This window comes from Streptomyces sp. NPDC002057, assembly GCF_040296665.1.
GTDB lineage: Bacteria > Actinomycetota > Actinomycetes > Streptomycetales > Streptomycetaceae > Streptomyces.
The window spans coordinates 1-57,036 of record NZ_JBEOXR010000001.1 but is presented as its reverse complement, the minus strand read 5'-3'; the positions used below and the strand labels follow the sequence as shown (position 1 = coordinate 57,036).

50 protein-coding genes and 1 tRNA gene (1 of these 51 only partly in view) are annotated in these 57,036 nt (G+C 72.6%); 25 read left to right on the top strand and 26 right to left on the bottom strand.

Annotation, left to right across the window (positions count from 1 at the left end; genetic code table 11):
* Together cydD and ABT129_RS00250 are read left to right on the top strand one after the other, a co-directional pair.
* Positions 1 to 3,616, top strand: partial view of a thiol reductant ABC exporter subunit CydD gene (cydD, locus tag ABT129_RS00255; RefSeq protein ID WP_351894650.1) — the 3' portion only. The gene continues 83 nt to the left of window position 1, outside the view; only the last 3,616 of its 3,699 coding nucleotides appear in the window; its start codon lies beyond the left edge, outside the window; it ends in the stop codon at positions 3,614 to 3,616.
* Positions 3,617 to 3,636: 20 nt separating this feature from the next.
* Entirely contained in the window at positions 3,637 to 5,349 is a 1,713-nt protein-coding gene (locus tag ABT129_RS00250) for a GAF domain-containing sensor histidine kinase (protein WP_351894647.1), read from the top strand.
* Between the two features lie 130 nt (positions 5,350 to 5,479).
* Here the strand turns inward: ABT129_RS00250 and ABT129_RS00245 are convergent, their stop codons facing one another.
* On the bottom strand, positions 5,480 to 6,346 hold the full coding sequence (locus ABT129_RS00245) for a Cof-type HAD-IIB family hydrolase (RefSeq protein WP_351894645.1): 867 nt from the start codon (positions 6,344 to 6,346) through the stop codon (positions 5,480 to 5,482).
* A 184-nt stretch (positions 6,347 to 6,530) separates the two neighbouring features.
* On the opposite strand from ABT129_RS00245, the gene ABT129_RS00240 reads away from it, so the two are divergent.
* Positions 6,531 to 7,214: a DUF6083 domain-containing protein gene (locus ABT129_RS00240; RefSeq protein WP_351894642.1), complete on the top strand. Its 684-nt coding sequence runs from the start codon at positions 6,531 to 6,533 to the stop codon at positions 7,212 to 7,214.
* A 42-nt stretch (positions 7,215 to 7,256) separates the two neighbouring features.
* Here the strand turns inward: ABT129_RS00240 and ABT129_RS00235 are convergent, their stop codons facing one another.
* The 6 genes from ABT129_RS00235 to ABT129_RS00210 form a co-directional block, all read right to left on the bottom strand.
* On the bottom strand, positions 7,257 to 8,150 hold the full coding sequence (locus ABT129_RS00235) for an LLM class flavin-dependent oxidoreductase (RefSeq protein WP_351894641.1): 894 nt from the start codon (positions 8,148 to 8,150) through the stop codon (positions 7,257 to 7,259).
* Between the two features lie 110 nt (positions 8,151 to 8,260).
* Entirely contained in the window at positions 8,261 to 8,713 is a 453-nt protein-coding gene (locus ABT129_RS00230; RefSeq protein WP_351894638.1) for a hypothetical protein, read from the bottom strand.
* A gap of 15 nt (positions 8,714 to 8,728) precedes the next feature.
* The gene (locus ABT129_RS00225; protein WP_351894636.1) at positions 8,729 to 9,289 is read right to left on the bottom strand and encodes an RNA 2'-phosphotransferase; all 561 of its coding nucleotides are present in this window, start codon (positions 9,287 to 9,289) and stop codon (positions 8,729 to 8,731) included.
* A gap of 161 nt (positions 9,290 to 9,450) precedes the next feature.
* The gene (locus ABT129_RS00220) at positions 9,451 to 10,380 is read right to left on the bottom strand and encodes a MerR family transcriptional regulator (RefSeq protein WP_351894633.1); all 930 of its coding nucleotides are present in this window, start codon (positions 10,378 to 10,380) and stop codon (positions 9,451 to 9,453) included.
* Positions 10,381 to 10,603: 223 nt separating this feature from the next.
* Positions 10,604 to 12,406: an SDR family oxidoreductase gene (locus ABT129_RS00215; protein ID WP_351894631.1), complete on the bottom strand. Its 1,803-nt coding sequence runs from the start codon at positions 12,404 to 12,406 to the stop codon at positions 10,604 to 10,606.
* On the bottom strand, positions 12,406 to 13,251 hold the full coding sequence (locus tag ABT129_RS00210) for a M24 family metallopeptidase (protein WP_351894629.1): 846 nt from the start codon (positions 13,249 to 13,251) through the stop codon (positions 12,406 to 12,408). Before ABT129_RS00210 ends, ABT129_RS00215 begins: the two co-directional genes overlap by 1 nt.
* 263 nt (positions 13,252 to 13,514) lie before the next feature.
* On the opposite strand from ABT129_RS00210, the gene ABT129_RS00205 reads away from it, so the two are divergent.
* From ABT129_RS00205 to ABT129_RS00190, 4 genes are read left to right on the top strand one after another with little or no spacing between them, the layout of a single operon-like run.
* Positions 13,515 to 14,477: an ABC transporter ATP-binding protein gene (locus ABT129_RS00205; protein ID WP_351895261.1), complete on the top strand. Its 963-nt coding sequence runs from the start codon at positions 13,515 to 13,517 to the stop codon at positions 14,475 to 14,477.
* A complete protein-coding gene (locus ABT129_RS00200; RefSeq protein ID WP_351894626.1) occupies positions 14,474 to 15,385 on the top strand; it encodes an ABC transporter permease in 912 nt (303 codons plus the stop codon). The genes ABT129_RS00205 and ABT129_RS00200 overlap by 4 nt, the downstream gene beginning before the upstream one ends.
* Before the next feature lie 49 nt (positions 15,386 to 15,434).
* A complete protein-coding gene (locus tag ABT129_RS00195) occupies positions 15,435 to 16,346 on the top strand; it encodes an ABC transporter ATP-binding protein (RefSeq protein WP_351894624.1) in 912 nt (303 codons plus the stop codon).
* A gap of 14 nt (positions 16,347 to 16,360) precedes the next feature.
* Positions 16,361 to 17,080, top strand: coding sequence for an ABC transporter permease (locus tag ABT129_RS00190; protein ID WP_351894621.1), 720 nt, complete (start codon positions 16,361 to 16,363; stop codon positions 17,078 to 17,080).
* Positions 17,081 to 17,165: 85 nt separating this feature from the next.
* Here the strand turns inward: ABT129_RS00190 and ABT129_RS00185 are convergent, their stop codons facing one another.
* Both ABT129_RS00185 and ABT129_RS00180 read right to left on the bottom strand, forming a co-directional pair.
* Positions 17,166 to 18,476: a CynX/NimT family MFS transporter gene (locus tag ABT129_RS00185; RefSeq protein WP_351894619.1), complete on the bottom strand. Its 1,311-nt coding sequence runs from the start codon at positions 18,474 to 18,476 to the stop codon at positions 17,166 to 17,168.
* Positions 18,476 to 19,261 (bottom strand): FadR/GntR family transcriptional regulator, encoded by a 786-nt coding sequence (locus ABT129_RS00180; protein ID WP_351894617.1) that lies wholly within the window; start codon positions 19,259 to 19,261, stop codon positions 18,476 to 18,478. Before ABT129_RS00180 ends, ABT129_RS00185 begins: the two co-directional genes overlap by 1 nt.
* A 123-nt stretch (positions 19,262 to 19,384) precedes the next feature.
* Between ABT129_RS00180 and lpdA the strand changes: the two genes are divergently transcribed.
* Positions 19,385 to 20,788, top strand: a complete 1,404-nt coding sequence (gene lpdA / locus ABT129_RS00175) for a dihydrolipoyl dehydrogenase (protein ID WP_351894614.1) — start codon at positions 19,385 to 19,387, stop codon at positions 20,786 to 20,788.
* 35 nt (positions 20,789 to 20,823) lie between these two features.
* The gene (locus ABT129_RS00170; protein WP_502981592.1) at positions 20,824 to 21,510 is read left to right on the top strand and encodes a rhomboid-like protein; all 687 of its coding nucleotides are present in this window, start codon (positions 20,824 to 20,826) and stop codon (positions 21,508 to 21,510) included.
* A gap of 92 nt (positions 21,511 to 21,602) precedes the next feature.
* Here ABT129_RS00170 and ABT129_RS00165 read toward each other — a convergent pair whose 3' ends face one another.
* The 9 genes from ABT129_RS00165 to ABT129_RS00125 all read right to left on the bottom strand — a co-directional run bounded on the left by ABT129_RS00165 (position 21,603) and on the right by ABT129_RS00125 (position 31,406).
* Complete coding sequence (locus tag ABT129_RS00165) at positions 21,603 to 22,409, bottom strand: HAD family hydrolase (RefSeq protein WP_351894612.1); 807 nt, start codon at positions 22,407 to 22,409, stop codon at positions 21,603 to 21,605.
* Positions 22,406 to 23,695 (bottom strand): serine--tRNA ligase, encoded by a 1,290-nt coding sequence (serS, locus tag ABT129_RS00160; RefSeq protein ID WP_351894609.1) that lies wholly within the window; start codon positions 23,693 to 23,695, stop codon positions 22,406 to 22,408. Before serS ends, ABT129_RS00165 begins: the two co-directional genes overlap by 4 nt.
* A 496-nt stretch (positions 23,696 to 24,191) precedes the next feature.
* Positions 24,192 to 25,127 carry a prephenate dehydratase gene (gene pheA, locus ABT129_RS00155; RefSeq protein WP_351894608.1) on the bottom strand — a complete coding sequence of 312 codons (936 nt, stop codon included), beginning with the start codon at positions 25,125 to 25,127 and terminating at the stop codon, positions 24,192 to 24,194.
* Between the two features lie 60 nt (positions 25,128 to 25,187).
* Positions 25,188 to 26,453: an iron uptake transporter deferrochelatase/peroxidase subunit gene (gene efeB, locus ABT129_RS00150; protein WP_351894606.1), complete on the bottom strand. Its 1,266-nt coding sequence runs from the start codon at positions 26,451 to 26,453 to the stop codon at positions 25,188 to 25,190.
* Between the two features lie 3 nt (positions 26,454 to 26,456).
* Positions 26,457 to 28,436 (bottom strand): copper resistance CopC/CopD family protein, encoded by a 1,980-nt coding sequence (locus tag ABT129_RS00145; RefSeq protein WP_351894603.1) that lies wholly within the window; start codon positions 28,434 to 28,436, stop codon positions 26,457 to 26,459.
* Positions 28,437 to 28,481: 45 nt separating this feature from the next.
* Complete coding sequence (locus ABT129_RS00140) at positions 28,482 to 28,958, bottom strand: copper chaperone PCu(A)C (protein ID WP_351894601.1); 477 nt, start codon at positions 28,956 to 28,958, stop codon at positions 28,482 to 28,484.
* Positions 28,955 to 29,677: an SCO family protein gene (locus ABT129_RS00135; RefSeq protein ID WP_351894599.1), complete on the bottom strand. Its 723-nt coding sequence runs from the start codon at positions 29,675 to 29,677 to the stop codon at positions 28,955 to 28,957. The genes ABT129_RS00140 and ABT129_RS00135 overlap by 4 nt, the downstream gene beginning before the upstream one ends.
* Positions 29,678 to 29,725: 48 nt before the next feature.
* Positions 29,726 to 30,496 carry a YcnI family copper-binding membrane protein gene (locus ABT129_RS00130; protein WP_351894597.1) on the bottom strand — a complete coding sequence of 257 codons (771 nt, stop codon included), beginning with the start codon at positions 30,494 to 30,496 and terminating at the stop codon, positions 29,726 to 29,728.
* Between the two features lie 127 nt (positions 30,497 to 30,623).
* The gene (locus ABT129_RS00125) at positions 30,624 to 31,406 is read right to left on the bottom strand and encodes a hypothetical protein (protein ID WP_351894595.1); all 783 of its coding nucleotides are present in this window, start codon (positions 31,404 to 31,406) and stop codon (positions 30,624 to 30,626) included.
* A gap of 204 nt (positions 31,407 to 31,610) precedes the next feature.
* Here ABT129_RS00125 and ABT129_RS00120 point away from each other — a divergent pair, with 204 nt between their 5' ends.
* On the top strand, positions 31,611 to 32,069 hold the full coding sequence (locus ABT129_RS00120) for an ATP-binding protein (protein ID WP_351894593.1): 459 nt from the start codon (positions 31,611 to 31,613) through the stop codon (positions 32,067 to 32,069).
* Between the two features lie 95 nt (positions 32,070 to 32,164).
* Here the strand turns inward: ABT129_RS00120 and ABT129_RS00115 are convergent, their stop codons facing one another.
* Both ABT129_RS00115 and ABT129_RS00110 read right to left on the bottom strand, forming a co-directional pair.
* Complete coding sequence (locus ABT129_RS00115) at positions 32,165 to 33,628, bottom strand: aminopeptidase P family protein (RefSeq protein ID WP_351894590.1); 1,464 nt, start codon at positions 33,626 to 33,628, stop codon at positions 32,165 to 32,167.
* Between the two features lie 150 nt (positions 33,629 to 33,778).
* On the bottom strand, positions 33,779 to 35,170 hold the full coding sequence (locus ABT129_RS00110) for a PP2C family protein-serine/threonine phosphatase (RefSeq protein ID WP_351894588.1): 1,392 nt from the start codon (positions 35,168 to 35,170) through the stop codon (positions 33,779 to 33,781).
* A 624-nt stretch (positions 35,171 to 35,794) separates the two neighbouring features.
* Between ABT129_RS00110 and ABT129_RS00105 the strand changes: the two genes are divergently transcribed.
* Positions 35,795 to 36,475: a bifunctional DNA primase/polymerase gene (locus tag ABT129_RS00105; protein ID WP_351894586.1), complete on the top strand. Its 681-nt coding sequence runs from the start codon at positions 35,795 to 35,797 to the stop codon at positions 36,473 to 36,475.
* 167 nt (positions 36,476 to 36,642) lie between these two features.
* Complete coding sequence (locus ABT129_RS00100) at positions 36,643 to 37,281, top strand: hypothetical protein (RefSeq protein ID WP_351894583.1); 639 nt, start codon at positions 36,643 to 36,645, stop codon at positions 37,279 to 37,281.
* 219 nt (positions 37,282 to 37,500) lie between these two features.
* On the opposite strand, the gene ABT129_RS00095 is transcribed toward ABT129_RS00100, so the two are convergent.
* The 3 genes from ABT129_RS00095 to ABT129_RS00085 all read right to left on the bottom strand — a co-directional run bounded on the left by ABT129_RS00095 (position 37,501) and on the right by ABT129_RS00085 (position 40,494).
* Positions 37,501 to 38,478: a DUF5926 family protein gene (locus ABT129_RS00095; protein WP_351894580.1), complete on the bottom strand. Its 978-nt coding sequence runs from the start codon at positions 38,476 to 38,478 to the stop codon at positions 37,501 to 37,503.
* A gap of 456 nt (positions 38,479 to 38,934) precedes the next feature.
* Positions 38,935 to 39,537: an ATP-binding protein gene (locus tag ABT129_RS00090; protein WP_351894577.1), complete on the bottom strand. Its 603-nt coding sequence runs from the start codon at positions 39,535 to 39,537 to the stop codon at positions 38,935 to 38,937.
* A 135-nt stretch (positions 39,538 to 39,672) separates the two neighbouring features.
* The gene (locus ABT129_RS00085; protein WP_351894574.1) at positions 39,673 to 40,494 is read right to left on the bottom strand and encodes a glycerophosphodiester phosphodiesterase; all 822 of its coding nucleotides are present in this window, start codon (positions 40,492 to 40,494) and stop codon (positions 39,673 to 39,675) included.
* 205 nt (positions 40,495 to 40,699) lie between these two features.
* Between ABT129_RS00085 and ABT129_RS00080 the strand changes: the two genes are divergently transcribed.
* From ABT129_RS00080 to ABT129_RS00065, 4 genes are all read left to right on the top strand, one after another.
* Positions 40,700 to 42,151, top strand: coding sequence for a S1C family serine protease (locus tag ABT129_RS00080; protein WP_351894572.1), 1,452 nt, complete (start codon positions 40,700 to 40,702; stop codon positions 42,149 to 42,151).
* A 48-nt stretch (positions 42,152 to 42,199) separates the two neighbouring features.
* Positions 42,200 to 42,286 (top strand) — tRNA-Ser (locus ABT129_RS00075).
* Positions 42,287 to 42,549: 263 nt separating this feature from the next.
* Entirely contained in the window at positions 42,550 to 42,771 is a 222-nt protein-coding gene (locus ABT129_RS00070; protein ID WP_351894569.1) for an antitoxin, read from the top strand.
* A 111-nt stretch (positions 42,772 to 42,882) separates the two neighbouring features.
* The gene (locus ABT129_RS00065; protein WP_351894567.1) at positions 42,883 to 43,425 is read left to right on the top strand and encodes an O-acetyl-ADP-ribose deacetylase; all 543 of its coding nucleotides are present in this window, start codon (positions 42,883 to 42,885) and stop codon (positions 43,423 to 43,425) included.
* 45 nt (positions 43,426 to 43,470) lie between these two features.
* On the opposite strand, the gene ABT129_RS00060 is transcribed toward ABT129_RS00065, so the two are convergent.
* Positions 43,471 to 43,896, bottom strand: a complete 426-nt coding sequence (locus ABT129_RS00060) for a DUF4267 domain-containing protein (protein ID WP_351894565.1) — start codon at positions 43,894 to 43,896, stop codon at positions 43,471 to 43,473.
* A gap of 51 nt (positions 43,897 to 43,947) precedes the next feature.
* Positions 43,948 to 44,394, bottom strand: coding sequence for an anthrone oxygenase family protein (locus ABT129_RS00055; RefSeq protein ID WP_351894563.1), 447 nt, complete (start codon positions 44,392 to 44,394; stop codon positions 43,948 to 43,950).
* Between the two features lie 91 nt (positions 44,395 to 44,485).
* Between ABT129_RS00055 and ABT129_RS00050 the strand changes: the two genes are divergently transcribed.
* From ABT129_RS00050 to ABT129_RS00010, 9 genes are all read left to right on the top strand, one after another.
* The gene (locus ABT129_RS00050) at positions 44,486 to 45,064 is read left to right on the top strand and encodes a TetR/AcrR family transcriptional regulator (RefSeq protein WP_351894562.1); all 579 of its coding nucleotides are present in this window, start codon (positions 44,486 to 44,488) and stop codon (positions 45,062 to 45,064) included.
* 485 nt (positions 45,065 to 45,549) lie between these two features.
* Positions 45,550 to 45,855 (top strand): hypothetical protein, encoded by a 306-nt coding sequence (locus tag ABT129_RS00045; RefSeq protein WP_351894559.1) that lies wholly within the window; start codon positions 45,550 to 45,552, stop codon positions 45,853 to 45,855.
* Positions 45,856 to 46,186: 331 nt separating this feature from the next.
* On the top strand, positions 46,187 to 47,353 hold the full coding sequence (locus tag ABT129_RS00040) for an acyl-CoA dehydrogenase family protein (protein WP_351894557.1): 1,167 nt from the start codon (positions 46,187 to 46,189) through the stop codon (positions 47,351 to 47,353).
* Entirely contained in the window at positions 47,350 to 48,351 is a 1,002-nt protein-coding gene (locus ABT129_RS00035) for a bifunctional MaoC family dehydratase N-terminal/OB-fold nucleic acid binding domain-containing protein (protein ID WP_351894556.1), read from the top strand. The genes ABT129_RS00040 and ABT129_RS00035 overlap by 4 nt, the downstream gene beginning before the upstream one ends.
* Before the next feature lies 1 nt (position 48,352).
* On the top strand, positions 48,353 to 49,453 hold the full coding sequence (locus ABT129_RS00030; protein WP_351894554.1) for an acyl-CoA dehydrogenase family protein: 1,101 nt from the start codon (positions 48,353 to 48,355) through the stop codon (positions 49,451 to 49,453).
* A gap of 8 nt (positions 49,454 to 49,461) precedes the next feature.
* On the top strand, positions 49,462 to 49,845 hold the full coding sequence (locus ABT129_RS00025) for a MaoC family dehydratase (protein WP_351895258.1): 384 nt from the start codon (positions 49,462 to 49,464) through the stop codon (positions 49,843 to 49,845).
* Positions 49,842 to 51,008 (top strand): lipid-transfer protein, encoded by a 1,167-nt coding sequence (locus ABT129_RS00020; RefSeq protein WP_351894552.1) that lies wholly within the window; start codon positions 49,842 to 49,844, stop codon positions 51,006 to 51,008. The genes ABT129_RS00025 and ABT129_RS00020 overlap by 4 nt, the downstream gene beginning before the upstream one ends.
* Positions 51,009 to 51,355: 347 nt before the next feature.
* Positions 51,356 to 51,901, top strand: a complete 546-nt coding sequence (locus tag ABT129_RS00015; RefSeq protein ID WP_351894549.1) for a SigE family RNA polymerase sigma factor — start codon at positions 51,356 to 51,358, stop codon at positions 51,899 to 51,901.
* A 124-nt stretch (positions 51,902 to 52,025) separates the two neighbouring features.
* Complete coding sequence (locus ABT129_RS00010; protein WP_351894547.1) at positions 52,026 to 53,678, top strand: long-chain fatty acid--CoA ligase; 1,653 nt, start codon at positions 52,026 to 52,028, stop codon at positions 53,676 to 53,678.
* 61 nt (positions 53,679 to 53,739) lie between these two features.
* Here the strand turns inward: ABT129_RS00010 and ABT129_RS00005 are convergent.
* Positions 53,740 to 57,036, bottom strand: a 3,297-nt coding sequence (locus ABT129_RS00005; protein ID WP_351894545.1) for a PAS domain S-box protein, incomplete at its 5' end; no start/stop codon positions are given.

The window sequence follows — 57,036 nt, the reverse complement described above, 5'->3', positions numbered from 1 at the left end:
CGGGGCGGCGCTGGTCATCGCCCAGGCGATGGTCATCGCCGAGATCGTGGTGGGGTCCTTCCAGGAGGGCCGGTCCGTCTCCGACCTGACCACCGCCCTGCTGCTGCTCGTGGGAGTCGCGGCGGCACGGGCGCTGGTCTCCTGGCTGACCGAGCTCGCCGCCCACCGGGCGAGCGCGGCGGTGAAGTCCGAACTTCGCGGCCGTCTCCTCGACCGCGCGGCCGCACTCGGGCCGGGCTGGCTGAGCGGCCAGAAGGCCGGTTCCCTGATCGCCCTCGCCACCCGCGGTGTGGACGCCCTCGACGACTACTTCGCCCGCTATCTGCCCCAGCTCGGCCTCGCGGTGGTCGTGCCGGTGGCGGTGCTGGCCCGGATCGTCACCGAGGACTGGGTCTCGGCGGCGATCATCGTCGTCACCCTGCCCCTCATCCCGGTCTTCATGATCCTCATCGGCTGGTACACCCAGGCCCGGATGGACCGGCAGTGGAAGCTGCTCTCCCGGCTCTCCGGGCACTTCCTTGACGTGGTGGCCGGCCTTCCCACGCTCAAGATCTTCGGCCGGGCGAAGGCCCAGGCCGAGTCGATCCGCGCGATCACCTCGGAGTACCGGCAGGCCACGATGCGCACCCTGCGGATCGCCTTCCTCTCCTCCTTCGCCCTGGAACTCCTCGCGACGCTCTCGGTCGCGCTCGTCGCCGTGACCATCGGCATGCGGCTCGTCCACGGCGAACTCGACCTGTACACCGGACTCGTCATCCTGATCCTGGCTCCCGAGGCGTACCTCCCGCTGCGACAGGTGGGAGCGCAGTTCCACGCGGCCGCGGAGGGTCTCGCGGCGGCGGAGGAGATCTTCGACGTCCTGGAGCAGCCGGTTCGGGACGGGGGCACGGGCGCCGCCCCTGACTCCGTACGGCTTGAGCTCGACGGGGTGACGGTACGACACGCCGGCCGGGCCGAGCCCTCGCTCGACGCGGCGACGCTGACGGTCGAACCGGGCGAGACGGTGGCCCTGGTCGGGCCGAGCGGAGCCGGGAAGTCGACGCTGCTCGATGTCGTCCTCGGGTTCGCCGTGCCCGAGCAGGGCGGGTCCGTCCGCGTCGGCGGCGAGGACCTCGCGACGCTCGACCTGGAGGCCTGGCGTTCGCGGATCGCCTGGGTGCCCCAGCGGCCCCACCTCTTCGCGGGGACCATCGCCGAGAACGTCCGTCTCGCCCGCCCGGACGCCTCCGACGAGGCCGTACGGGAGGCGCTGCGGGACGCCGGGGCGGAGGGGTTCGTCGCGGAGCTGCCCGAGGGGCTCGACACCAGGCTCGGAGAGGACGGCGCCGGACTCTCGGCAGGCCAGCGGCAACGTCTCGCCCTCGCCCGGGGATTCCTGGCGGACCGGCCCCTGCTCCTCCTCGACGAGCCGACGGCCGCGCTCGACGGCGAGACCGAGGCGGGCGTGGTCGAGGCGGTACGACGCCTCGCGGCGGGACGGACCGTGCTCCTGGTGGCGCACCGCCCGGCGCTGCTCGCTGTCGCGGACCGGGTGGTGACCGTCGCCGGGCCCGCCCGGGCGGCCGCCACGGTCGGCACGCAGCGGGGCGAGGGTGGTCCGGCCGCGCCGGAGCCCTCCGAGGCGGCCCGGGCCGAGGGAGGCGCCGGACCCGACGCGGAGGCGCCCCTCCCCGGTGCCGAGGTGTACTCGGACGCGGAGGCGTACCTCCTCGGTGCGGAGGTGTACTCCGACCCGGAGCCGTCCCCCCTCGGTACGGAGGCGTACCCGCAGGCGCCCGCACCCGGCGGGCCGCTCCTCAAGCGGGTCCGGGACATGGCAGGGAAGCTCAAGGGGCGGATGGCGCTCGCGCTGCTGCTCGCGAGCCTCGCCCTCGGCTCCGCCGTCGGGCTCATGGCCGTCTCCGGCTGGCTCATCTCACGCGCCTCCGAACAGCCGCCCGTGCTCTACCTGATGGTGGCCGTCACCGCCACGCGCGCCTTCGGCATCGGACGGGCCGTCTTCCGGTACGCCGAGCGGCTCGTCTCGCACGACGCCGTGCTCCGGATGCTCTCCGAGCTCCGGGTCTCCGTCTACCGCCGCCTGGAGCGGATCGCCCCGGCAGGGCTGCGCCGCACGCGTCGCGGGGACCTGCTCGCGCGGCTCGTCCAGGACGTCGACGCGCTCCAGGACTACTGGCTGCGCTGGCTGCTCCCGGCGGGCGCCGCCCTCGTCGTGGGCGTGGCCTCCGTCGGGTTCACCGCCTGGCTCCTCCCCGAGGCCGGCGCCGTCCTCGCCGTGGGTCTCCTGGTCGCGGGTCTCGCCGTACCGGCCATCGGCGGGACGCTCGCCCGCCGGGCCGAACGACGCCTCTCCCCCGCACGCGGCGCCCTGGCGAGCGCCGTGGCCGACCTGCTCCGCGGCTGCGCCGAGCTGACGGTGGCCGGTGCGCTGCGGGGCAGGATCGCCCGCGCCCGCGAAGCCGACCGGGCGCTCACCGGCATCGCCTCCCGGCAGGCCGCGGCCACCGCGCTCGGCGCCGGACTCTCCGCCCTGGTGTGCGGCCTGACGGTCGCGGCCGCCGCGCTCGTCGGCGTCCGAGCGGTGGGGGACGGGCGGCTCGACGGGGTGGCCCTCGCCGTGGTCGTCCTCACCCCGCTCGCCGCCTTCGAGGGAGTCGCCGCGCTTCCGCTCGCCGTCCAGTACCGGCAGCGCGTCAAGCACAGTGCCGAGAGGGTCTTCGAGGTGCTCGACGCCCCCGTGCCCGTCCACGAGCCGGCCCGTCCTGAGACTCCCCCGGCGAGCCCGTTCCCGCTGGAGCTGACCGGACTCTCCGCACGCTACGCCGGGCAGGACCGGTCGGCGCTCAGCGACTTCCGGCTCACCCTGGAGGCCGGACGCCGGGTCGCCGTCGTCGGCGCCTCCGGCTCCGGCAAGACCACGCTCGCCCAGGTGCTGCTCCGGTTCCTGGACGTCGAGTTCGGCACCTACCGGCTCGGCGGGGTGCCCGCCTGGGAGCTCGACGGCGACGAGGTCCGGCGGCTCGTCGGCCTCTGCGCCCAGGACGCACACCTCTTCGACAGCTCCGTCCGCGAGAACCTGCGGCTCGCCCGGACCGGGGCGAGCGACGAGGAGCTGCGCGAGGCGCTGCGCAGGGCCCGGCTGCTCGACTGGGTGGACGGGCTGCCGGACGGGCTCGACACCCTCGTGGGGGAGCACGGGTCCCGGCTCTCCGGCGGTCAGCGCCAGCGCCTGGCGCTCGCCCGCGCCCTGCTCGCCGACTTCCCCGTCCTCGTCCTCGACGAGCCGGCCGAGCACCTGGACCTGGCCACCGCCGACGCGCTCACCGACGATCTGCTGCGGGCCACCGAAGGCCGTACGACCGTCCTCATCACCCACCGTCTGCACGGCCTCGACGCGGTCGACGAGGTGCTGGTCCTGGACGAGGGCCGGACCGTGCAGCGCGGCCCGTACGCGGAACTGGCCGAGGCGGACGGTCCGCTCCGCCGGATGCTGGAGCAGGAGCGGGAGACCGACCTGCTGGCCGCCCCCGGGGCGGCAGGTGCGGAGCGGGTCCGCGCCGTGCGGGCCGGTGCGGAGCAGCTCGACGCGGAGCGGCCGACTTTTCTCGCCAAATAGGACTTACTAGGCTCAAGCCCATGACCGCCGCAGCGTCCGACGCCCCGGACCCCCTGGAAGCAGCCACCCAGGCCACCCGCAGCCTCCAGGGGCTGTCCACGGAGCTCACCGCCCGTGTACCGCAGCTCCTGGAGGCGATGCGCTCGGTCGGTACCGGGCTCGAACTCCACTCCACCCTCGACCGCATCTGCGAGACCGCCGCCGAACTCGCCGACGCCCGCTACGCCGCGATCGGCGTCGTCGACGAGGAGGGCAAGGGGCTGTCCGACTTCGTCACCTTCGGCGTCGACGAGGAGACGGCCCGGCGGATCGGCCACCGCCCCGACGGCCACGCCGGACTGCTCGGCGCGCTGATCCGCGACCCCCAGACGATCCGCCTCGCCGACCTCTCCACCGATCCGCGCGCGGCCGGCTTCCCGCCGGGGCATCCCCCGATGCGGAGCTTCCTGGGCGTTCCCATCCGGGTCCAGGGCGAGATCTTCGGCAACCTGTACCTCGCGGAGAAGCGCGGCGGCGGCGAGTTCAACGACTACGACGTCCACATGGTCCGGGTGCTCGCCACCGAGGCCGGCATCGCCATCGGCAACGCCCGTCTGTACGAGGCCGCCCGCCAGCGCGAACGGTGGATCGACGGCTCGGTCGCCGTCACCACCGCGCTGCTCTCCGGCGGCGACGCGGACGACGCCCTCGCGGTCGTCGCCGAACAGGCCCGCCGCCTCGCCGACGCGGACGCGGGGATCGTGCTGCTGCCCGCCGAGGACGGCGGTCTGGAGATCGTCGCCGTCGCCTCGCCCCGGCCGACCAAGTCCCTCGGTGTGGTCATCCCGCCCGAGAGCGCCGTGGTGGAGCGGCTCCTGGACGGAGAGGCGGTCTTCGTGACGGACGCGTCGACCGACCCGCGCATGATCAGCCGGCTGACCTCCCCGTACGGGCCGAGCATGATGCTGCCGCTGCAGAGCGGCGGGCGGGTGCTCGGCGCGCTGGCGACCCCCCGGGCGCGGGGCGCCCGCCAGTTCACGGAGACGGAGCGGACGCTCGCCACCCAGTTCGCCTCCCAGGCGGCGCTCGCCCTGATGATGGCCGACGCACAGCGCGACCGGGAGCGGCTCGCCGTCTACGAGGACCGTGACCGGATCGCCCGTGACCTGCACGATCTCGTCATCCAACGGCTCTTCGCCACCGGCATGATGCTGGAGAGCGCCCAGCGCAGGTCGATCGTGCCGGCCGTGCGCGAGGGCGTCGGCAAGGCCGTGGACGAGCTGGACGTGACCATCCAGGAGATCCGTACGGCGATCTTCGCGCTCCAGCAGGGACCCGCCGAGGCCCCGTCGGGGCTGCGCACCCGGGTGCTGCGGGAGATCAACATGGCCGCCGTGCCGCTGGGCTTCAAGCCCGCCCACCGCTTCCTCGGCGCGATCGACGCGACGGTCGGCGAGCTCACCGGGAAGAACCTCATCGCCGCCCTCCGCGAGGCGCTCTCCAACGCCTTCCGGCACGCGGAGGCGGGCCGGATCGAGGTGGTCGTCGACGCCGGCGTCACCCTGCCCGACGGCTCCGCCGGGGTACGCCTGGAGGTCGCGGACGACGGAATCGGCCTCCCGGCGGGCGGGCGGCGCAGCGGTCTGCGGAACCTGGCGCGCCGGGCCGAGTCGCTGGGCGGCGCGAGCTGGTGCGGGCCGGGGATCGGGGAGGACGGCGGCGGCACGACGGTGGTGTGGGAGGCCCCGCTGTAGCGGGTGATGTGCGGGCACGGGCCTGCCGGAGCGGAGACCGGAGCGGTGGAGGCCGGACCGGAGGCCGGAGCGGAGGCGGCCTGGGGGAGGCCGGAGACGGGACCGGGGACCGGAGCGGAGGCCGGGGTGATCAGGCCGTGCCGCTCCCGGCCGCGTCCACCACCTCGGTCACCAGCCGCTCGATGACGACGGCCACCCCGTCCTCGTTGTTGCCGGCCGTTCGGCCCGAGGCGGCGGTGATCACGTCCGGGTGGGCGTTGCCCATCGCGTACGAGCGGCCCGCCCAGCTGAGCATCTCGATGTCGTTGGGCATGTCGCCGAAGGCCACGACCTCCTCGGCCGAGATGCCGCGCTCGGCGCAGCACAGGGCGAGCGTGGAGGCCTTGGAGACGCCGAGCGCGCTGATCTCGATGAGGGCGGTGGGGCTGGAGCGGGTGAACGAGGCCAGGTCTCCCGCGGCCTCCCTGGCCACGGCCAGGAACGCGTCGGGGTCGAGCTCCGGGTGCTGGGCGAGCAGCTTCAGCACCGGGGCCGCGGCGCCGGGCGCCTCCTCGAAGAGGAGCTTCTCGGCGGTGGCGACGGTCGCGCCGGGGTCGAGGAAGAACGGCGGGTACAGCGGCTCGTAGTGGATGCCGGTGGTGAGCTCGACCGCGAAGGAGGTCCCGGGCGCGGCGGCGCGCAGGGCCCGGACGACGTCGAGGGCGACCGGCCGTTCCAGCGGGCGCACCTCCACGAAGGTGCCGCCCGCGTGGAGGTCGACGACGGCCGCGCCGTTGGCGCAGATCGCCCTGCCGTGGCCGTGGACGTGGTCCCTGACGACATCCATCCAGCGGGCCGGGCGGCCGGTGACGAAGAAGACCTCGATTCCGGCCCGCTCGGCCGCGGCGAGGGCGGCGACCGTGCGCTCGGAGACGGACTTGTCGTCGCGCAGCAGCGTGCCGTCGAGGTCGGTGGCGATCAGCCGGGGTGCCGGGGCGGGAGTACGGGGAGAGGTCACCGCACCATTCTTCCGCACCGGACGCACGGGCGTGCGGGGAGCCGCACATATGAGTGGTCGAATTCGGGTGCCGCCGGTCCGTGGCGGCCGGGGGTTCACGCCCGACGTGGCCGTAAACGTCCGTTCGTTTTCCGGGTGACGGGGAAGATCCCTGAGAGCTGATGGTGTCTCAAGGGGGCGGGGCATGGGCTCGGGTCCGCGAAGCGACGAATGCGACTCCTGCGGTGGGCCGTACGGGACCTGGGTCGCGAGCCTCGGCATGGCCCTGTGCGCGGTGTGCGAGGGGTCCGGAGCGCGCCGGGCCACGCGGGATCCGGTGCTGGTGGGCGATGTCCTGGCGGGTCTGGTCGACGCGGCGACGTTCGCGGTCCGCCCGACGGGCGGTGTGCCGGAGCTCAGATCCGGGGGCGCCGGTGGCGCCGGTGGCGAGACCGGGTACGGGGGCGCCGCCCGGGAGCTCGGGTACGGAGGCGGTGGGCGGGAAGCCGGGTACGGAGGCGGTGGGCGGGACGTCCGAGCCGGGTCGGTCGTGCCGGAGGCCCGTGCCGGCGGAGTCGTATCAGGCCCGGCGAGAGCCGGGACAGCGGCCACCGCGGCCTGCGCCAGGTGTGGGGCCCTGGCCGCGTGGCACCGTACGGTCCGCGGCCGCTGGATCTTGATCGAGCCCGGGGAGCTGACGGCCGGCGCCGTTCCGGCCGGCAGCCGCTGGCGCGTCGCGGGCGACGGCACCGCGGTCAACCTGGGCTCCGCCGTTCCGTCCGACACCTGCCGGGTCAGCCATTTCGACGTCTGCGCGGCCGGCCCCGCCCCGGTCGGCTCCCCGGTCCTGCTCGCCCTGTGGCGGGGCCATGCCCGACGGATCGCCTGATCCGCCGGGCGTAGGCCCTCGCCCTGACGCGGGCGTCGCCCGTCAGCCCAGCTGGGCGAGCGCCTCCGTGGCGATCCGCTCGAAGACGGCCTGGTCGGCCGCGAAGTCGGAGTCCGGGATCGGCCAGTGGATCACGATCTCGGTGAAGCCCAGCTCGCGGTGGCGCCCGGCGAAGTCGACGAAGGCGTCCAGGGACTCCAGCGGCCGGCCGCGGTCCGGGGTGAAGCCGGTCAGGAGGACCTTGTCGAGGTCGGCGACTTCCCGGCCGGTCTCGGCGCACGCCTTGCCGAGCTTCTCGATCTGGCCGCGCAGCGCCGCCACCGACTGCTCGGGGGTGCCCTCCTCGAAGATCTTCGGGTCTCCGGTCGTCACCCACGCCTGCCCGTACCGCGCGGCGAGCCGCAGCCCGCGCGGCCCGGTCGCCGCGACGGCGAACGGCAGCCGGGGGCGCTGGACGCAGCCGGGGATGTTCCGGGCCTCGTTCGCCGAGTAGAACGTCCCCCGCTCCGTCACGGACTCCTCGGTGAGCAGCCGGTCGAGCAGGGCGACGAACTCGCCGAAGCGGTCCGCCCGCTCCTTCGGGGTCCACGGCTCCTGGCCGAGCGCGGTGGCGTCGAAGCCGTTGCCGCCCGCGCCGATGCCGAGGGTGACGCGCCCTTCGGAGATGTCGTCGAGCGACATCAGCTCCTTGGCAAGCGTCACCGGATGCCGGAAGTTCGGCGAGGTCACGAGGGTGCCGAGGCGGATGCGTTCGGTGGCCGTCGCCGCCGCGGTGAGGGTGGGGAGCGCCCCGAACCACGGGCCGTCCCGGAAGGTCCGCCAGGACAGGTGGTCGTAGGTGTACGCGGCGTGGAACCCGAGCTCTTCGGCCCGCCGCCAGGTCTTCTGCCCCTCGCTCCATCGGTGGATGGGGAGGATCACCGTACTCAAGCGCATGACGCCACCCTACGCGCGCGGGGGGCAGGGGCTCCGGACGAGTGGGAGGGGCTCCGGACGGACCGAGGGGTGGATGCCCGAACGGGGTGCGGGAGGGGAGGGATACGGCCTCAGCGGACCCGGCTGTTCAGCCAGGGGGTGAGCGAGGCGTCGGGAACGAGTTCCTTGTACGTCTCGTCACCCGGCAGCGGGACGATCAGCCACCAGCCGGGCGGGAAGAAGCGGCCCTTCACATGGGCGAGGCCGCCGTGGACCGAGCGGAGGAAGGCGGGGACGGCGTCGCGGGGCACGTCCGCGAACTCGATGCCGTCCACGATGATCCTGGCGTCGTCCTCGGGGAAGAGCTGGACCGTGACGGAGGGGGAGCCGCCCAGCTCGACATGGGCCTCGTGCGGCAGCGAGCCGTCCGGGTCGAGGACGGTGAACGCGCCGGAGGAGGTACGCCGGGAGGTCTGGTCCGCGCCGATGTCGTCGGTGACCGTCATCTCCAGGTGGAACTCCTGGGCGAAGGCGCGGATCGCGGTCACGGCCGCTTCGGTGCTGGGCAGGTGTGGGTGTGCCATGGGAACGATCATGCCTCAGCCGGGAAGGCGCAGGAACTCCGGCGGGACGGCGTCGGCCAGCCAGACGCCGTTGGCGCTGACGTGGAAGACGTGCCCGGCCCGGTGCATGGCGCCGGCGTCGACGCTGATCACCACCGGCCGTCCGCGACGTGCGCCGACCCGGGTCGCGGTCTCGCGGTCGGGGGAGAGGTGCACGTGGTGGCGGGCCATGGGGCGCAGCCCCTCCGCCCGGATCGCGGGGAGCCGGTCCGCGACCGTACCGTGGTAGAGGTACGCGGGCGGTTCGGCGGGCGGCAGGTCGAGGTCCACCTCGACGGTGTGGCCCTGGCTGGCGCGGATGCGGGTGCCCTCGATCGCGAAGCGCTTCTTGTCGTTGGTCGCGACGACGTGGTCGAGCTCCTCGCGGCTGATCGGGAAGCCGTTCCGCGCGGTGGCTCCGAGCAGAGTGTCGATCTCGGTCCAGCCGTGTGCGTCGAGGACGAGGCCGATGCGCTCGGGCTGGTGGCGCAGATGCTTGGAGAGGTACTTCGAGACTTTCACCGTGCGGCGCTCGTCCGGTGGTTGTGGTCGGGTCATTCCGCCAGGATGCCGGAGCCCGGATCGCCGGACCATCGATTTTGATCGCCGAACCATTGATGGGGACGAGCAGGTTTGATCCACAGCCAAGACGACTTATCCACAGGCTAGTTGGCAATTCTGTGGACAACAGGCATTGGTTTTCAGGTGTATTGGGTAAATTAATCCTGTATCGGGCTACTTGAAGCAAGTGCGTCCAATGTTCTTTTCTGCACCTCTCGTTCCGTGGCGGCGGCGACGAAGGCCGCGACCTGCTCCGGGCCGACCAGGCTCTGAACGGCCCGTACGGTTCCGGCCGGTAGGGCCACCGGGCGCGGCTCGTCGTCCTTCGCGTGGTGCGCGTCGGGCGCCAGATGGATCTGGAGATGGCGGGTGGCCAACAGGCGCATCGCCCGCGCGAGTTCTGCGTCCACCGTCTGCTGCGCGAGGGGCCGGAGCCGTCGCACCATCGTCGCCGCCTCGGCCGCGTCCGCGTCCGTCGGCGGCCGGTGCTCCAGATAGCGCGCGAAGACGTACTCCGTCGTGAACTCCAGGAAGCGGGAGGCGATGTGCTCCACCTGGTCGCGAAGTTCCCTCAGATGGCCGGTGATTGCCGCGAGCGGCACCCCGGCCGCGTACAACTCGGCCGCCACCGCAAGTTCCTGGGGGCTCGGTACGAGGTACTCCTCCGTCTCCCGGCCGGGAAGCGGCTCCAGCACGCCGAGCGCGACGGCCTCCCGGATGGCGTCCTCGTCCGGCGTGCCGCCGAACCGGGCGTCCAGCTCCGCGCGGGAGATCCGGTCCGCCTCCTCGTCCGTCCACGGGCCGTGGACCTCCGCGACCAGACCGAGCACCCCGCCCAGGCCCCGGCCGGTGTCCCAGGCCTCCAGGAGCTCCTTGATCGAGGCCAGGGTGTAGCCGCGGTCGAGGAGGTCGGCGATCTGCCGGAGCCGGGCGAGGTGCGCGTCCCCGTACACGTTCGACCTGCCGCGCCGCTCGGGGCGGGGCAGCAGCCCGCGGTCCTGGTAGGCGCGGATCGTCCGGACCGTGGCCCCGCTGTGATGGGCGAGATCCTCGATCCGGTACTCCGGCTGTGCTGACTGCTCGGACAAACCCGCTCCCACCGACCGCTCGCTCCACCCCGCCGCCGCGAGGCCCTTCCTGGAAGGGGATCGTACGACCGCCGCCCCGAACCGGCCCCCGCGCGGGCGAACGCACCCCGCCCGACCCTGTGCGGTCGGGCGGGTTCCTCCGGCCCCGCCCGCCGCTCCCTACGCCGACCGCTGCCTACACCGACCGCTTCCTGTACCGACCGCTGCCTACACCGTCCGCTCCCTACGCCGGCGGCTGCCAGCGGGCGAGTGCCCGCAGCGTCCCCGGGCTCAGCCGGGAGAGGAAGTGGGCGCCCCGGGCCTCCGGCGTCACGGGCACGACCGCGCGGTCGTGCAGGACCGCGCCCAGGATCGCGTCCGCGACCTTCTCCGGCGGATAGTTCCGCAGGCCGTACAGCCGGGACGCCTTCTTCTGGCGCCGCTTCTCCTCCGCCTCGTCCGTGACCCCGGCGAACCGCGCGGTCGCCGTGATGTTCGTGTTGACGATGCCGGGGCAGATCGCGGAGACCCCGATGCCCTGGTCGGCCAACTCGGCGCGCAGGCACTCACTGAGCATCAGCACCGCCGCCTTCGACGTGCTGTACGCGGGCAGGGCGCGGGAGGGCTGGAACGCGGCGGCGGACGCGGTGTTCACGATGTGGCCGCCCTGACCGCGCGCCTTCATCTGCGCGCCGAAGACCCTGCACCCGTGGATCACGCCCCACAGGTTGACGTCGAGGACCCGCTGCCACTCCTCGCTCGTCGTGTCGAAGAAGGAGCCGGTGAGCCCGATCCCCGCGTTGTTGACGAGGACGTCGACGACTCCGTACTCGCTCGCCACCTTGGCGGCCAGCTTCTCCATCGCCTGCTCGTCGGCGACGTCGACGGTCTCGCCCCAGGCCTCCGGGGCGCCGATCAGCCGGGCCATCTCGGCCGTGCGGACCGCGCCCTCGGCGTCCCGGTCCACGGCGACGACCCGGGCGCCGGCCTCGGCGAAGGCGAAGGCGGTGGCCCGGCCGATGCCGCTGGCCGCCCCGGTCACCAGGACCAGCTGGCCGCCGAACCGCTCCGTGTACTCCGGCTTCACCCCGCTCTTCGCCGCCGTCGCCGCGACGGGCTTCGGCGCCTTGGTGCCCGGCTCCTCGTTGGCCCGGACGAACGCGCCGATCCAGGCGGAGAGCTGGTCCGGCCGGGTGCGGGGCACCCAGTGCTTCGCGGGCAGCGTGCGCCGGGTGAGGTCCGGTACCCAGCGGCCCAGGTCGTCGTAGAGCCGCTCGGAGAGGAAGGCGTCGCCGGTCGGCGTGATCAGCTGCACGGGCGCGTGCGCGTACGCGTCGGGGCGCGGACGGCCGAGCCGCGCGCGGACGTTGTCCCGGTAGAGCCAGGCGCCGTGCGCCGCGTCGCTCGGCAGCGAGGGCGTCGGGTAGTCGCCGGCCGGGACCTTCTCGACGCGCTCCAGTATCTTCGGCCAGCGCTTGCCGAGCGGGCCGCGCCAGGCGAGCTCCGGCAGCACGGGCGTGTGCAGCATGTACACGTACCAGGACTTGGCGCCCTGTCCGAGGAGCTGGCCGACCCGGCGCGGGGTGGGCCGGGTCATCCGCTGCTTGATCCAGTGCCCGAAGTGGTCGAGGGAGGGCCCCGACATCGAGGTGAAGGAGGCGATCCGGCCCTCGGTGCGGGGCACGGTGACGAACTCCCAGGACTGCACCGAACCCCAGTCGTGGCCGACGAGGTGGACCGGCCGGTCCGGGCTGACGGCGTCGGCGACCGCGAGGAAGTCGTCGGTCAGCTTCTCCAGGGTGAAGCCGCCGCGCAGCGGGGCCGGCGCCGTGGAGCGGCCGTGGCCCCGGATGTCGTACAGCACCACGTGGAAGTCCTCGGCGAGCCGGACGGCGACCTCCGACCAGACCTCCTTGGAGTCCGGGTAGCCGTGCACGAGCAGGACGGTGGGCCGGCCCGTCTCGCCGAGCTCGGCGACGCACAGTTCGAGCCCGCCCGTCCGTACCCAGCGCTCCCGCGCTCCGGTGAGACCCGCGCTTCCCGACATCAGACCGTCCCCTCGTTCCAGCGCCGCACGTGCGGCAGATCGTCGTCCAGCCAGAACGCGCTCTGCTCGGGGTCCCGGGAGTCGGTGACGACCAGGATCTCCTCGAACTTCGCGCCCGTACCCCGGAATCCGAGGTGCGGCTCGACCGCCCACAGGCCCGGTCTGGGCGGGTGGTCGGAGAACTTGTACGGCGACCAGAGCGGCGACCATCCGTCCCGGTGACCGTGCAGGGCGTCACTCGCGAGCCCCTTGAGCGCCTGGGTGCCGAAGCCGAAGACCGTCGGCGACCAGCCGCGCTCCTTCACCCGGTCGATCTTGTGGGCGATGACGCCGAAGGGGTAGGCCCGGTGCCGGTTCGCGTACCCCTGGCGGACCATGAGCCGGTCCACGTCCTGGTAGATCTCGCGGAGCGTGCGCCGCTCGCGCACCTCGCGGAGGATCAGCTCGCGGTGGTCCGCGAGGTCGGCGAGCAGCTTGTCGTGCAGGGGGTTGAGGCCCAGACAGCCGCTGTAGCCGATGTCGGCCGTGTACCCCTTGTAGACCGGGGCCATGTCGAGGATGAACGGCATCCCCGCCTCAAGACGCCGGTTCGTCGGGAAGAACTGCAGCGGGATCTTGAAGTCGACGAAAGCCGTGCGGTCGCCGAACCAGGCGAACGGCCGGTGGAACCAGTCCCGCACCCCCCGCTCGTACAGCCACTCCCGCTGCATCCGCGCGGCCTCGCGCTCGGTCACTCCGGGCCTGAGCTGTGCCGCGACGGCCTCCGCGCACGCGTAGGAGAGCCGCTGTACTTCCCTGAACCCCCGCAGCTCCGCGGAGAGTTCGCCTGTCACCACTGAGGCCATGCCACCCGCCGTCCCGTGTGAGCGCCCGGCTGCGCTACGCGTTCGTAACTTGACACCGATGAATGTGACAATGCCCGGCGGCTGAGTCAAGAGGTCCGACGACGCCCTGTGGAAAACCCGTCGGCCGACCCGGCCGCGGACCTGTGGAAAAAGACTTTCGTCGCGACCTCCCCTACTGGCTTGTACTCCTGTAGTCGGAGAAGGATCGAGCCGTTGGGCTGACGACCGCTGTGGCGCACACCACTACCGTCGTAGGCGTGACTGTGATCGCGACCGAAAGCCTCAGCATGCGGTTCCCCCGGGTGACCGCTCTTGACCGGCTCTCCCTGGACATCGGGCCCGGTGTGACCGGACTCGTGGGTGCCAACGGAGCCGGCAAGTCCACCATGATCAAGATCCTGCTCGGACTCTCCCGCGCGACGGAGGGCCGCGCCGAGGTGCTCGGCCTCGACGTCAGCACCTCCGGCGCGCAGATCCGTGAGCAGGTCGGCTACATGCCGGAGCACGACTGCCTGCCCCCGGACGTCTCGGCCACCGAGTTCGTCGTGCACATGGCGCGGATGTCGGGCCTGCCCGCGACCGCCGCCCGGGAGCGGACCGCCGACACCCTCCGCCACGTCGGCCTGTACGAGGAGCGCTACCGCCCCATCGGCGGCTACTCGACGGGCATGAAGCAGCGGGTGAAGCTCGCGCAGGCCCTCGTCCACGACCCGAAGCTGGTCCTCCTCGACGAGCCGACCAACGGCCTCGACCCGGTCGGCCGTGACGAGATGCTCGGACTGATCCGCCGCGTCTGGACCGACTTCGGCATCTCCGTCCTCGTGACCTCGCATCTCCTCGGCGAGCTGGAGCGCACCTGCGACCACGTCGTCGTCATCGACGGCGGCCGGCTGCTCCGCTCCAGCTCCACCAGCGACTTCACCCGGACCACCACGACGCTCGCGGTCGAGGTCACCGACTCGGACACCCACCCGGACGGCACGGCGGCGCTCCGCGCGGCCCTCGGGGGCGCCGGTGTCACGATCCACGCGGGCGTGGAGGACGGCCTGCCCGGCGCAGGTCACATCCTGCTCCTGGAGGCTCCGGGCGAGGAGACGTACGACCTCGTGCGCGACACCGTGGCCGGCCTCGGCCTCGGTCTCGTCCGCATGGAGCAGCGCCGCCACCACATCGCCGAGGTCTTCCGCCCCGAGGCGCCCCAGCACGAGGAGGTGCCGGCCCGATGAGCACCCAGATCCCCCAGCCCTCCCAGGCCGCTCCCGACACGACCCGGATCCACAACATCGGCTACCGGTCCTACGACGGCCCGCGCCTCGGCCGGGCCTACGCACGACGGTCGCTCTTCTCGCAGTCCCTGCGCGGTGCCTACGGCCTCGGCCGCAGCGCCAAGTCGAAGGTGCTGCCGATGCTCCTGTTCGCCGTGATGTGCGTCCCGGCGCTGATCCTCGTCGCGGTCGCCGTGGTCGGGAAGCAGTCCAGGCTCTCGATCGAGTACACGCAGTACGCGATCTACCTCCAGGTCGTCATCAGCATCTACCTGGCCTCGCAGGCACCGCAGTCGGTCTCCCGGGACCTCCGGTTCCGGACGGTGCCGCTGTACTTCTCCCGCCCGATCGAGCGCGCGGACTACGTCCTCGCCAAGCTCGGCGCGATGGCCTCGGCGCTCTTCATCCTGACCGCCTCGCCGCTGCTGATCCTCTGGATCGGCTCGCTGCTCGCCAAGATGGACTTCGCCGAGCAGACCAAGATGTTCGGCCAGGGGCTGGTCTCCGTGGCGCTGCTCTCGGTGCTCTTCGGCGGCATCGGACTCGTCATGGCGGCCCTCACGCCGCGCCGTGGCTTCGGCGTCGCCGCCGTGATCGCCGTCCTGACGGTCTCGTACGGGGCGGTCTCCACCCTCATGGGCATCGCCTTCGCCACCGAGAACGAGGGCGCCATCCAGTGGCTGGGCCTCTTCTCGCCGATGACCCTCATCGACGGCGTGCAGAGCGCCTTCCTGGGCGCCCCTCCGGGCTTCCCCGAACTCGGGGGTCCGAGCACCGGTGTCGGCGTGGTCTACGTGCTGGTCGTCCTCGCGCTCATCGCCGGCTCGTACGGCATCCTGATGCGCCGTTACCGAAAGGTCGGGCTGTGACCGCCCTCCCGTCGCCCGCCGCCACCCCTCAAAGGAATGGGCCGCGCCCATGAGTACCCTCTCCATCGACCACGTCTCCCGCTGGTTCGGAAACGTCGTGGCCGTGAACGACGTCACGATGACGGTGGGCCCGGGCGTCACCGGCCTCCTCGGCCCCAACGGCGCCGGGAAGTCCACCCTGATCAACATGATGGGCGGCTTCCTCGACCCCTCCACCGGCAGTGTCACGCTCGACGGACAGAAGATCTGGGGGAGCGAGTCGGTCTACCGCGAGATCGGTGTCGTCCCCGAGCGGGAGGCGATGTACGACTTCCTCACCGGCCGCGAGTTCGTCGTGGCCAACGCGGAGCTCCAGGGCCTCGGCGACAAGGAGGCCCAGGCGGCCCTCGCCACGGTCGAGATGGAGTACGCCCAGGACCGCAAGATCTCCACGTACAGCAAGGGCATGCGGCAGCGCGTGAAGATGGCCTCGGCCCTCGTGCACGAGCCGTCCGTGCTGCTCCTGGACGAGCCGTTCAACGGCATGGACCCCCGCCAGCGCATGCAGCTGATGGACCTGCTGCGGCGGATGGGGGCGGAGGGCCGCACGGTCCTCTTCTCCTCGCACATCCTGGAGGAGGTCGAGCAGCTCGCCTCCCACATCGAGGTGATCGTGGCCGGGCGGCACGCGGCCTCCGGTGACTTCCGCAAGATCCGCCGACTCATGACGGACCGGCCGCACCGCTATCTCGTCCGCTCCAGCGACGACCGGGCGCTGGCCGCCGCGCTGATCGCCGACCCGTCCACGGCCGGGATCGAGGTCGACCAGGTGGAGGGCGGACTGCGCGTCCAGGCGGTGGACTTCGGGCGGTTCACGGAGCTGCTGCCGAGGGTCGCGAAGGACCAGGGCATCCGCCTCCTGACCGTCTCGCCCTCGGACGAGTCCCTCGAATCGGTCTTCTCTTACCTCGTCGCGGCCTGAAAGGAGCCTGACCGATGTACAACCCCACAGTCGCCCGGCTCACCTACCGGGCCCTCCTCGGCCGCCGGCGGGCGCTGATCCTCTTCCTGCTGCCCGCTCTGCTGGTGCTCATCGCGGCGGCGGTCCGCGGCTTCAACGGCGCGGACGACCAGGTCGCCGCCGACGTCCTGGGCGGCTTCGCGCTGGCCACGATGGTGCCGCTGATCGGCGTGATCGCCGGGACGGGCGCGATCGGTCCGGAGATCGACGACGGCTCGATCGTCTACCTGCTCTCCAAGCCGGTGAAGCGGTCCTCGATCATCTTCACGAAGCTCATCGTGGCGATCGCCGTGACCATGGTCTTCTCGGCGGTGCCGACGTTCATCGCCGGATTCGTCCTCAACGGCAACGGCCAGCAGGTGGCGGTCGCGTACACGGTGGCGGCCCTGGTCGCCTCCATCGCCTACAGCGCGCTGTTCCTGCTGCTCGGCACGGTCAGCCGGCACGCCGTGGTCATCGGCCTCGTCTACGCCCTGGTCTGGGAGACCCTCTTCGGCTCCCTGATCTCCGGCGCCAAGACCCTGAGCGTCCAGCAGTGGTCGCTCGCCCTCGCGGAGAAGGTCACCGGCGACGGTCTGATCGACTCCGAGGTCGGACTCACCACGGCGACCGTCCTCCTGGTGGCGGTCACGGTCGTGGCGACCTGGTTCGCCGGCCACAAGCTGCGGACCCTGACCCTGGCGGGCGAGGAGTAGAACCGAAGAGGAAGCGGTACGGCTCCGAGGGCGGGCGCCCCCTCTCGGGAGCCCCACCCCGGAGCCGTACCGCAACCCCCTCCTCTCACACCGTCCGGTCCCGGGCGGCCAGCAGACCCACACCGAGGGCGGCCGCGCAGACGCCGAGGACCACACAGATCGGCAGGGTCCAGGAGCCGGTGGCCTGGTGGAGGGCGCCGGCCGCCAGCGGGCCCGCGGCGGCGAGCAGATAGCCGACCGTCTGGGCCATGCCGGACAGCCGGGCCGCGGTCACCGCGTCCCCGGAGCGCAGCACGATGAGGGTCAGCGCGAGACCGACCGCACCGCCCTGGCCGACGCCGAGCACCGCCGACCAGAGCCAGGCCCCCTCCACCGGCGCCACCATCAGACCGGCGTAGCCGGCGGCGACGAGCGTGGTGACGAGGACGATCAGCGGGCGCTGGCTCCGCATCCGGCCGGCGAGCAGCGGCACCACGAAGGCACCCGCGACCTGGATCAGGTTGTTGAAGGCGAAGACGACACCGGCGGTGGAGCGGCTCATGCCGTGGTCGGTGAAGATCGTCGGCATCCAGGCGATCAGCACGTACGACCAGAGCGACTGCAGGCCCATGAACAGGGTGACCTGCCAGGCCAGCGCCGAGCGCCAGACGCTCACCGGACGGGAGTCGGTGGCCGGGACGGCCCGTACCCCGTGGCCCGTCCGGCCCCGGGCGATCAGGACCTGGGGCAGCCAGGCGAGGGCGGCGACGGCGGCGAGCAGCGACCAGAAGGCGAGCGAGCCCTCCCAGCCGCCGCCGAGCGCCTTCTCCAGCGGCACGGCGGCCGCGGCGGCCAGCGTCGCCCCCGCGATCATCGCGCCCGTGTAGACCGAGGTCATCGCGGCCGCCCGGTCCGGGAAGTCACGCTTGATCAGGCCCGGCATCAGCACGTTGAGCAGGGCGATCGACGTGCCGACGAGGATGCCGCCGCCGTACAGCGCGTACACGGAGGGCAGCACGCGCGCGAGGATGCCGACGCCGAGCAGGAGCAGCGCCGCGAACAGCACGCGTTCGGCACCGAACCGGCGTCCCAGCCAGGGTGCGACCATCGCGCCCACGCCGAGGAACAGGACGGGCACCGAGGTCACGAGGGACGTCGCCGTCGCGGAGAGCCCGAAGGCCTCGGAGATCTCTCCGACCAGGGGCGCCACGCTCGCCAGCGCGACCCGCATGTTCAGCGAGGCCAGCACGATCCCGATCAGGAGGAGTGCGGGATGCGCGAGCAGGGCCCGCCGGGCCGCCGCCCCGGACGCCGACCCCCGGACCCCGGCCTCGGCGTCGACGAGCACGGGCGCGGGCGGGGCGGAAGCCGTCGTACGGGTCTCGGCGGATCCCGTCGTCCGTATCTCGGCGCCCATCAGGAGCGCTCCGCCGGGGATGCCGGGGATGCCGGGGACGCCGGGGAGGTCGGAGTGGTCTGGGACGCCGGGGACACCGAGTGCGTGGGGGAGGCCGGAGACGTGGGCGACGTCGCTGACGTCAGCGCGGCGACCGTCTCCATCGGCGTCCGCAGCAGCTCGCGGGCCTGCCGCTCGGCCGCCTCCGGGTCGCCCGCCTCGATCGCCGCCACCAGGGCCTCATGGGCGTCGATGTCGACCGGTGGCATCTCCCGGTCGCCGAGGGCCTCCACGAGGACCTCGTGGACCTGTGTCGAGAAGAAGCGGTAGACCTCGACGAAGGCGGCGTTGTGGGTCGCGCCGACGACCGCCAGGTGGAAGGCGAGGTCCGCGTCCGCGTCCCGGTCCCCCTCCTCGCGCAGGGTGGTCAGGGCCGCCCGCAGCCGCAGCAGGTCGTGGGTGTCCCGTCGTGCCGCCGCGAGCCGGGCGGCCTCGGCCTCCAGGGCGACCCGGAGTTCGAGGACGTCGGCCGCGCCCGCGTGCCGGACCCCGCGCAGGACAGCCGCCGGATCCGCGGTCGACCTGACGAAGGTGCCGTTGCCCTGACGGGACTCCAGGAGGCCCGCGTGGACCAGGACCCGGAGCGCCTCGCGGACCGTGTTGCGGCCCACGCCGAGCTGCTGCGCGAGCTCGTGCTCGGTCGGGATGCGGTCTCCGACCGCCCACTCACCGTCCGTGAGCTGCGTACGCAGCTGTTCCACGACGGAGTCCACCAGCGAGGTCCGTCCCGCCGCCCTGAGTGCCATGCCGCTCCGACCTCTCGATGTGCCCGGTTGCCCAGTCATCCTACAACTGACTGCGGAGGGTACTCCGGACTACTGTGGGGCCGTACGCGGACCGAACACCCTCACCACCCTCGGGAGTCAGTCATGTCAGACCGCTTCGACGTCGTCGTACTCGGAGCTGGCCCCGGCGGCTACGTCGCCGCCATCCGCGCCGCCCAGCTGGGCAAGCGGGTCGCGGTCGTCGAGGAGAAGTACTGGGGCGGTGTCTGCCTGAACGTCGGCTGCATCCCCACCAAGGCACTGCTGCGCAACGCGGAACTGGCCCACATCTTCAACCACGAGGCCAAGACCTTCGGCATCAAGGTGGACGGCACCGTCTCCTTCGACTACACCGAGGCGTTCCGCCGCAGCCGCTCGGTCGCGGACGGCCGCGTCAAGGGCGTTCACTTCCTCATGAAGAAGAACGGGATCACCGAGTTCGACGGCCGGGGAACCTTCCTCGACGCGAACACCCTCCAGGTCGCCAAGTCCGACGGCACCTCGGAGACGATCCAGTTCGACAACTGCATCATCGCCACCGGCGCCACCCCGCGACTGCTCCCGGGCACCGCCCGCAGCGAGCGCGTCGTCTCGTACGAGGAGCAGATCCTCGCCGAGGACGCCCCGCAGTCGATCATCATCGCCGGTGCCGGCGCGATCGGCATCGAGTTCGCGTACGTCCTCAACAACTACGGCACCAAGGTCACGATCGTCGAGTTCCTCGACCGGATCGCCCCGCTGGAGGACGAAGAGGTCTCCAAGGAGCTGGCGAAGCAGTACCGCAAGCTCGGCATCGACGTCCTCACCTCCACCCGCGTCGAGGCCATCGACGAGTCCGGCCCGCAGGTCCGCGTCACCGTCACCGGCAAGGACGGCGCCCAGAAGGTCCTGGAGGCCGACAAGGTCCTCCAGGCCATCGGCTTCGCCCCGAACGTCACCGGCTACGGCCTGGAGGCCACCGGTGTCGCCCTGACCGAGCGCGGCGCGATCGACGTCGACGGCCGCTGCCGCACCTCCGTGCCGCACATCTACGCCATCGGTGACGTCACCGCGAAGCTGATGCTCGCGCACACCGCCGAGGCCATGGGCGTCATCGCGGCCGAGACCATCGGGGACGCCGAGACGATGGAGCTCGACTACCCGATGATCCCGCGCGCGACCTACTGCCAGCCGCAGATCGCCAGCTTCGGCTGGACCGAGGCGCAGGCCCGCGAGAAGGGCTTCGACGTCAAGGTCGCCAAGTTCCCGTTCGTGGCGAACGGCAAGGCGCACGGTCTCGGCGACGCCACCGGCTTCGTCAAGATCATCGCCGACGGGACGCACGGCGAGATCATCGGCGCCCACCTGATCGGCCCGGACGTCACCGAGCTGCTGCCCGAGCTGACCCTGGCCCAGCAGTGGGACCTCACGGTCCACGAGGTCGCGCGGAACGTCCACGCGCACCCGACCCTGGGCGAGGCCGTGAAGGAAGCCATCCACGGCATTGCCGGACACATGATCAATTTCTGACGTTTCTCACAGCTCCGGGTGATAGGCACTGAAAGGTGCCGATCGAAGCCGGAAGCAGTGGAATCAGCGGAGCCCCGCCGGGTGGCGAACCGTCCCGACCGATCAGGTCGTGGGTGCGTTCGTCACCTGGTACGCATCTCTGGCTGGCGGTCATCGCGATCACCAGCCTCGTCATCGCGCTGACCCCCGAGAGCGTCGACACCTATCTGCTCCACCGCAACAGCAGCAACCTCCACCAGCTCGCGCACCACCCGCTGCGGGCCCTGCTCGGCAGCGCGTTCTGGATCGAGGACCCGGCCGACCTCCTGCTGTACGCGGCCCTCTTCGAGCTGATCCACGCGCCCGTGGAACGCTGGCTCGGCACCGCGAAGTGGCTCGTCGTCGTCGCCACCGCCCATGTCGCGGCGACCCTGATCAGCCAGCAGGTCGTCCTGATCGCCATCCGCCACCACGACGTGCCGCGCAGCATGGCGCACGTCGTCGACATCGGGGTCAGCTACGGGCTCGCCGCCTCCGCGGGCATCCTCACCTACCGGCTGGCCCGGCCCTGGCGCTGGCTCTACCTCGCCGGAGTGGTGGCCTTCTTCGCCGTACCGTTCGCCGCCGACCGCACGTACACCGACCTCGGGCACCTGATCTCACTGGCGATCGGCCTGGCCTGCTACCCGCTCACCCGGGGAGGAAAATCGCTCGCCCCCGAACGGGGGCCGGGCGCACACTAGTTGTACGGAGGGCACGGGGGATCCTCCGAAGGGAGGGGCGGCCACTTCGAGCGCGCGGACCTGGTCCGCGCGGGCCGCCCCTTCTCTCTTCGTCAGGCCGACAGCAGGCGCTCCAGGACGACGGCGATGCCGTCCTCCTCGTTCGAGGTCGTGACCTCGTCCGCGATCGCCCGCAGCTCGTCGTGCGCGTTGCCCATGGCCACGCCGTGGGCCGCCCAGCCGAACATCGGGATGTCGTTCGGCATGTCGCCGAAGGCGATCGTCTCCGCCGCCTTCACACCCAGCCGGCGCGCGGCGAGCGAGAGACCGGTCGCCTTGCTCAGGCCGAGCGGAAGGATCTCCACGACCCCGGGGCCCGCCATGACGACGTCCACGAGACCGCCGACCGTCGCGCGGGCGGCCCGGGTCAGCTCGTCGTCCGACAGCGTCGGGTGCTGGAGGTAGAGCTTGGTCAGCGGCGCCGCCCACAGCTCCGCCGGGTCCTCGTACGGCACGTACGGCAGCGGCCCCGGGTGCGCCCGGTAGCCGGGGCCCATCAGGACCTCGCCCTCCAGACCGTCGCGGCTGGCGGCCAGCGCCAGCGGGCCGACCTCCGCCTCTATCTTCGACAGGGCGAGCCCCGCCAGCTGCCGGTCCAGGGTCAGCGAGGTGAGCAGCCGGTGCTCTCCCGCGTGGTAGACCTGCGCGCCCTGCCCGCACACCGCGATGCCCTCGTAGCCGAGGTCGTCGAGGATGTGCCGGGTCCAGGGCACCGCCCGGCCGGTGACGACGATGTGCGCGGCGCCCGCCTCCGTGGCGGCGGTGAGCGCGTCCCGCGTGCGGGCCGAGACGGACTCGTCGGCCCGCAGCAGCGTGCCGTCGAGATCCGTCGCGACCAGGCGGTAGGGGAAGGGGCTCACTTGGCGATCGGCTCCAGGACCTCACGGCCGCCGAGGTAGGGCCGCAGCATCTCCGGCACCCGCACCGAACCGTCGGCGAGCTGGTGGTTCTCCAGGATCGCCACGATCGTGCGCGGGACGGCGCAGAGCGTGCCGTTCAGGGTGGCCAGCGGCTGCACGGTCTTCTTGCCGCCCTGCTCGTCGCGCATGCGGACGGAGAGCCGGCGGGCCTGGAAGCTGTTGCAGTTCGAGGCCGAGGTCAGCTCGCGGTACTTGCCCTGCGTCGGGATCCACGCCTCGCAGTCGAACTTGCGGGAGGCGGAGGAGCCGAGGTCGCCGGTGGCGACGTCGATGACCTGGAACGGCAGCTCAAGACCGGTCAGCCACTGCTTCTCCCAGTCCAGGAGCCGCTTGTGCTCGTTCTCCGCGTCCTCGGGCGCGACGTACGAGAACATCTCGACCTTGTCGAACTGGTGGACGCGGAAGATGCCCCGGGTGTCCTTGCCGTACGTGCCGGCCTCGCGGCGGAAGCAGGGCGAGAAGCCCGCGTACCGCAGCGGCAGCTTGTCCGCGTCGATGATCTCGTCCATGTGGTACGCCGCGAGGGGCACCTCGGACGTGCCGACGAGGTAGTAGTCGTCCTTCTCCAGGTGGTACACGTTCTCCGCGGCCTGGCCGAGGAATCCGGTGCCCTCCATGGCGCGCGGACGGACCAGCGCCGGGGTCAGCATGGGGATGAAGCCGGCCTCGGTGGCCTGCGCGATCGCCGCGTTGACCAGGGCGAGCTCCAGGAGGGCGCCGACACCGGTCAGGTAGTAGAAGCGCGAGCCGGAGACCTTGGCGCCCCGCTCGACGTCGATGGCGCCGAGCGCCTCGCCGAGCTCCAGGTGGTCCTTGGGCTCGAAGCCCTCGGCCGCGAAGTCGCGGATGGTGCCGTGCGTCTCCAGGACGACGAAGTCCTCCTCGCCGCCGACCGGGACGTCCTCGTGGACGATGTTCCCGAGCTGGAGCAGGAGCCGCTTGGCCGTCTCGTCGGCGTCGTTCTGTTCGGCCTCGGCGGCCTTGACGTCGGTCTTGAGCTGCTCGGCCTTCTGGAGGAGCTCGGCGCGCTCCTCGGGCGTGGCCCTGGGGATCAGCTTGCCGAGCGCCTTCTGCTCGGATCGGAGCTCGTCGAAGCGGACGCCGGACGACCTGCGCCGCTCATCGGCGGAGAGCAGGGCGTCGACGAGCGCGACGTCCTCTCCACGGGCGCGCTGGGAGGCGCGAACACGGTCGGGGTCCTCACGGAGCAGGCGAAGGTCAATCACCCCACCAGGCTACCGGTGCGTGTTCGCCCGCCCCCACCGGATAACGTCACGCGTGTTGTCACGCGTGTTGTTTTGCCCGAATTGAGACCTGGGAAATGCCGGACCTCGGGCCTTCGCATTCAGTTATCCACAGGCTGTGCGGAAGATCTGTGGACTACGGGGAAGATCGCGGCGATTTCTCGCTCCGCCCCTGGGAATTCTGTGACCAAACGCCATTGAGGCACTCATTTGGGTGGGAATTGCTCGCTCCAAAGAGTTGATGGGGCGAGGGGTGCTGACGAGGGCGGCTTCCGGTGCTGTGGACAGCCGCGGCGGGCCGGGGAGTGGCTAGGGCGATTTGTCGACCTTGTCGGGGCGGGCTGTCGACTTGTCCCCAGGTCGAGCGCGGAGCCTGTGGATAACCGCTGTGGGTAACTGAAAAATATGCAGGTAGGACTAGTGGTTCGCACCTGTGGACGAACGCTCCCGTCGCCGGGAGCGTTCGGTCACCATCGGGTCAGGCCCGACCGTCCTGGGCTCTCGCCAGCCAGTCGGAGGCCGCCATGAACTCCCCGTCCGAGGTGCCGCGCCGCAGCGCCGCCACGTCCTCGACCGCGACGCCCGCCCTCGGGTACGAGCCGAGGAACCGCACCTTGGGGCAGATCCGCTTGAGACCCATCAGCGCCTCGCCCACCCGCCGGTCCGAGATATGGCCCTCGGCGTCCACGGCGAAGCAGTAGTTCCCGATCCCCGCCCCCGTGGGCCGGGACTGGATCAGCATCAGGTTCACCCCGCGCACCGCGAATTCCTGGAGCAGTTCGAGGAGGGCACCCGGATGATCGTCACCCAGCCACAGCACCACCGAGGTCTTGTCCGCGCCGGTCGGGGCCGCCGGCCTGGCCGGCCTGCCCACCAGGACGAACCGGGTCTCGGCGTTCTCCGCGTCGTGGATCTCGGTGACCAGCGCTTCGAGACCGTACGTCGTCGCCGCGAACTCCCCGGCGAAGGCGGCGTCGAAGCGGCCCTCCTGGACCAGCCGGGCCCCGTCCGCGTTGGACGCGGCCGACTCCCACACCGCCTCGGGCAGGTTCGCCCGCAGCCAGTTCCGCACCTGCGGCTGGGCCACCGGGTGGCCCGTCACCGTCTTGATCTCCGACAGCCTGGTCCCCGGCCGCACGAGCAGCGCGAAGGCGATCGGGAGCAGCACCTCGCGGTAGATCATCAGCGGTTCGCCGGAGGCCAGTTCGTCGAGGGTCGCCGTCACCCCGCCCTCGACCGAGTTCTCGATCGGCACGAGCGCGGCGGCGGCCTCCCCGTTCCGTACGGCGTCGAGCGCGGCCGGGACCGAGACCATGGGGACGAGTTCCCTCGTCGCGGCCTCGGGCAGCGTACGCAGCGCGGCCTCCGTGAAGGTGCCCTCGGGGCCGAGATACGTGTACCGGGTGGCGGACATACCGTCACCCTAATGGGCTCCGGAGCCCAGGGCCGCCCGTGCGGAGGATCGCCCGGGGAATCACGACTCCAGGAGCCGCTGCCCCACGTACTCGCCCTCGGCGGGGCCGCCCGGCACCGCGAAGAGGCCGCTCGCCTCGTGCCGGATGAAGGCGGACAGCGCGTCGCCCCGGTCGAGCTTGCGCTGCACGGTGACGAAGCTCCGGAGGGGGTCCGCCTGCCAGCAGACGAAGAGCAGACCGGCGTCCGGAGTCCCGTCCGGACCGATGCCGTCGTGGTAGGAGAACGGCCTGCGCAGCATCGCCGCCCCGCCGTTCTGTTCGGGGGCGGAGATCCGGGAGTGGGCGTTGTCCGGGATCACGGTCCGTCCGTCCGGTCCGCGCTTGTTCAGGTCGAGCTCCGTGGTCTCCGTACCGCCGGTGAGTGGGGCCCCGTCGGACTTCCGGCGCCCGATCACCTTCTCCTGCCGGTCCAGCGGCAGCTTCTCCCAGTCGTCGAGCAGCATTCGGATCCGGCGCACCACCGCGTAGGAACCACCCGCCATCCACTCCTCCGCGCCGGTGGCCCCCGCGGGGACGAAGATCCGCCGGTCGAAGTCGGGGTCGGTGACCTTCGGGTTGCCCGTGCCGTCGACCTGGCCCATGAGGTTGCGCGCGGTCATCGGCTTCGCCGTGGCACCGGCCGAGCGGTTGAAGCCGTTCATCTGCCAGCGCACCCGGGCCGCGTCGCCCGCGTCCTTCTGGAGCGCGCGCAGCGCGTGGAAGGCGACGAGGGCGTCGTCGGCGCCGATCTGCACCCACAGATCGCCCTCGGAACGCCGGGGGTCCAGGGCGTCGGCCGAGAACGCGGGCAGCGGGTCGAGCCCGCCGGGACGGCGCGCGACGAGTCCGGTGCGGTCGAAGAACGTCCGGCCGAAGCCGAAGGTGACCGTCAGGGAGGAGGGCCCCGCGTCGAGCGCGACACCGGTGTCCCCGGTCGGCGCCTTGCCCGACATCAAGGTCCCCGCCGTCACCGACCAGCGGCGCAGCAGCGCGATCGCCTCCTTGCGGCCGGAGCCCGGCGCGAGGTCGAAGGCGACCAGATGACCGCGGGACTGGAGGGGCGTGGTGATGCCGGCCTGATGTTTCCCGTGAAACATCACCTCGGTCGCACCGACGGTGGTCAGCGCGGGAGCGCCGCCGGCTCCGGCGGTGGTGTCGTCACCCGACACGGCCCCGGAGACCCCGACGCCGCCGGCCGCGCCGATCACGAGCCCGGCCGCGCCCGCCGCTCCGACGGTGCCGAGCAGGCGCCGCCGGGAGATCTCAAGGTTGTCGTTCTCGGTCACGGGTCAGCCGATCTTCACGTTCTTCTCGATGGTGGTCTGGTCGATGTCGGAGGTACGGACGGTCACCTGGATCCGCCACTCGCCGGGCATCGGGATCTGGACGCCGCTGGCGCTCCAGTGGCCCGTCTGGATCCGGTCGGGGGCCACGGGCAGCGGTCCGACGTTCTTCGATTCCAGGGTGAGGGCGACCTTGATCTCGGGGACGTCCAGCGGCTTGCCGTTGGGGCGATCGACGTAGAGGTGGAGCCCGTTGGCGCCGGTGCGGCCGGGGTCCAGGCTGAGCCGGACGACGCCCTTGCCGTCGACACCGCCGGTGTCGAAGGGCAGCCGGATGTCGACGGGCCGGTCGGGCACGGCGGCCGGGCCGGCGGCGGTGGTGCCCTTGCCGGCCTCCTCCTCGGTGCGACCGGGCTCGGTCGAGGTGAGGACGGTGGTCACGGCGAGGAGCACGACGGCGACGGCGGCCTCGGTCAGCACCGAGCGGCGCAGACCGGCCCGCTCCGGGTCGGCGTCCCGCTCCCGCTTCCGCCGCGCGGTGGCGACGGCGGCCCGCTGCCGGGCGAGCTGAGCGGCCCGCTCGGGGTCGGCGGAGTCGGTACCTCCGGCCCGGCCGGCCTCCCCGCTCTCGTCGGCCTCCGCGCGCTGGTCGGCCTTCTCGGTCTGGTCGGTCTCCTCCGTAGCCGAGTCAGCCGAGTCAGCCGCTTCAGCCGGTTCGATCGCTTCGGGCGTTCCGGTCGGCCTCGGGTCGGCGAGGCGCTGGGTCCAGCGGCGCGAGATCCAGGCGATGCCGATGAGGACGCACATCAGGCCGATCTTGACGAGGAGCAGCTGTCCGTAGCGGGTGTCCGTCAGCGCCGACCAGGAGCCGACCTGACGCCAGGACTGGTAGATCCCGGTGGCCGCGAGGACGGCCACGGAGCCGAAGGCCACCTTGGAGAAGCGCTCGACAGCCGAGCGCTCGACGGACGGAGCCCGGTAGAGGGAGACGAGCAGCACCGTGAGACCGCCGAGCCAGGCGGCGACGGCCAGCAGGTGCAGGATGTCGACGGGCATGGCGATACCGGGCTGGATGCCGGTCGAGGCGTGCTCGGCCAGGGCCCAGGTGCCGGCGATACCGGCGGCGACGACGGTGCCGCCGATGCCGAGACCGAAGGCGAGGTCCTTCTTCTCCTTCGGATCGGTCCGCCGCGCGTAGGCGCCGAAGAGGACGGCCACGAAGAGCGCGGCCGCGCCGAGCAGCAGCAGCCGCGAGGTGAGCGCGGCTCCGGTCTTCGTCTCCAGGACGGCCTTCAGACCCGCCAGGTCGAAGGCGTCGGAGAGTTCGCCGGAGCCCGTGTACGGATTGCGCAGGAGCAGCATGACGAGGGTGGCGCCGGTGAGGGCGAGCCAGCCCCGGACCACGGTCTGCTGGACCGGGCGGACGCTCGCCCCGCGCGGCCAGCAGGCCAGCACGAAGGCACCGCCGCCGACGAGGACGGCGAAACCGGCGTAGGAGACGTAGCGCGCGATGCCGTAGAGGGAGCCGACGATTCCGCCGCCCGCCGTCCGGTCGGGCAGGGCGACCGCGGTCGTGGAGGGGGCGCCGATGGAGAAGGTGAAGGCGCCGGAGATGGGGTGGCTGTCGGCCGAGACGGTCTGCCAGGCCACGGTGTAGGTGCCGTCGGGCAGTCCGGCGCGGAGTTCGACCCCGTAGCGGACGATCGAGCCGCTGCAGAGGTCGCGTATCTCGCCGGTGTCGGCGCGCCGGCCCGCCGGGTCGAGGACCCGGATCGAGTCGGCGCTCATGGCGACCTGCTCGGAGAAGGTGAGGTTGACCTCCTTGGGAGCGGTGGCGACCACCGCCCCGGCCTTCGGATCGCTCTCGGTCAGCGCCGCGTGCGCGGAGGCGGGGGCGGCGCCGGCGAGCAGGGTGCCGAGGAGCGCGGCCGCGAGGATCAGCAGCCGGGCCAGGGCGGTACCGAGGCGCGGGGCGGTGGTTGTCATCTTCCGGTTCACTCCGTCAGTTCTGTGAGAACTCCGTCAACGCGCTCAGTGCTGCCGCGGGTTGTGGTTGGGGGCCTCGACGGGAAGGTCGACCTTGATGGGGTCGGACTTCTCGAAGTGGAGCTCGATGCTGACCTTCTCGCCCTGCTTGAGCGTCTTCTTCAGCTCCATGAACATGATGTGGTTGCCACCGCGTTCAAGGGAGAGGGTGCCGTTCGCGGGGATGTCGAAGGAGTCCACCTTCTGCATCTTCTGGTTCTTCGTCTCGTGGATCGTGACGTCGTCGGAGACCGGGCTGGTCACCGAGGTGAGCTTGTCCGCGGTGCCGCCGGCGTTCTTGATCGTGAGGAAGCCGCCGGCCATGTCCATCACGGGCTGGGGCATGTACGCGCCGCTGACCTCCAGCTTCGGCTTGCCGTCGGTGGATCCGGCGGAGCCGTCGGACGAGGACGAGCACCCGGTCAGCGCGAGTGCGGCGGCGAGCGCCACGGCGGCGGACAGGGTGGTGGTGCGGCGGTTCACGGGTTCTCCCCCTTGACGAGCTTCGGCAGATCCTTGGAGTAGTCGTCGATGGACGCGTCCTCGCCGTACAGGACGTAGCCCTGGTCGGTCGTGGGCGAGAAGGCGATCACCTGTGCTCCGTGCATGGAGACGACCGTGCCGTCCTTCTGCTTCTTCGGCGGGTCGATGCCGATGCCGATCTGGCGGGCTCCGGCCTGGATGGCGGAGAAGTCGCCGGTGAGACCGATGAAGGAGGCGTCGCCGGCGGCGGGCAGCCACTTGGCGAGCTCGGCGGGGGTGTCCCGCTCGGGGTCGGTGGTGACGAAGACGACCTGGAGCTTGTCCTGGTCGGCCTTGGGGAGCTGCTTCTTGGCGATGGCGATGTTGCTCATCGTCATGGGGCAGACGTCGGGGCAGTGCGTGTAGCCGAAGTAGATGAGCGTCGGCTTGCCCTTGGTCCGCTCCCGCAGGTCGTACTTCTCACCCTTGGTGTCGGTGAGGACGAGCGCCGGCTTGGTGAACGGCCGGTCGAGGACGGTCGCGGCCCTGGTGGTGTCGTCGCCACCGGAGACCACGGCGACGGGGCCGGAGCCCTTGTCGTCGTTGCCGCCGAGGCCGACGGCCGCGGTGATGCCGAGCGCGGCGACGATCGCGACCGCGGCGACGATCAGCGGGGTGCGCCGGCCGGGACGGGTCGAGCCGTCCTCGGCCTGCGGCGTGGGGTTCTTCTCTGCGGACATGCTGGTTCTTTCCGCTTGTTTCCGGGTTCTCAGGAGGAGCTGGGGCCGTCAGGCCGAGCGGCGGCGGCCGGCGAGGACACCGAAGGCGACACCGGCGACGCCGACGAGGATGCCGATGACGCCGAGGATCCGCGCGGTGGTGTCGGAGGAGTCCGCGGCGGCCGTCTCCTTGTGGGAGGCCGACGTGTCGTCGTGGCCGGCCTTGTCGTCCGCCGCGGCGGAGGCGGAGGCGGACGGGGTGGCGGCGCCGCCACCGTGGTGGTCGGCGGAGGCGGCGGAGAGCTTCAGGACGGGGGCGGGGTTCTGCGGCTCCTCCGCACCCTCCTTCGGCTCCTCGATCCAGCGCACGACCTCCTTGTTGTCGTACGTCTGGATCGCCTTGAGGACCAGCTGGTCGGCGTCCTCGGGCAGCTGGCCGAGGGAGAGCGGGAACTGCTGGAACTGGCCGGGGCCGATCTTCGAACCGTCGGCGGTCCAGGTCACCTTGGAGACGGCCTCGTTGATCTTCTTGCCGTGCAGCTCCAGCGGCTTGCTGAGCTTGCTCTTGGTGACCTCGGCCTTCCAGCCCGGGATGGGCTGGGGCATGACGGAGGCCAGCGGGTGGTCGAGCGGGAAGTTGACCTCGACCTTCACGGTGGAGGCGTTGTCGCGCTCGTTCGGGACCTTGATGTTGACGGTCGCGTAGCCGCCCTTGGCGGCCTCGCCCTGCGGCTGCACGCTCACGTGCGCGAAGGCCGTGCCGGAGAGCAGCACGACGGAGGAGAGGGCGATGCCGCCGGCGAGGGCGACACGGGTGGCGGAGAGACGGGAAACGGTCATGGCAGAAGACACTCCAGCTCGAAGGAGGGCGAGGGAGTCCGGCGCGCCAAGGGTCCGGGGATCACGTGATCGTGCCCCGGAGCGGCGTGCGGACGGGCGCGGCCCCGCTCCCTGTGAGCGGTCCGCGTCAGGCTGCGAGAACGCAGTCGGCGGCCGGTGGGCCGCGCCTGATCACCATGTCCTCGAGTGCCTCGGCCACCGGCGGTGGAGAGGAGTCGAAAGCCGTACGGGTCACCCGCCGCGGTCCCGTGCCCGGAGCCGCCGCGAGGCCGGTGAGCAGCGCCCGTACGAGACGGAGCGCGGCCCGCAGCGAGCGGACGAGGGCGCACTCGGCGAGTTCCGTCGCGCCCTGTTCGGAGAGCTCGACGAGACGCCGCAGCGCGCGGTCGCCGCGGCGCAGCAGCCAGCCCGTGGCGAGCGCGGCGAGCAGGTGGCCGAGGAGCATGGGCAGACCGGGGAGCAGTCCGCCGGCGGGCTCGGTCGCCGTGGCGGCCGCGTGCTGCAGGTGGGCGTGGCCGCCGGCCGGGTCGAGCCCGGCGTCGCGGACGATCCTGGTGGCGTCGGCGGAGCTGAGGGAGGCGGTGCCCGCTCCGCAGACCAGCCGGGCCGCCATCCGTACGAGGGCGTCGTCGGCCTGGGTGCTCAGGCCGAGGTGGCGCTGGCCGAGGCCGAACAGGACGTGCAGGCCGAGCTGCCCGCCGGCGAGGGCGCCGACGACGAAGCCGAGGGAACGTTCCCGTCCGGTGAAGAGGACGGTGACGCCGAAGACTCCGAGGAATCCGGCGAGGAGGGTCCACAGGGCGACGCCCGCGCAGGCGGCGAGCGCGTGTCCGAGCGCGGACAGCACGACGCAGACCGCGGTGAACACCGCGGCCCTCAGCAGCCGTGGAGCGAGCGCGGGGGCAGTCATGGCGGGCCCATCATCGCACCACGCGCCCCACCGGCATGAGGCAGGTCCAGAAGGTCGTTCTTGGGAGTCTTCGGGGTGACATACACCGGCGCCTGAGCCCGGTGTATCCGCCGAACGAGCGCTCTTGACGCCTCCGGGCGCTTACGAAGGGTTCCGTGCGGCAATAGGTAACGGTATGTCGAGCCGCTGCCGGGAGGCTGGAGCATGAGCATCTGGTGGTCACTCCATCTGCGGCGCGAGGCCGCGAGCGTGCCGCTCGCCCGGAGGCTTCTGATGGGCACGATGGAGACGGCGGGTGTCGATCCCGACGTGTCCTACGAGCTGTCGGTCGCGCTCACGGAGGCCTGTGCCAACGCGGTCGAGCACGGTGGCGCGGGCGCCGCGCCGGGACCGGGCGCGACGGCCGGCGCGTACCGGGTGACGGCGTACCTGGACGGCGAGACCTGCCGTATCGAGGTGGCCGACTCGGGTCCGGGATTCCCCGGAGCGGAGGTCCCCGCGGCCCTGGCTCCGTCGGACGCCGAGCACGGCCGGGGGCTGCGGCTGATCGAGGAGCTCGCCGACCACGTGCAGTTCGGCAACAGATCGGGCCGGGGCGGCGCCGTCGTCAGCTTCGACAAGATCCTGAAGTGGAAGGACAGCCCTTCCCTGCTCCTGGCCTGAGGGACACGGCCTCCCGGCCCGGGGGACACGGCGTACGGGGAAGGGCCCCCGCCGGTCGGTCGACGGGGGCCCTTCGGTTCCAAGTTACGCGCAGGTCAGCCCTTCAGCGCGGCCATCCACGCCTCGACCTCGTCGGACCGGCGCGGCAGCGCGTCCGAGAGGTTCCGGTTGCCGTCCTCGGTGACGAGGATGTCGTCCTCGATCCGGACGCCGATGCCGCGGTACTCCTCCGGCACCGTCAGGTCGTCGGCCTGGAAGTACAGACCCGGCTCGACGGTCAGGCACATGCCCGGCGCGAGGGTCGTGTCGACGTACGCCTCGGTGCGCGCGGCGGCGCAGTCGTGGACGTCCATGCCGAGCATGTGACCGGTGCCGTGCAGGGTCCAGCGGCGCTGGAGGCCCAGCTCCAGGACGCGCTCGACGGGGCCCTCGACGAGGCCCCACGCGACGAGCTTCTCGGCGAGGACGCGCTGGGCGGCGTCGTGGAAGTCGCGGTAGGCGGCGCCGGGCTTCACCGCGGCGATGCCGGCCTCCTGCGCCTCGTACACGGCGTCGTAGATCTTGCGCTGGAGCTCGGTGTACCGGCCGTTGATCGGCAGGGTGCGGGTGATGTCCGCGGTGTAGAGCTCGGTGGTCTCCACGCCGGCGTCGAGCAGCAGCAGGTCGCCGGAGCGGACGTCGCCGTCGTTGCGCACCCAGTGCAGGGTGGTGGCGTGGGGGCCGGCGGCGCAGATGGAGCCGTAGCCGATGTCGTTGCCCTCGACGCGGGCGCGCAGGAAGAAGGTTCCTTCGATGTAGCGCTCGCTGGTGGCCTCGGCCTTGTCGAGGACCCTGACGACGTCCTCGAAGCCGCGGGCGGTGGAGGCGCAGGCCTTCGCCAGCTCGGCGATCTCGAAGGAGTCCTTGATGAGGCGGGCCTCGGAGAGGTGGACGCGGAGTTCCTCGTCGCGCTCGGCGGTGACCTTGTCGGTCAGGGCGGCCTCGATGCCGGCGTCGTGGCCGCGGACGTTGCGGACGGGGCCGGTGGCCTCGCGCAGCGCCCCGGTCAGCTCGCGGACGTCCTTGGCGGGGATGCCGAGGAGCTGCTCGGCCTCGGTGAGGGAGTGGCGACGGCCGACCCACAGCTCGCCCTGGCCGTCGAGCCAGAACTCGCCGTTCTCACGGTCGGAGCGCGGCAGCAGGTACAGGGTGGCCTCGTGGCCGCCGGCGGCGACGGGCTCCAGGACGAGGACGCCGTCCTGCGTCTGGTCACCGGTGAGGTACGCGTACTCGGTGGACGCGCGGAAGGCGTACTCGGTGTCGTTCGACCGGGTCTTCAGGTTGCCGGCCGGGATCACCAGGCGCTCGCCCGGGAAGCGGGCGGAGAGCGCGGCGCGGCGGGCGGCGGTCTTGTCGGCCTGGGCGATGGGCTCGAGACCGCGCAGCTCCGTGTCGGCCCAGCCGGACTTCATGTTCTCGGCCAGCTCGTCGGAGACGCCCGGGTACAGGCCGTTCTTCCGCTGCTTGATCGCCTGCTCTTCGGTCTCTTCCGGGGTCTCCGGCGTGAGCTCCTCGGCCACGGGTCTGCCTCCTCTTGGTACGACTCTGAACCCCCACCATCGTACGGTCGTACGGAAGGGGGCCCAGGGCCGGAAGACCCATTACCGGAATGTCACACTCCGCTTATCGGGGCTCACCGGAACCCCGCGATCGGCGCTCCTCGGCGGCGCTCAGTCGAAGCGGGCGGCGAGCAGGACCACGTCCTCGCCGTCCACGGTGGGGTCCACGCCCTCCGGCAGCAGGGTCCGCAGGACGTGGTCGGCGACCGCGCCCGGGTCGCCGAGGTCCGCCTTCGGCACGCTCGACGCCGCCGAGTGGAGCCGTGCGAAGGCGCGGTCCATGGCGTCACCGGTACGGCGCAGCAGCCCGTCCGTGTAGAGAAGCACCGTTTCTCCGGGTGCCGGGGACAGCTCCACGCTCGGCGCCTCCCAGCAGGAGAGCATCCCGAGCGGGGCCGAGAGCGAGGTCTCGACGAACTCGGTGCGCCGCTCGCCGATGACCAGCGGCGGGGCGTGCCCCGCACCGGCCAGCACGATCCGGCGCTGCGCGGGTTCGGCGTACGCGAAGAGCGCGGTCGCCGAGCGGGCCGGTTCGGTGAGCCGGAGCAGGAGTTCCAGGTCGGAGAGGACGGCGACGGGGTCCTCGCCCTCCATCACCGCGTACGCCCGGAGGGAGGCGCGCAGCCGGCCCATGGCGGCGAGCGCGCTGGGGCCGGTCCCGGAGACGGAGCCGACGGCGAGCCCGAGGGCGCCCTCGGGCAGCGGCAGCGCGTCGTACCAGTCGCCGCCGCCCCGGGGGCCGGTGCGGTGGCGGGCGGCGAGCTGGACGCCGGGGACGCGGGGGAGGCGGCTGGGGAGCAGCTCCTCGGCGATGGTGGCGACCTGGACGCGGGCGCGCTCGACCTGGAGGAGACGGGCGAGGTGCTCGGTGGCGAAGCGGCCGTAGAGCCCGATGAGGTGACGCTGGCGGTCGGTGGGCTCGGCCGGCTCGTCGTAGAGCCAGACGGCCGCGCCGAGCCGGCCGGCCTCCTCGGTGGCGAGGGGGAGGGCGTAGCTGGCGGCGTAGCCCAGGCGGGCGGCGACCTCGCGGTGGCGCGGGTCGAGGCCCTCCTCGGTGCGTACGTCCGGGATGGCGATCGGATCGGGGACCCGCTCGGGGTGGCCCGGATCGGGGAGGCCGTCGAGGAGGCGGCCGTAACTGCTGGTGCCGCGCGGAACGGTCTCGATGGTGCCGAGGTCGGAGTGGGCGAGGCCGAGACCGATGGTGGCGGCGGGGCCGAGTCCGTCGGCGGGTTCGAGGACGGTCATGCCGCGGCGGGCCCCGACGAGGGCGGCGCCGGCGCCGAGCACCTCGCGGAGGGCCTCGTCGAGCGAGTCGGTCCTGATGAGGCGCTCGGTGAGTTCGTGGAGGGTGGTGAGGTCGGAGACCCAGGAGGCGAGGCGGTCCTGGATCAGCGCGCCCGGCGCGGGGACCGGATCCGAGGGCGGAGCCGCCGCGGGGACCCCGGGGAGGGGCGACGTAGTGTGCGGGGACCCGGGAACCGTGGAATCGATTCCAGCCACTTTCGGCATGTGCGGCGCACTCATGTCAGTCGGCTTTCCGACCGGTGCGTTTGACGCCATAGCATCGCAAACCCCCATGTCATTCTGAGCCGCTCGATGCATCCACATGTACACGCACAAGAGGAACGATGTCCAGCATTGTCCCCACGGGACTTGTGGTGTCCGTGAGGTCGTGCGCAAGGGTTGAACTCAGCGGGAAGTTGGCCGAAAATTGTCCCCGGTGTGCACCTTTTGCGGTCGACTGGCGTCGTTTCAAAGCGCGTCATTCCGAGCGTGCTGGGTACGTAATCGGTGACAGACAGGGGCAGTTGGAGCTGCCCCGGAACGTGATGCGCAACCCCGGCGTCTTACCTGCCGCAGGCCGCAGCCCGTCACCGAGTGGCGGGGAACGTGTTCCGATCCGCCCTGGTTCCGACCCGGCTCCACCTCGTTCTGACCCGGCTCCACCTGGTACTGAGCTCGCTCCATCTGGTTCCACGTGGTTCCACCTGGTCCCGGCCCGGCCGGCCCCGCTCCTCCAGGGGCCTCCATCCCGCCGACCCGGTACGCGCTGATACGCACAGTGAAATGTCCTGCACATGGTGTGATGTGGATTCGGCGTTCAACGGAAAGGAACGAGCGCTCATGCGCGAGATCCTCGGAAGGCGACGCAGGCTCCGGTTCCGGCGCAAGGCGAGGACCGCCCGGCTCGACGCGGCGGTCACCTTCGCCGTCGAGTGGAACTGGCCCGTCCTGCCGGGAGCGGGCCTGAGAGCGACGACCCGCACGACCGCGGGAGCCGTCTGCTCCTGCCCCGACCCCGAGTGCGTGGTGCCCGGCGCGCACCCCTACGACCCCGGACTGCTCGCGGCCACCACGGACGAGCGGATGATCCGCTGGTGGTGGACCCGGCGCCCGGACGCGCCGGTGGTCCTCGCCACGGGCGGCGGCGCGCCCTGCGCGGTCAGCCTGCCCGCGGTGGCGGGCGCGCGGGCGCTCGCCGCGCTCGACACGATGGGCATGCGGCTCGGCCCGGTGGTCGCGACCCCGACGCGCTGGTCGATCTTGGTCGCCCCGTACGGCCTCGAACGGCTCGGCGAACTGCTGTACGCGAAGGACAGCGTGCCGAGTTCGCTGCGCTTCCACGGGGAGGGCGGCTATCTGCTCCTGCCGCCCTCGGTCGCCGGGACCGGACAGGTGCGCTGGGAACGGGCGCCCCTCACCGGCTCGTCCCGGCCGTGGCTGCCGGACGTGGAGGCGGTGGTCGACGCCCTGGTGGAGGCGAGCACGAGCACACCGGGCGGCGGAAGCCGGCTCGCGTACTGACCTGCGGAACGGCGGGCGGCCCGGCGGCTCGGGCGTTCACCCGAACGGGTGTGTCCTGACCCGACTTCTACGGGAAACGGGCGCGCGGCCGGCCGGGGGCCCGCCGGCCGCCGCTATGTTCACCCCACCGTTCAAGATCTCCAGCCGAGCAGGAGCAGGTGGGGCGCATGGGTCCGGTGAACCTCCGCGTGGTCGGACTCGGGGCCGCCGTCACGGTCGCCGTCCTGCTGCCCCTCGTCGCGGCGGCCGGGCCCACGGGGGAGCCCGTACGGCCGCCCGGCGTGCAGGGCGAGGGCGACGCGAAGTCCGGGGACCTGCTGGGCGGGCTCCGTACGGCACCCCGTACGACGGCGTCCCCCTCGCCCGCCGTCCGCGCCGGGGGGCCCGAGGCCACGGCGGCCTCGCCCGCTCCCTCCTCGCCCGATCCGGCCCCTCCCGCTCCGGTCTCGCCCGAACGCGTCACCCACTGTGGGCCGGAACTCGCCTCCCCCGAGGGTGTGGAGGCGCAGACCTGCGTCCTGGCCGAGGGGCCCGACGTCTGGGCGCGGACGTACTACCGGAACGCCAGTGGCCAGGAACTCGACGCGTTTCTGACCCTCATGGCCCCCGGCGGGCGGACCGTACAAGTCCGCTGCGCGGTCACGGCGCAGGATGAACCGGGAGCCTGTGAAACGCCCGGGGAACGTGGTCGAGGCGTGGCCAGGGCGTATACGGCGGTGGCGGAATTCGCGGGAACCGGCGAGGGGGACAACACCCCGCTGCTGCTGCGGGCGGGCAGCAACACTGCGGACAGCGAAGGAAGTTGAGCGTCGACGCCCCGGACCTGCCGGAAGCGGACATGGAAAGGCCCGGTCGCTGGCGACGGGGGATGCACCAGCGACCGGGCTTCCAGAACGGTAACAAGAGATCTGCTGTTCGCAAATTCGATCTCGGTTATTCGGACAGGGATTTACCTGTCCGAAGACCGGGTTGTGGTGGAAGTCACCGACTGGTCGGTCTGTCAGTCACCGATACCACCTGGGGTATCAGCTGAGAGTCACCTGACGGTTCGTGAGGCCGCCGCGCGCACGCCGCTCCTCCGCCGTGAGCGGGGCGTCCGAGGCGAGCGCCTCGGCCAGCCGCTCGGCGAACTCGGCGGCCGGCTTCTCGCACTCCTCGGCCGTCATCGACGTCGGCAGGTCCCAGACCGGCACCATCAGGCCGTGGGCGCGGAACGAGCCGACGAGCCGGGTGTCGGCGCCGAGCGAGGTCGCCCCGGCCGCCTGGAGGCGGGCGAGCGCGTCGAGGAGCTTCTCCTCCGGGTACGGCATGACCCAGCGCAGGTGGTTCTTGTCCGGGGTCTCGCACCAGTACGAGGAGTCGACGCTCGTCAGCTTCACCGTCGGGATCGCGGCCGCGTTGGCACGCTCCAGCGAGGCGGCGACCTCCGGGTCGGCGCCGTCGGTGGACTGCGGGATCCAGAACTCGAAGCCGGAGTGGACCTCCGGGGCGAACGCGGCGTCCGCGTCGAGCAGGTCCTGGAGGCGCGGGCCCTCGGCCGGCACGCGGCGCGCGGGGACCGGGCTGCCCGGCTCCGTCTCCAGGGCGCGCTGGAGGGTGTCGGCGAGGTCGCGGGCGAGGTCGCCGGAGGTGGAGTCGTTCTGCAGGGCGAGCAGGACGGAGCCGTCGTCACGGCGGAGCGCCGGCCACGCCATCGGCAGCACGGTCGCGAGCGTCACGGACGGCACGCCCTCCGGCAGCCCGCCCTTCAGGGTGAGCGGCACGGTGGCGGCGGGCACCAGCTCGCGCAGGGCGACCCAGTCGCACTCGCCGGGCAGGCCCTCGAAGGGACGCTGGACGATTTCCGTCACGGCGTGCGAGGCGGCCCGGCCGTGACACGCCTTGTAGCGGCGGCCCGAACCGCACGGACACGGCTCGCGGGCGCCGACGACCGGGATCTCCCCGCTCGTGACCTGGGCCTGGCCGGTCTTGCCGGCCTTCGTCTGGGGGCGCTTCTTGGCCATGGTGTGGCTTTCTCCCGATCGCGGCGTGCGGTGCTTGTTTCCGGGCGCGAGCCTAGCCGCACCGGGCACCGACACCCCTCAGGCGGGCCGCCGCCTCCGAGCGGGCCGCGACCACCGGGGCCGCGGGTTCACTGTCCGCGGGGCCGCCGGGTTCGCCGTACGCCGAGGCACCGGGTTCGTCGTATGCCGCGCCGCCGGGTTCGCCGTAAGCGGGGATCGGGTTCGTCGTGCGCGAGGGCCGGGACGGCCGTACGCGGGGACCGAGATCGTTCAGCGCCCGGCCCGGGCGGGCCTGGCGTCCCGGCTGGAGCGGCTCGGTGCCCCTGTCGCGGCTCGCTGGGTGTCCCGGCCGAGGCTGCTCGGCATGCCGGTCGAAGCGTCCCGGCATCCCGGTCGAGGCGGCTCGGGGTCCCGGCCGAGGGCGCGCGGCGCCCCGACCAGGGGTCCCTACGCGCGTCACTCCAGATCGTCGTACGCGTCCAGGATGTCGAAGCGTGAGCCGCCGCCGACGCGGGCCGCGAAGTCCTCGCGCCGGTGTCCCTCGGTGACCACCACCCAGACCGTGACCTCGCCCGTCGCGCTGTCCCGTACGCCCCAGTCCTGGGCCAGCGCGCTGATGATGTTCAGCCCGCGGCCGCCCCGTGCGGTGACCGAAGGTGTCGCCGGCACGGGCCTTGTGGGGCCACCGCCGTCCGTCACCTCGACTCTGAGGCCGCCCGCCGGGTCCACCCGCCAGGCCGCCCGCACATCCCCGTCGCCCCTGTCCGCCCGCCCCAGCGGCCTGCCGTAACGACAGGCATTGCTGAGCAGCTCGGAAAGGATCAGCACCGCGTCGTCGACGACCGAATCGGACACCCCGCTGCGGTACAGCTCGTCCCGCATCCGGTGTCTCGCCTCACCCACGCCCGCAGGGCCATGGGGTACGGCCATGCTCGACGACGTGGGCACCTCTTGTGCCACCACCAACGCCACCCCCGAGACCTCCTTTGCCCCACGCCACCGTGTGGATGCCCCAATGGCCTGGACCGGAAACCGGCCAATCCGGGTTCGATGAGGCACTCGTGACGATCGCGTACGCGCGGAACGCGCCGGTGCACACCCCGCAGGCCCCGCGGACCCTTGTGGCACAAGGGAAAGGGGAGGCTGGAGGGGCGAGAACAGGACGGCCGGGGACGGCTGAGAGCGGAAAGGGGATCAGTCGCGGCCCAGCTGGGTGAGCACCTGCTTGGGGCGGTTGGTGATGATCGCGTCCACGCCGAGACGCTCGCAGAGCTCGACGTCCTCGGCCTCGTCCACCGTCCAGACGTGCACCTGGTGACCGGCCTTCTGGAGCCGGAGGATCACGGCGGGGTGGTGGCGGACGATCCGGATCGAGGGACCGGCGATGCGCGCGCCCGCGGGAAGCCGTCCGTCGCGCAGCCGCGGCGAGACGAACTGGGCGAGCGAGACGGTGGGCATCGTCGGCGAGGCCAGGGCGATCCGCTGCAGGGAGCGGGCCGAGAAGCTCATGACGCGTACGGGGGAGTCGGCGGGGGACGCGGGCGCGTCCAGGCCGAAACGCTTGAGGAGCTGGAGGAGCCGCTCCTCGACCTGGCCCGCCCAGCGCGTCGGGTGCTTGGTCTCGATCGCCAGCTCGACCCGGCGCCCGGAGTCGGAGACCAGCTCCAGGAGGCGCTCCAGGGTGAGGACCGAGGTCGAGCCGGGGTCGCGCCGGTCCGGGCTCTCGCCGGAGTCGTCGCGGCCCTTCCAGGTGCCGAAGTCGAGCGCGGCGAGATCGGCGAGTTCGAGGGCGGACACGGCGCCGCGGCCGTTCGAGGTGCGGTCGACGCGGCGGTCGTGGACGCAGACGAGATGGCCGTCGGCGGTGAGCCGGACGTCGCACTCCAGGGCGTCGGCGCCGTCCTCGATGGCCTTCACATAGGCGGCCAGGGTGTGTTCCGGTGCGTCCTCGGAGGCTCCACGGTGGGCGACGACCTGGAGGGGGACGCGGTTCGGGTGCTGCCGTGCGTGAGTCACGGCGTCATGGTGCCATTGGCGGGGTCGGCCGGGCACACCGGAGGCTGTCCGTTCTGTCCGTATATAAAGGTAGGGGTGCGAACGCACAGCTCCGCCTTACAGTGGCCTGACGCCCGGTGGGAAAAGCTGGTGCAGCACCCTTGGAGCCAGTAGGTGACCAAGTAGGACCACCATCACCCCGCGCAGTCAACGAGGAGAGCGAGCTGTGAGCACCGAGAACGAGGGCACTGAGGTTCCGGCGGACCCGGCTGCCCCGTCCGCCCCTCCCACGCCCCCCTCCCCCACGCCCCCGTCCACCGCGCCGGCGGCGCAGACCCAGCCCCTGCCCCCGGCCCCCACCGACGCCCCGACGGCCGCCCATCCACAGGCACAGCCGCAGGCGCCCGGCCACGCCTCCGCGCACGCCCCGGCCCCGGCACCCGCCCATGGTCCGGAGCCGGTCGCGGCGGCCTCGGCCGGCGGCTGGCCCCCGCCCCCGCCGGCGGTGCCGGCCTGGGGTGCCCCGGTGCCTCCCGCCCCCGCGGCGCCGCGCAAGCGGACCGGCGGCCTCGTGGCGGCGGTCCTGGCGGCCGCGCTGGTCGCGGGCGGAATCGGCGGCGGCATCGGCTACTGGGCGGCGGAGCGCGGCGACGACGGCGTCGGCTCGACGACGGTCTCCTCCGGCGAGGCCCCGGCGGCCTTCAAGCGCGACCCCGGGACGGTCGCCGCGGTCGCTGCCCAGGCGCTGCCCAGCGTGGTCACCATCCAGGCGAAGTCGGGCGGTGCGCAGGGCGAGGGCGAGGGCGGTACGGGCACGGGCTTCGTGTACGACCAGGAAGGCCACATCGTCACCAACAACCACGTGGTGGCGTCGGCGGCGGAGGGCGGCACGCTCTCCGTGACCTTCCCGGACGGCAAGTCGTACGACGCGGAGGTCGTCGGCCGGGCCGAGGGCTACGACGTGGCCGTACTGAAGCTCACGAACGCGCCGAAGGGGCTGAAGCCGCTGCCGCTCGGCAACTCCGACAAGGTGGCGGTCGGCGACTCGACGATCGCGATCGGCGCGCCCTTCGGCCTGTCGAACACGGTCACCACCGGCATCATCAGCGCCAAGAACCGCCCGGTCGCCTCGGGCGACGGCTCCGGCGGCAGCAACTCGTACATGAGCGCGCTGCAGACGGACGCGTCGATCAACCCGGGCAACTCCGGCGGCCCGCTGCTCGACGCGAGCGGCGCGGTGATCGGCGTCAACTCGGCGATCCAGTCCACGGGAAGCGGCTTCGGCCAGTCCCAGGCGGGCTCGATCGGCCTGGGCTTCGCGATCCCGGTGAACCAGGCGAAGAACGTCGCCCAGCAGCTGATCAAGACGGGCAAGCCGGTCTACCCGGTGATCGGCGCGACGGTGAACATGAACGAGAAGGGCGACGGGGCCACGATCGCCACCCAGGGCTCGGGCGGCACCCCCTCGGTGACCCCCGACGGCCCGGCCGCGAAGGCCGGCCTGAAGGCCGGCGACGTGATCACGGGCTTCGGCGACCACCAGATCGACAGCGGCCCGACACTGATCAGCGAGATCTGGACCCACAAGCCCGGCGACTCCGTCAAGATCACCTACGAGCGCGACGGCAAGACCTCCACGGCCACGGTCACCCTCGGCGAACGCACCGGCGACAGCTGACCGGCTAGGCTGTCCCCCGCGTCGCCCGTGGACACACCGGCGGCGCGGGGTGGGTTGCCCGAGCGGCCTAAGGGAACGGTCTTGAAAACCGTCGTGGCAGCGATGTCACCGTGGGTTCAAATCCCACACCCACCGCAGTGGATCGGCCGGTGTGCCGGTCAGAAGGGGTGCTCCGATGCCGGAGCGCCCCTTTCTCGTGTGGAGCCGTGGCGCCGGGGGCCCCGGCGGCCCTCCGGCGGGCTTCGGGTGTTCCGAGTGGTTGCCCGGGTGGTCCCCCGGGTGGTTCCCCGGGTGGGGGTGGATCCGGCGGGCTCGGTGCCCGGGACGGGGCCTCGGGATGCGGTCCTCGGGTGGTGCCGTGATGCTGGAAGGGCTGGAACAGCGGCTAGGAGGGCCAGATGTCTGTGTTCGACAAGCTCAAGGGGATGCTGAAGGGCCACGAGGACCAGACCTCCAAGGGCGTCGACAAGGCCGGCGACTACGTCGACGGCAAGACGCAGGGCAAGTACGCCGGTCAGGTCGACACCGCCCAGGAGAAGCTCAAGCAGCAGATGGGAGGCACGCGCCAGGGACCCGACTCCCCGCCGCCGCCCCCGCCTCCGTCCCCGCCCCAGCAGTAGCGCGGAGGCGCGAACCGATCTGTCAGGGGCGCCCCGGATGCACATCCGGGGCGCCCTTCGGTGTTCGATGGACCCGTCGGGCGGGTGTGACCGGAGGAAGGGCGCGTAGACGTGGTGCGGATCGTGCTGGTGCAGGGGGACATCACCGCGGAGGCGGCGGACGCGATCGTCAATGCCGCGAACTCCTCGCTGCTGGGCGGCGGGGGAGTCGACGGGGCCATCCACCGGAAGGGCGGGCCCGAGATCCTCGCGGCCTGTCAGCAGCTGCGCCGCTCGCACTACGGCAAGGGGCTGGCGGCCGGGCAGGCCGTCGCGACCACGGCGGGGCGGCTGGCGGCCCGGCACGTGATCCACACGGTCGGGCCCGTCTGGTCGCGGGAGGAGGACCGTTCGGAGACGCTGGCCTCCTGCTACCGCGCCTCCCTGCGGGTCGCCGACGAACTGGGGGACCGTACGGTCGCGTTCCCCGCCATCTCCACCGGGATCTACGGCTGGCCGATGGAGGACGGCGCCCGGATCGCCGTGCGGACCGTGCGGTCCACCCGTACCGAGGTGGAGGAGGTCCGGTTCGTGCTCTTCGACGAGCGGGCACGGGCCGCCTTCGAGGCGGCCGTGTCGGAGCTGGGTCACCCCTGGGAGCGGGATCACCCCTAGGGCGCGGATCGGGGGCGGGGTCGTCCCTGCTCCGCCCGGACGGCGCTAGGCGGGCTGCGGGGCGGGCGATGCCGGAGCGGCCGCGACGGCGCGGGTCTCGCGCATGATCAGCAGCCCGTTGACCACCATCAGGGTCGCGGTCAGGCCGTGGACGCCCAGCGCGGTGGCCACGGAGCCGTGGTGGGCCAGCACGTTGGCCATGTCGCCGTACGCGGCGAGTGCTTCCACCAGCAGCACCCAGCCCAGCGCCCTGCGGTGCCCCGTCACCAGCAGGATGCCCAGAACCAGGGCCAGGACGACATCGCGGATCCCCTTGATGACCAGGAAGCCGTCGCCGTCGCCGGACGGCCAGCTCGGCAGGCCGTAGCCCGGCGCCGTCGTCTCCGGGCTCAGGATGTACTCCGTCCCGAACCAGAGGATGAAGAGGATGAAGACGGCGGCCAGGACGGTGTTGATCTTCTTCAGCGGCATGGTTCTGCTCCCTACGGGTCTTCGTCGGTCGGGTGAGTTCGTGCGGGGGCGTCAGACGAGGGCCGCGACCAGCAGGGTGAACGCGGCGATGATGACGGCGACGCGGAGGTAGTGGTAGCGCTCCCAGCGGCGCAGCTGCTCCTTCCAGTCGGCGGGCCGGTTCTCGGGGGTCCAGGTCTTGTTCCGGTTGTTGATCGGGACGAGCAGCAGGACGGACATGAGCACGCTGAGGATCAGCAGTCCGGCGGCGGTGACGACTAGTCCGGCGCCGTGGTGGTGCCGGCCGGCGACGGCCCAGATCGCGCTGAGGACGAGCGAGCCCACGTACCAGAACGGCATCAGGGCGCCGAGCATCCGGCCGCCGTGGGCGTGGCCGAGCTGGCGGCTGTCCTCGGGGAGCGCGTCCAGGATCCGGTTCATGACGAAGGCGACGGAGAACTCCACCCCCACCATCAGGCCGACGACGACGGTGGTGACGACCGAGAGCGCGTTGAGCATGATGACCCCTCCTGGGATCTAGCATTGCTAGCTGATGTGGCAACGCTAGTACTACTGCCGCTCGGTTGTCTAGCGGTGCTAGGATTGCTTTATGTCGGTAAAGGAACGCAAAGAGCGCGAACGGGCGGAGCGCGAGCGCCTCATCGTGGCGACGGCCCGCGAACTCGCCGAGCAGCAGGGCTGGGACGCGGTCACCACCCGCCGGCTCGCCGAGCGCATCGAATACAGCCAGCCCGTCCTCTACAGCCACTTCCGCGGCAAGCGCGAGATCATCGGCGCCGTCGCCCTGGAGGGAGCCGCCGAGCTGGCGGCGGCGGTGCGTGCCGCGACCTCCGCCGCGGAGGGCCCGCGCGAGCGGGTCGCCGCCCTCGCCCGGGCCTACCTCGACTTCGCCGAGCGCAATCCGGCGGTCTACGACGCCCTGTTCCAGCTCGACGGGGGCCTGGCGTACGCGCGGGAGGACACCCCCGAGCCGCTGAAGGACGCCTTCGCCGCCCTGCTCGAGTGCCTCGCCGAGGTCGCCGGCGACGGCGTCCACCCGGGGATGTTCACCGAGACGTTCTGGGCGGCGCTGCACGGCCTGGCAACCCTGACCCGGGCGGGCCGCCTGCTGCCCGAGGACGCCGAGCCGCGGGTGCGGCTGTTGGTGGACCGGCTCGCCGTGGTCTGACGCGCCGTCCTGGCGGGGGCGCGGCGGGGGTGCGCGGCCGGGGCGTGCGGCGGGCCCTCGGGGCCCGCTGCCCGCCCCCTCGTCGTGCCGCCCGTCGCATGGGTTTTCTCTTCGGAGGCGTTCGTTCGGCCTCCGTGTGGGGGGACTCGCCGTGGCGTTCTCCCGAGAGGGCGATTGGCGGAAAATCTGCCGGAACGCTTCCTCCCTTGCGGTGCACCGGCCGTGCCTGTCCTGAACTCTTCCTGCCGGTGTGAGCTGGGCCTTTCCTCGTCCTGACCGGGTTTATCTGCTTGTCCTCACGCTTGCGGGGGAATCAGCCGCTCCAGGGTGGTTCGCCGGGGATTCGGTGGGCAACTCTGGATTCGCGACGTCGAGCACAAACGACCGGGGCGGTCGGCCAACTGCCTTGGACATGGCCGTACTTCAGAGAACCTTCTGAGCAGTTCCGTGCACAGCAACAGCTTTCAGTTCCCGGAGGAACACACATGGCAAGCATCCGTACCGCCCGCATCCTCGCCGCTGCCGCCGCCCTGCCCCTCGCCGCCGCGCTCTTCACCGGGGTGGCCCAGGCCGACAACGGCGGGTTCGCGGACGACGGATCGAACACGAGCGTCGCGTCGATCGTCGGCAGCGGCGTGGGTGGGGACAACTTCGGCAACTCGACCACGACGCAGCAGGTGGCGACCGGTTCCGGCGCCTCCAACCAGAACAACACGGCCAGCGTGAACGGCTCCGCGTTCACCCACATCGCGCAGAACAACGCGGTGGTCAACTTCCTCCCCTGGTGGTGACCGAAAGCACGGCAGCCGGCCCGACGGGGGGCGTGACCGCGGTGTGAACGACGGCCCGCGCGCCGGTACTTCGGTACCGGCGCGCGGGCCGCAGCGCGTTTCGGGGCGGGGTGCGCCGGGCGTGCGGGGTGCGTGGGGTGTGGGGTGTGGCGGCGAGGTGCGCGGGGCGCGCGCAGGTGCCGGGGGCGGCGCGCGTGCGGGCGCGCCAGGGTGCCGGGTGAGGTGCGCTCGGGGCGCGCGGTGAGGGCCGGGGTCGGTCGGCGCGCTTGACAGGGGTCCTGAATCTGACGGACAGTCAGCAACCTCAGTCGTCCCACGGGAGGCCGTCGCCGTGCACCTCGCCCCGACCGAGCGGCAGCTGCGGCTGCGCGCCGAGCTCCGCGCGTACTTCCGGGACCTGATGCCCGAAGGGCCGCCCCCCGTCACCGACACCACCGCCCAGCGCCGGCTGCTCCGCCGGATCGGCGCCGACGGGCTCCTCGGCCTCGGCTGGCCCGAGGAGTACGGGGGACAGGGCCGGGGTCCCGACGAGCAGTTCGTCTTCTTCGACGAGGCGTACCGCGCGGGCGCCCCCGTCTCGATGGTCACCCTCAACACCGTCGGGCCCACGCTCATGGCCTACGGGACCGAGGAGCAGAAGGCCTTCTTCCTGCCCCGGATCCTGCGCGGCGAGACCGTCTTCGCCATCGGGTACAGCGAGCCCGAGGCCGGCACCGACCTCGCCTCGCTCCGGACGCGCGCCGTCCGTGACGGGGACTCCTGGCGGATCGACGGCCAGAAGATCTTCACCTCCAACGCCCAGAACGCCGACTGGATCTGGCTCGCCTGCCGCACCGACCCCGAGGCGCCACCGCACCGGGGCATCTCGATCGTCCTCGTCCCGACCGACTCCCCCGGGTTCTCCTGGACGCCGATCGCGACCGTCGGCGGCCTGACCACGACGGCCACCTACTACGACGGGATACGGGTCCCCGCCGGGAACCTGGTCGGGCCCGAGCACGGCGGCTGGGGGCTCATCACCAACCAGCTCAACCACGAGCGGGTCGCGCTCGCCGCGATCGGCATGCAGGCGGAGGACTTCTTCGCGGCTGCGCTCGACCGGGCCAGGACCCCCGATCCGGTGACGGGCAGGCGTCGCGTCGACGAGCCGTGGATCCGGATCCGAGCAGCCGAGGCGCATGCCCGGCTGGCGGCGACACGCCTGCTCAACTGGCGTCTGGTGGGTGACGTGGGGGCGGGCCGGCTGGCCCCGGGGGACGCGAGCGGCGTGAAGTTCGTGGGAACCGAATCGGCGGTGGAGGTGTATCGAATATGTCAGGAGATCGCGGGCGGGGCGGGGACGGTGCGAGCGGGATCGCCGGGGGAGTTCGACGGCGGTGAGCTGGAGCGCATGAACCGGGCCGCGCAGATCAACACCTTCGGGGGAGGGGTGAGCGAGGTGCAGCGCGAGATCGTCGCGAGGATGCGGCTCGGCATGAAGGGGAGGGGGCGGCGATGACCCTCACGGAGCGGGACGGAGCGGCGGAGGCGCGGGACGCGTCGGACGGCCTGTACGAGCGGCTGGCGGGGTTCGCGGGGCGGGCCGCCGCCACCTCGGGCCTGGGCAAGGACCCGGTCAACCTGCCCATGATCAGGCACTGGTGCGAGGCGATGGGGGACGACCACCCGGCCTACCGGGGGCCGGACGCCGTCGCGCCGCCCACGATGCTCCAGGCCTGGACGATGGGCGGCCTCTCGGGGCACACGGGCCGGTCGTCCGCCTACGAGGAGCTGTTCGCCCTCCTCGACGGCGCGGGATACACCTCGGTGGTCGCGACCGACTGCGAGCAGGAGTACCTGCGGCCGCTGCGGCCCGGCGACGAGATCACCTTCGACACCGTCATCGAGTCGGTGTCGGAGCGCAAGCGGACCAAGCTGGGGACGGGGCACTTCGTCACCACCCGGACCGACGTCCGCGTCGGCGGCGAGGTCGCCGGGACCCACCGTTTCCGCATCCTCAAGTACGCGCCCGCGGGCAGGCCCCCGAAGCCCGCCGCCACCAGGCCCACGAAGCCCGCGGCCCTGCGTGCGGCGCCCCCCGCCCCGACGCCCGCCGCCCGGCGGCCCCGGCCCGTGATCAACCGGGACAACGCCGGGTTCTGGGACGGGGTCGCCGCGCACCGGCTGCTCATCCAGCGCTGCCTGGACTGCGCGGCCCTGCGCCTGCCGTGGCTGCCCGGGTGCGCCGAGTGCGGGTCGGGGGAGTGGGACACGGTGGAGGCGAGCGGCGCCGGGACCGTCTTCTCGTACGTGGTGATGCACCACCCGCCCTTCCCCGCCTTCGACCCGCCGTACGCGGTGGGACTGATCGAACTCGCCGAGGGCGTACGGATGATCAGCAACGTGGTGGGGGTGCCGTACGACAAGGTGCGGATCGGGATGCCGGTGCGGCTGGAGTTCCTGCGGGTCGACGAGGAGCTCCAGCTTCCCGTCTTCCGCGCGGGAGGGGAGGACTGACATGGACTTCACCCCCACGGAGGAGCAGGAGGCGGCCCGGGAGCTGGCCGCCCGGATCTTCGCCGACCTCGCCACCCACGAGCGGCTCAGGGCGGCCGGCACGGGCACCGACGCCGAGCTCTGGAAGGCGCTCTGCGCCGCCGGTCTCCCCGGCTCCGTCGAGGAGACCGGCCTCCTCGGCCTGGTCCTGCTCCTGGAGGAACAGGGGCGGGTGACGGCCCAGGTTCCGTTCGCCGCGACCTGCGCGTACGGGATCCTCGCCGTCGCCCGGCACGGTACGGAGGAGCAGCGCGCCCGGCTCCTGCCCGGCCTCCGCGACGGTACGGCGATGGTGACGGGGGCGTTCCCGGCGCCCGGCGGGGTCGCCTCGCACGACGGGCGGCTCACCGGGACCGTGGACTGGGTGCCGTGGCTCAGGGACGCCACGCACGTCCTCGTACCGGACGAGGACCGCGTCCTGTGGCTGGTCCGCGTCGAGGACGCGGCCCGTGTCGATCCCGTCGAGCTCACCGCGCCCTGGTCCGCAGGCCGGCTCGTCCTCGACGGAGCGACGGGGGAGCGGCTCGGGGCGGGTGTCGGTGCCCGTGCCGGTGCCGGTTCACGCGAAGGGCTCGGCGAGAGGTCTGGGGCGGGCGGCGGGGGAGGAGAGGCCTACGCGGACGTGCTCGCCGCCGCCCGGGTCGCCTTCGCCGGGCTCCAGGCCGGGGTCTGCGCCGGGTCACTGGCCAGGGCCGTGGAGTACACCTCCGTCCGGGAGCAGTTCGGCCGCCCGCTCTCCACCCACCAGGCCGTACAGCTGCGCGCCGCCGACGCGCACATGGACACCGAGACCATCCGGGTCACGGCCTACGAGGCCGCCTGGCGCTTCGACGAGGGACTCGACGCCGGCGGGGCGGCCCTGACCGCCGCCTGGTGGGCCTCCGAGGCGGGGAAACGGGTCGTGCACGCCGGACAGCACCTGCACGGCGGGATGGGAGCCGACCTCGACCACCCCGTCCACCGGCACTTCCTGTGGGGCCGCCAACTCGACGCCTACCTGGGCTGCGGAACCGAACTCCTCGCCGAACTCGGTGACCTGCTCGCCGAAGGAGACCTGTCATGAGCCCCGTCCTGAGGCCCGGGGACGAGCTGCCGCCGCTCACCGTCCCGATCACCCGCACCCTGATCGTCGCCGGGGCCGTCGCCTCCCGCGACTACCAGGACGTCCACCACGACGCCGAGCTGGCCAGGGAGAAGGGCTCCCCGGACATCTTCATGAACATCCTCACGACCAACGGTCTCGTCGGCCGGTACATCACCGACCACTTCGGCCCCCGCGCGGTCCTCCGCAGGGTCGCCATCCGGCTCGGGGCGCCCAACCACCCCGGCGACACCATGGTCCTCACCGGCACGGTCACCGAGGTGGACGGGGACACGGCCCACGTCCGGGTCGTCGGCGCCAACGGGCTCGGACACCACGTCACCGGCACGGTCACCGTGGAGGTGGGGCGATGAGCCTCCGTGACCGCGACCGACTCGGCGGCCGGGCGGCCGTCGTCGGCATCGGGGCCACCGAGTTCTCCAAGGACTCGGGCCGCAGTGAGCTCTCCCTCGCCGTCGAAGCGGTGCGGGCGGCCCTCGCCGACGCCGGGCTCACCCCCGCCGACGTCGACGGGATGGTCACCTTCACCATGGACACCAACCCCGAGATCACCGTCGCCCAGGCGTCCGGAATCGGTGAGCTGTCCTTCTTCTCCCGTGTGCACTACGGCGGCGGGGCCGCCTGCGCCACCGTCCAGCAGGCCGCGCTCGCCGTCGCCGCCGGGGTCGCCGAGGTCGTCGTCTGCTACCGGGCGTTCAACGAGCGCTCCGGTCGCCGCTTCGGCTCCGGCGTCCAGCGGCGCGAGCCCTCCGCCGAGGGCGCGGCGCTCGGCTGGCAGCTGCCCTTCGGGCTGCTCACCCCGGCCTCCTGGGTCGCCATGGCGGCCCAGCGGTACCTCCACACCTACGGATTGACCCCGGACGCCTTCGGTCATGTCGCCGTCACCGACCGGCGCCACGCGGCCCGCAACCCCGCCGCGTACTTCCACGGGAAGCCGATCACCCTCGCCGACCACGCCGCCTCGCGCTGGATCGTCGAACCGCTCCGGCTCCTCGACTGCTGCCAGGAGACGGACGGCGGCCAGGCGATCGTGGTCACCTCCGTCGAGCGCGCCCGCGACCTGCCGAATCCACCCGCCGTGATCCTGGCGGCGGCGCAGGGCGCGGGGCGGAGACAGGAGGCCATGACGAGCTTCTACCGGGACGGGCTGACGGGCCTTCCGGAGATGGGCGTGGTGGCCCGGCAGCTCTGGCGGACGGCCGGGCTCGCGCCGACCGACATCGACGTGGGCATCCTCTACGACCACTTCACCCCGTTCGTGCTGATGCAGCTGGAGGAGTTCGGCTTCTGCGGCCCCGGGGAGGCGGCCGCCTTCGTCGCCGCCGACGCGCTCCCGCTGAACACGCACGGGGGCCAGCTCGGCGAGGCCTATCTGCACGGCATGAACGGCATAGCGGAGGCGGTGCGGCAGCTGCGGGGCACCTCGGTGAACCAGATACCCGGGGCGGAGCGCACCCTGGTCACGGCGGGCACGGGTGTCCCCACGTCCGGACTGATCCTGGGGACGGACGACTGAGGCGAGGCCCCCAGGGGCGACCGCCCGAGGCCCCACCCGCCCCGCCCGCCCCCCGACCAAGGCCCCACCCGCCCCGCCCGCCCTCCGACCAAGGCCTCACCCGCCCTGTCCGCCCACCCGACCAAGGCCCCATCCGCCCCCGCCCGGCGGCCGCCCCCGAGCCCCCTCCCGTACGCGCGCGCCCCGGGTTCACGTACCGCTGGAACTCCTCCCCGACCCTGAGGCGGGCTCCAGGGGTCTCCACCCAGAGGAGGTCCAGCCGTCCCCGCCCCTACAACCTGAGGCGGACTGCGGTTCGGGACCTGGGGCCGATCCGCCGGGCACCCCTCCCCTCCTAGCGTGGAGTCATGACTCCGCCACCCTCTGGCCCCGTCTGCGCCGGTGCCTCGCAGTACGCGTCGTACTCGACCTTCTCCTCGTACGTACGGGCGCGTGGGCCCGTACTCCTGCGCACCGCGCGCTCCCTGACCGCCAACCCCTGCGACGCCGAGGACCTGCTCCAGACCGCGCTCGCCAAGACCTTCGTGGCCTGGGAGCGCATCGAGGACCACCGTGCCCTGGACGGTTACGTCCGCCGCGCCCTGCTGAACACCCGTACGTCGCAGTGGCGCAAGCGGAAGGTCGACGAGTTCGCGTGCGAGGAGCTGCCCGAGCCCGTCGGGGTCCCGGTGCCGGACCCGGCCGAGCGGCAGGTGCTGCACGACGCGATGTGGCGTGCGGTGACGAAGCTGCCCGAGCGGCAGCGGCAGATGGTGGTCCTCAGGTACTACGAGGACCTCAGCGAGGCCCAGACCGCCGAGGTGCTCGGGGTGTCGGTCGGGACGGTCAAGAGCGCGGTGTCGAGGGCGCTCGGCAAGCTCCGGGAGGACCCGGAGCTGACCCCCGTACGGTAGGCCTTCCACTCCTGCCAGTAATCACTGGCAATTTCCATACTCCCGGGTAGTGACATACCGCGTGGTATGTGCGCAGAATCTCCACACCCTTTCTGCCACGTAGCGCCCACCGGGAGGACGCCCCGTGTACAGCACCATGCAGGACGTACAACTGACCGTGAGCCGCATCCTCAAGCACGGGATGACGATCCACGGGAAGTCCATCATCACCACCTGGACGGGCGAGCCCGAGCCGCAGCGCCGCACGTTCGCGGAGGCCGGAGCCCGCGCCCACCAGCTGGCCAACGCCCTGCGCGACGAACTCGGGGTGACCGGCGACCAGCGCGTCGCCACGCTCATGTGGAACAACTCGGAGCACGTCGAGGCGTACTTCGCGATCCCCTCCATGGGCGCGGTCCTGCACACCCTCAACCTGCGCCTGCCCCCCGAGCAGCTGGTGTGGATCGTCAACCACGCCGCCGACCGGGTCGTCCTCGTCAACGGCTCCCTGCTGCCCCTCCTCGCCCCGTTGCTGCCGCACCTGCCGACGATCGAGCACGTCGTGGTCGCGGGTCCCGGGGACCGTTCCGTCCTGGACGGCGTGGCCCCCCGCGTCCACGACTACGAGGAGCTGATCGCCGGCCGCCCGACCACGTACGACTGGCCGGAGCTGGACGAGCGCTCGGCCGCCGCCATGTGTTACACCTCCGGCACCACGGGCGACCCCAAGGGAGTGGTCTACTCCCACCGTTCGATCTACCTGCACTCGATGCAGGTGAACATGGCCGAGTCGATGGGCCTCACCGACAGGGACACGACCCTGGTCGTCGTCCCGCAGTTCCACGTCAACGCCTGGGGCCTGCCGCACGCCACCTTCATGACCGGCATCAACATGCTGATGCCGGACCGTTTCCTGCAGCCGGCCCCGCTCGCCGACATGATCGAGCGCGAGAAGCCGACGCACGCGGCCGCGGTCCCCACCATCTGGCAGGGCCTGCTCGCCGAGGTCACCGCCAACCCGCGCGACCTCTCCTCGATGTCCCAGGTCACCATCGGCGGCGCGGCCTGTCCGCCCGCGCTCATGGAGGCGTACGACCGCCTCGGCGTCCGCCTCTGCCACGCCTGGGGCATGACCGAGACCTCCCCGCTGGGCACGATGGCCCACCCGCCGGCCGGTCTGACGGCCGAGGAGGAGTGGTCGTACCGCGTCACGCAGGGCCGCTTCCCGGCCGGTGTCGAGGGGCGTCTGGTCGGTCCCGCCGGCGAACACCTGCCCTGGGACGGCGAGTCGGCGGGCGAGCTGGAGGTGCGCGGCACCTGGATCGCGGGCGCGTACTTCGGCGGCGTCGACGGCGAGGCGGTCCGCCCGGCGGACAAGTTCAGCGAGGACGGCTGGCTGAAGACCGGTGACGTCGGAGTGATCAGCCCGGACGGCTTCCTCACCCTCACCGACCGCGCCAAGGACGTCATCAAGTCGGGCGGCGAGTGGATCTCCAGCGTCGAGCTGGAGAACGCGATCATGGCGCACCCGGAGGTGGCCGAGGCCGCCGTCGTCGCCGTGCCGGACGAGAAGTGGGGCGAGCGCCCGCTGGCGACCGTCGTCCTCAAGGAGGGGGCCACGGCGGACTACGAGACGCTGAAGGCCTTCCTCGCCGACGAGGGCGGCATCGCGCGCTGGCAGCTGCCGGAGCGCTGGGCGATCGTGCCGGCGGTGCCGAAGACGAGCGTGGGCAAGTTCGACAAGAAGGTCATCCGCAGGCAGTACGCGGAGGGAGAGCTGGACGTGACCCAGCTCTAGTCACCGGAGGCGGGACCGGAACGGGGAGGGCGGATGCCCTCCCCGTTCCGTCTGTCGCCGGCTAGTTGGTGCCGATCTTCGCGAGCAGGTCGACGATCCGGGCCTGGACCTCGGTGCTGTTCGAGCGCTCGGCGAGGAAGAGGACCGTCTCGCCGGAGGACAGCTTCGGCAGCTCCTCCTCGGCGAGGTCGACCGAGGTGTAGACGACGAGCGGGGTGCGGTTGAGCTGCCCGTTCGCCCGCAGCCAGTCGATGATCCCGGCCCGGCGGCGGCGCACCTGCATCAGGTCCATCACGACCAGGTTCGGCCGCGTCTGGGTGGCGAGGGTGACCGCTTCGGTGTCCGTCGCCGCCCGCGCGACCTGCATCCCGCGCCGCTCCAGGGTGGCGGCGAGCGCCTCGGCGATGTCCTCGTTCTCCTCGATCAGCAGGACCCGGGACGGGTGCTGCTCGCTGTCGCGCGGCGCGAGCGCCTTGAGGAGTACGGCCGGATCGGCGCCGTACGCGGCCTCCCGGGTCGCCTGCCCGAGTCCGGCCGCGAGCAGCACGGGCACCTCGGCTGCGACGGCGGCCTGGCGCAGCGACTGGAGCGCGGTACGGGTGATGGGCCCGGTCAGCGGGTCGACGAAGAGCGCGGCGGGGAAGGCGGCGATCTGAGCGTCGACCTCCTCGCGGGAGTGCACGATCACCGGCCGGTAGCCGCGGTCGCTCAGCGCCTGCTGGGTGGAGACGTCGGGCGCGGGCCAGACGAGCAGCCGGCGCGGGTTGTCGAGGGGCTCGGGGGGCAGCTCGTCGTCGACGGGGCGCGGTGCGGGCCGGTTGGCGACCTCGACGGCGCCGCCGGGACCGTCGAGCGGCTCGGGCCCCTCGGCGGAGCCCTCGGCGGGCGCTCCTATGGCGTACGCGCGGCCCTCGGGGGCGGCGGGGACGAGCCCGAGCGCGGCCTCCGACGACGGGGTCTGGGACGGCGGCTGGGGCTGCGCCACGGGCTGGGCCCCCGGCTGCGACGGGGATCCGGCCTGCGGGTGCGGCCTGGCCTCGCCCGTGGGCGGTACGGCGAGCGCCGTCGGGACCGGCGGGTCGACCTCCGGCGGGGTGGCGAGCTTGCGTCGCCGTCCCGAGCCGTTGGAGGGGCCGCCGGAGGCCGTGGAGGCCGGAGTGGCGCCCGGGGCGACCGGGGCTGACGGAGCGGGAGAGGCCGCCGGGGCCGGGGAGACGTGCGGGGTCACCGCCGCCGGGGGGACGAAGGGGACGCCCTGTCCGAGGGTGCGGACGCTGAACGCCCGCCCCTGGGTGGAGTCCTTCGGCATGGGCAGCTCGGGCGGCAGGGGCACGGAGCCGGTGCCGGTGACGGAACCGGTGCTGTTCCGCGGCTCGGGCAGCGGCTCGGGCCGCGGTGCCGGTCGCGCCCCGGGCAGCGCCTGCGGCTCGGGAGGCGGAGGCGTGACGGCGCGGCGGCGCCCGGTCGGCTCCGCCGGGGGGAGACCCGAGGGGACGGCCGTCGCGGTCGGGCCCTGAGGCTGACCGGGCGTCTGTCCGGGGGCCTGACCGTGCGTCTGCGCGGGTGCCTCTCCGTGCGGATGGTGCTGCGGAGGCGTGTGTCCGGCGCCCGGGACACCCCGTACGGCCTCGTGCTGCCCCTCGTCGGAGACCGGCAGCGGTCCGGCGAACGGAGGGGCGAACGGAGCGTCGCCCGGGGCGGGCTCGGGAGCGCGGTCGGCGTCGGCGGGCGGAAGCGCGAACGGCGTCCGGGGTCCGGCCTCGGCCGCGGCCGCCCGCTCCTGCGCGGCGGCGAGCGCACGCCGACGGCGCCCGCTCGGCTGCGCCTCGGGTGCGTGGTCGGGGGAGGCGACGGCGGGCAGCGCACGGGCCAGCGCGGGCGCCCCCGAGGGCTCGACGGCGACCCCCTGCGGCGGTACGGCGGCGCCGAGCGCGGCGCGCCCCTGCGCACCCTCGGCGGCGGTCACCACGGACCCCTCGGCGGGCCGGCCGCGACGGCGGCCGGTCGGCTCGACGACGGACGCGCCGGAACCGCCGGCGGCGGCGCCGAGGGCGGCGTGCTGCTGGGCCTGCGCCTGGGCGGGGATCAGTTCGGCGGGGCCGGTGGGGGCCTCCCCCGGCTCCCCCTGCTCGCCCGAGCGGCCACGGCGGCGGCCACTGGGCTCGGCGCCGCCCTCGGACGTGACGGGGCTCTCCAGGAAGGCGTCCGTGGAGCCGCGACGGGCCCGCCGCCGCCCTCCACCGGAGGTCTCCGCGGCACCGGCCTCGGCACCGGCGTCGAGGCCGGAGGCGGGCGCGGGGGTGGGAACGGCGGTGTGACCGGTTTCGAATCCGGTGTCGAGGCCGGCGGAGGGCTCCGGTGAGGAGAGGGGCGCGGAGGCCTGGGCGGGCAGCGCGAGGGCCTCCCGGCCGCCACCGGCACCGGCTCCGCGCAGGGATCCGTCGTTCCTCGGCTCGGGCGCGGGGACCGTGCCCCGCCCGCCGCCGAGGGGGACTTCGAGGACGTACGCGCCGCCGCTCGTCCCCGGCACCTCATGGGTCTGCACGACACCGCCGTGCGCCGCCACGATCCCGCGCACGACCGGCCCGTGGACCGGGTCGCCGCCCGCGTACGGGCCGCGGACCTCGATCCGTACGACGTCGCCGCGCTGTGCGGCCGCGACGACGATCGTGGAGTCGGACGCCACGGCGCCCTGGGCGTTGGTGCGGTTCTTGCCGGTCGCGTCGACCCCGGCGACGTCCGCGACGAGATGGGCGAGCGCCGTCGCGAGCCGGGCCGCGTCGACCTCGGCCTCGATGGGCGGCGCGTGCACGGCGAACTGGGCGCGGCCGGGCCCGATCAGCTCGACGGCTCCGTCGATGCCCGCCGTCACGACCCCGTCGAGGAGCGCGACGCGCCGGTCGAGCTCCTCCGTGCCCGCGTCCAGGCGCTGGTAGCCCAGGACGTTGTCGACGAGCGCCGTCATCCGGGCGTACCCGGCGGCGAGGTGGTGCAGGACCTGGTTGGCCTCGGGCCAGAGCTGTCCGGCGTCGTCGGCGGCGAGGGTGCCCAGCTGGGTGCGCAGCTCCTCCAGGGGGCCGCGCAGGGACTCGGCGAGGACGGCCGTGAGCTGCTCGTGCCGGGCGGTGAGGGAGGCGTACAGCTCCTGCTGGGCCTCCCGTTCCGCCGCGTTCCGCTCGGCGCGGTCGGCGAGTTCCGCCGCGTTCCGCTCCGTGAGCTCCGCGAGTTCGGCGGCGTGCTCCTCTTCGAGCTGCTCGTAGGGCCGGCGGTCGGTGAAGGTCATGACGGCGCCGACGAGCTGGTCGCCGTCGCGGACCGGGGCGGTCGTCAGGTCGACGGGTACCCGGTTGCCCTTCTT

Coding starts and splice junctions, on each gene's coding strand:
- ABT129_RS00250 (WP_351894647.1), top strand. CDS start 3,637: ATGACCGCCGCAGCGTCCGACGCCCCGGACCCCCTGGAAGCAGCCACC.
- ABT129_RS00240 (WP_351894642.1), top strand. CDS start 6,531: ATGGGCTCGGGTCCGCGAAGCGACGAATGCGACTCCTGCGGTGGGCCG.
- ABT129_RS00235 (WP_351894641.1), bottom strand. CDS start 8,150: ATGCGCTTGAGTACGGTGATCCTCCCCATCCACCGATGGAGCGAGGGG.
- ABT129_RS00230 (WP_351894638.1), bottom strand. CDS start 8,713: ATGGCACACCCACACCTGCCCAGCACCGAAGCGGCCGTGACCGCGATC.
- ABT129_RS00225 (WP_351894636.1), bottom strand. CDS start 9,289: ATGACCCGACCACAACCACCGGACGAGCGCCGCACGGTGAAAGTCTCG.
- ABT129_RS00215 (WP_351894631.1), bottom strand. CDS start 12,406: ATGTCGGGAAGCGCGGGTCTCACCGGAGCGCGGGAGCGCTGGGTACGG.
- ABT129_RS00210 (WP_351894629.1), bottom strand. CDS start 13,251: ATGGCCTCAGTGGTGACAGGCGAACTCTCCGCGGAGCTGCGGGGGTTC.
- ABT129_RS00200 (WP_351894626.1), top strand. CDS start 14,474: ATGAGCACCCAGATCCCCCAGCCCTCCCAGGCCGCTCCCGACACGACC.
- ABT129_RS00195 (WP_351894624.1), top strand. CDS start 15,435: ATGAGTACCCTCTCCATCGACCACGTCTCCCGCTGGTTCGGAAACGTC.
- ABT129_RS00190 (WP_351894621.1), top strand. CDS start 16,361: ATGTACAACCCCACAGTCGCCCGGCTCACCTACCGGGCCCTCCTCGGC.
- ABT129_RS00185 (WP_351894619.1), bottom strand. CDS start 18,476: ATGGGCGCCGAGATACGGACGACGGGATCCGCCGAGACCCGTACGACG.
- ABT129_RS00180 (WP_351894617.1), bottom strand. CDS start 19,261: ATGGCACTCAGGGCGGCGGGACGGACCTCGCTGGTGGACTCCGTCGTG.
- lpdA (WP_351894614.1), top strand. CDS start 19,385: ATGTCAGACCGCTTCGACGTCGTCGTACTCGGAGCTGGCCCCGGCGGC.
- pheA (WP_351894608.1), bottom strand. CDS start 25,127: ATGTCCGCCACCCGGTACACGTATCTCGGCCCCGAGGGCACCTTCACG.
- ABT129_RS00145 (WP_351894603.1), bottom strand. CDS start 28,436: ATGACAACCACCGCCCCGCGCCTCGGTACCGCCCTGGCCCGGCTGCTG.
- ABT129_RS00135 (WP_351894599.1), bottom strand. CDS start 29,677: ATGTCCGCAGAGAAGAACCCCACGCCGCAGGCCGAGGACGGCTCGACC.
- ABT129_RS00130 (WP_351894597.1), bottom strand. CDS start 30,496: ATGACCGTTTCCCGTCTCTCCGCCACCCGTGTCGCCCTCGCCGGCGGC.
- ABT129_RS00125 (WP_351894595.1), bottom strand. CDS start 31,406: ATGACTGCCCCCGCGCTCGCTCCACGGCTGCTGAGGGCCGCGGTGTTC.
- ABT129_RS00120 (WP_351894593.1), top strand. CDS start 31,611: ATGAGCATCTGGTGGTCACTCCATCTGCGGCGCGAGGCCGCGAGCGTG.
- ABT129_RS00105 (WP_351894586.1), top strand. CDS start 35,795: ATGCGCGAGATCCTCGGAAGGCGACGCAGGCTCCGGTTCCGGCGCAAG.
- ABT129_RS00100 (WP_351894583.1), top strand. CDS start 36,643: ATGGGTCCGGTGAACCTCCGCGTGGTCGGACTCGGGGCCGCCGTCACG.
- ABT129_RS00095 (WP_351894580.1), bottom strand. CDS start 38,478: ATGGCCAAGAAGCGCCCCCAGACGAAGGCCGGCAAGACCGGCCAGGCC.
- ABT129_RS00070 (WP_351894569.1), top strand. CDS start 42,550: ATGTCTGTGTTCGACAAGCTCAAGGGGATGCTGAAGGGCCACGAGGAC.
- ABT129_RS00060 (WP_351894565.1), bottom strand. CDS start 43,896: ATGCCGCTGAAGAAGATCAACACCGTCCTGGCCGCCGTCTTCATCCTC.
- ABT129_RS00055 (WP_351894563.1), bottom strand. CDS start 44,394: ATGCTCAACGCGCTCTCGGTCGTCACCACCGTCGTCGTCGGCCTGATG.
- ABT129_RS00050 (WP_351894562.1), top strand. CDS start 44,486: ATGTCGGTAAAGGAACGCAAAGAGCGCGAACGGGCGGAGCGCGAGCGC.
- ABT129_RS00045 (WP_351894559.1), top strand. CDS start 45,550: ATGGCAAGCATCCGTACCGCCCGCATCCTCGCCGCTGCCGCCGCCCTG.
- ABT129_RS00035 (WP_351894556.1), top strand. CDS start 47,350: ATGACCCTCACGGAGCGGGACGGAGCGGCGGAGGCGCGGGACGCGTCG.
- ABT129_RS00030 (WP_351894554.1), top strand. CDS start 48,353: ATGGACTTCACCCCCACGGAGGAGCAGGAGGCGGCCCGGGAGCTGGCC.
- ABT129_RS00020 (WP_351894552.1), top strand. CDS start 49,842: ATGAGCCTCCGTGACCGCGACCGACTCGGCGGCCGGGCGGCCGTCGTC.
- ABT129_RS00015 (WP_351894549.1), top strand. CDS start 51,356: ATGACTCCGCCACCCTCTGGCCCCGTCTGCGCCGGTGCCTCGCAGTAC.